This window comes from Flavobacterium sp. W21_SRS_FM3 (genome assembly GCF_052113625.1).
Lineage (GTDB): Bacteria > Bacteroidota > Bacteroidia > Flavobacteriales > Flavobacteriaceae > Flavobacterium.
On record NZ_JBGQOD010000012.1, the window covers coordinates 57672 to 102829 of the forward strand.

The following is a 45158-nucleotide window of genomic DNA, read 5'->3' on the forward strand; positions in this document are numbered from 1 at the left end:
CACCATCTTTAAGGCTGTCATAACTTCCTGGAGCTGATTGGTCTCTCACAGAAGCTTGCGTAGAAAGTGTAAGGTTTAATTTATCATTAATAAAGAACGTATTCTTAATGTTAGATGTTAACTGATTTACTTTATCAGCTACAGTCCAACCTGGATCGCTGTAAAAACCTAACGAAGCAAAATAAGCATTATTTTTCCCACCACCTGAAAAGCTTAAGGAATGATTTTGAGTAATAGAAGGCCTAAATAAAGTTTTAAACCAGTTTGTATTTGCTAATTCATATTTTCTCAAAAAAGCATTTCTGCTAGGTTCGTCATTTCTAACACCATAAGTTCCGTTTGTGGTATCATAGGTATTAATTGCGTTGGCAAGAATATTATAAACTCCTCCGTAACGACCTTGAGCAGTATCAGGTAAGCCTAAGAATCCTTTTGACTCAATTTCTTTAAGGATGCCCATTGTTTCTTGAGAATTCAGTATGTCATATTGGTTATAGTTAGGTACTACTCTTGCTGTCTGTTCTAATGAATATGTTATACTTAATGGAGATTCTCTTCTTCCTTGTTTTGTAGTAACAACTACTACTCCGTTTAAAGATCGTGAACCATAGATAGAGGTGGCAGAAGCATCTTTTAAGACTTCAATACTCAATACATCATTTGGATTTAGACCAGCAATTGAAGAGCTTAATAATGTTTCTGAATTTCCAGAAGCTAAATCAGCAAAAGAAAGATTAACGATGTCTTCTTGAACAATTCCATCGATTACCCAAAGTGGTTTAGTATCTCCAAAAATAGAAGATGATCCACGTACAGTAATTTTTGGTGCAGTACCAAAAGTTCCTGTAACATTTTGTACTGTTACCCCAGCAGCTTTACCTTCAATCATTCTACTAATATCTACGACACCTTCAACTAGTAAATCTTTTCCTGTAATTTTACTAATAGCACCAGTAAATGTTCTTTTAGACGTTTTTTCATACCCTGTGGTAATAACTACTTCATTTAATTTTTGACCTAATTCACTTAAAACAATTGTTAGTGGACTTGCTGAGGCCGAAACTTCTTGAGTTTCCATACCAATGTAAGAAATGACAAGTCTAGTAGTGTTTACAGGCATATCTATAGTAAAGTTTCCATCAATATCAGTCAGTACCGCAACTTTTGTACCTTTTGCAAGTACTGTAGCACCAGGTAAAGGATTGCCTTTTTCATCCAGTACTCTACCTTTTACAATAGTTACAAATAAATTAGCATCATTTACAGTTTGCGCCATAAAAATGCCAGTAACATCGCTTGTTTGAGCAGCATTATTTTGCAATATAATTTGGTTACTTACTTCAGAATAGGTAATGTTTAAAGGTTGTAAAATATGACTAAGTATCGATGATAATAACTCATCATTAGCCTTGTAACTTATCTTCTTATTAAGTTGACTTATTCTTGAATTGTATGAAAACTTGACATTTGCTGTCTTCTCTAATTTGCTTAGTGCATTGTATAGAGTCAAATTTTCGATACTTAAGGTAACTTTTGTGTCTAATTTCTTTTGACCTTTAACGCTATTTGCCATAGTTACAGTGGAAAACACAAAGGCTAACAGAAATTGAAATAGTGTTATTTTCATGATTCGAAAGAGTAATCGTTGTTTAACAACAGGTTTTTTCATAATTTTGGTTTGTTTTTGATTAATACATTTAACAGGGTATTTTGAAAGACTACAAATTGGGTTTTACAGAACGCAATTTGATATTTTCAAAGCGTCGATAATGTTACAGCATGGTCGGCGCTTTTAATTTTTTAACTATTACATAGGCATTTTATAATTAATTACATCCATCAGAATTGATGATGATTTGGTTTCCATTCATTTCGTAACTTGTATTGTTTCCTAACGCTTTGCAAATAATTTTAAGTTTTTCTGGAAGCGGTTGATCATTTAAGGAACTAGTAAGGTGACACTCTTTTAATTTTTCTTTTGGAAAATCGATATTAACTAAATAAGCTTGTTCAATAGTTTTAAATATTTGACTAACCGGTATGTCGGTAAAATCAAAGCTTAATTGTTCGATGCTTCTAGTAGAATGTATGAAAGTTTCATCCTTCGTTATATCCGTAATTTTATTAAATTTTAAATCTTGACGCGTAAAACGCAAACCTTCATTAGGGAGTAAGATTATCTCCTCATTTTTATTAGAATTCAACAACATTTCATTTGACTGAATTTTTACTTTTCCTGTGCGAACTATTACTTCAACATCGGGTTGATTTGCATATGCACTGATTCTAAAGCTTGTTCCAACAACTTTTGTTACTATTTCGTTAGCATATACAAGAAAAGGTTTATTAGGATTTTTACTAATTTCAAAAAAACCTTCACCCGATAAGTATACTCTTCTTTCATTACCCGTAAATGTTTTTGGGTAACTTAATTTACTTTGTGGTTGTAATAAAACGGAGCTACCGTCAGATAACGTAATTATTTGTGGTTTTGAAGAGTTGTTTGCTTGTTCAACTAAACCTTCCGTGTCATCATCAATAAGCTCATTGTAGATTTGCGTAGAATTGTTTGATATAAAGAAATGACTGTAGGCCCAAGTAACCAGTAAACCAAAAACCAAAACTGCTGCTATGGACCTGAGCCAATTTCTATTCCATATTTTTATTACTGCTCGATTATTATTTTTGGTGTTTTTTTGTTCAATTTTATTCCATGTGGATAGTAAGGCCGACTGAATCACTGAAATGGGTAATTTGTTTTCAGGAACTTTCATTGCCAAAACCCAAAGGCGAGCTTCTTCTACTAATTTTGCACGATGTGTATTTTCTAGAGTCCACTCTTCCCAGTTGTCTAGGTCGGTTTTTGAACGTATCCATAGTTGGAATGATTCATCGGATAAAAAATCTTCTATTTTTGTATATTGATTGCGTTTTTGCATTTTAAGAATAAGGTTACTTCTCTATAAAGGACAGTAATCTTATTATATACTCATCAAATTATGATTTTTTTTTAATATTTTTAAAATATAATTATAATATACTAGGAGATAGTAGTAGAAGTAAGGGGATAGTAGTGGTCCATTCTTTACGTAAATTTATTAAAGCACGATGTAGTAAGTTATTTGCTGATTGATAATTTACTTCTAATAGTTCAGAGATTTGGTCCACAGTTAGCCCTTGATTATATCTAAGATATAACGCCTCTTTTTGTCGAGATGGTAGAAGGTTAATTAGTTTGTTCAATTGAAATACTTTATCAGCTGTAGTTTCTTCATCTATTAAATGATGTTCAATTGAAAAGTCAAATAAAAAATCAATAGGTTCTTTTTTACTTAGTTTATTAAATATATGATCACGTTCTTGTAGTCTAGCGATTCTTTTACGTACGCTAGATAATAAGTATGCTTTCACATTATTAGTGTCATTTAGAGAATGTTTGTATAACCATATATCAGTAAAAACATCTTGTATACAATCCTGTACTTTCTCCGAGTGGGTCGTAAATGAGCTGCCATAGCGAACTAATTGCTCATAATACCGCTCAAAAAGAATTGAAAAAGATTTTTCATCCCCTAATTTTAAGTTGTGCCAAAGCATAGTGTCTTCAGAGGTGCAGGTAGTTTGGGTAGCTTCTATATTCAAAATTGACTATTAATTGAAGATATTAAGTTTGTGTTATTTTTTTGTAATTTTACGTATTTTATTAAGAAACCGCAAGTTAAAGTTTTAAATATATAGAAATATCATTTATTTAATAATTAGAATGTTCATAAAATAATTGATTCCCATTTTTAATGGTTTAAAATATGTTTTTCATATTATTATGTTAGGCTTTAACATTTCAAGTATCTATATATTTTTCATTGTGCAACTAAATTATTTAGTTAAAAAATATGTTGTAAGCATTTTATCTTAAATAAGTACATATAAAACGCTATTCAATTTTTATCCCTTATTTTTGCACAAAACTTATTCCCTTTGAAAACAAAATTATTTCTTATTACGCCTCCTTTTACGCAATTGAATACACCGTATCCGGCAACTGCTTATATCAAAGGGTTTCTGAATACTAAAGGTATTGAATCAGTTCAGGCGGATTTGGGGATTGAAGTGATTTTGAAATTATTTTCGAAAGAAGGACTGCAAAGTTTGTTTGAGGTCGCAGGTTTAAAGTGTCAGGTTGAAGAAATTTCAGATAATTCGAAACGTATTTATGCTTTACAAGAGGAGTATATTAAAACGATTGATTCAGTTATTGCTTTTCTACAAGGGAAAAACCCAACATTGGCATTGCAAATCTGTCAGGAAGATTATTTGCCAGAAGCTTCTCGTTTTGGGCAACTGGAAGAACTCGATTGGGCTTTTGGGACGATGGGAACACAAGATAAAGCGAAACATTTGGCTACTTTGTTCCTTGAAGATATTTCTGATTTTATTGTCGAATGTGTCGATGCAAATTTTGGTTTCAGTCGCTATGCAGAACGTTTGGGACGATCTGCTAATTCTTTTGACGAATTGTACGAAGCTTTGCAGCAACAACCAACTTATATTGATACCGTTTTACTTTCGACTCTAAAAGAGCGAATAGAGACTATAAAACCCACATTATTTCTAATATCTGTTCCTTTTCCCGGGAATTTATATAGTGCATTTAGAGCAGCGCAATGGGTAAAAAAACACCATCCTGGAATTAAAATTTCAATGGGTGGCGGTTTCCCAAATACTGAATTACGTTCGTTGTCAGATGCACGTGTTTTTGAATTTTTCGATTATATTACTTTAGATGATGGCGAAGTGCCTATAGAAGAATTGATTTCTAACATTGAAAATCCAAATTACAAGGCTTACAAAAGAACATTCCTTTTAGAAGACGGAAACGTAGTTTATAAAAATAATTCAGCTAAAGCTGATTACAAACAATCCCAAGTTGGAACCCCAGATTATTCTGATTTACCATTGGATAAATACATTTCGGTAATTGAAATTGTAAATCCAATGCATCGAATGTGGTCTGATGGACGATGGAATAAATTGACCATGGCACACGGTTGTTATTGGGGGAAATGCACATTCTGCGATATTTCTCTAGATTATATCAAAATTTATGAGCCTGTTGCTGCTAGTTTACTTTGTGATCGAATGGAGGAAATGATTGCCCAAACAGGTGAAAATGGTTTTCATTATGTTGATGAAGCCGCGCCACCAGCTTTAATGCGTGCCTTGGCTCTGGAAATCCTTCGTAGAAAACTGTCTGTGACTTGGTGGACCAACATACGATTCGAAAAAAGCTTTACTGCCGATTTGTGTTTGCTATTAAAAGCTTCGGGTTGTATCGCTGTTTCTGGCGGACTCGAAGTAGCTTCAGATCGATTGTTGAAATTAATTGATAAGGGAGTTACTGTGGAGCAAGTGGCCAAAGTCACTCGTAATTTTACCGAAGCCGGAATTATGGTTCATGCATATTTAATGTATGGTTACCCAACACAAACAGTTCAAGAAACGGTAGACAGTCTCGAAATGGTGCGTCAATTATTTGAGGCTGGTGTTCTGCAATCGGGATTTTGGCATCAGTTTGCAATGACAGCGCACAGTCCTGTGGGAATATATCCTGAAAAGTTTGGTGTGGTAAAAGAAACAGAGGAAATAGGAACTTTTGCTAATAATGATATTAATTATACCGATTCAACAGGAATTGACCATGACAAGTTCAGTTTTGGACTCAAGAAATCATTGTTCAATTTTATGCACGGCATCTGTTTTGATTATGAGTTGCAAGATTGGTTTGAGTTTAAGATTCCAAAAACTAAAATTTCTGAAGATTTTATTTTTGATGCCTTGCAAGAAGAATCAGATTTTAATATCAAACCTACGGCCAAGGTTGTTTGGCTAGGAGGGAAGCCTTTTGCAGAACAATTTACAAAATCTAAAAAAGGAAATTCTTGGGAAATGATGAGTTTAACTTTTCATGATAAAAAAGAAAGTTTCACGATCCAAACAAACAAGAAAGAGGGAGAATGGTTAAAAGCAATTTTAGAAAAAACAGCTGTTTCGAATGCTAAAATTTACAGTTTTCAAGAGGTCAAAGCTGATTTTGAAACTCATTTAGAAGATTTTGAATTATTCTGGTATTCTAAACCGGTGAACACTTTAAGAGAATTTGGGTTATTAGTTTTATAAATCGGATACAGCTGTAGTATTTTAGATTTTAACATAAAACTCTCAATTTACTTTACGAAAACGTTTTCTTTTACTTATTTTTACGGTCATAAAAATGACATTAATGAGTGATAGTTATAAAGTAAATGTAAATGACTCCTTTCATTTTGACTTAGAAAAGGAGCAGGTTTCTAGACTTGACGCTGTAACTGTGGAAAATAACAACTTTCATGTGTTACACGAAAATAAACCTTATAAAGCAGCTATTCTTTCGGCTGATTTCAATCAAAAAAAATATACTGTAAAAGTAAATAACAACAGTTATACCGTTGCTATTTCGGATGATTTAGACTTACTAATCAAAGAAATGGGATTTGAAGTGGGAGCGACTAAACAGGTCAATGCCATCAAAGCACCAATGCCGGGATTAATACTAGAAATTAGTGTTGTTGCGGGACAAAGTGTAAAAGAAAATGATCCTGTTTTAATCCTTGAAGCGATGAAAATGGAGAACAGTTTTTTATCTCCTCGAGATGGACTAATCAAGTCAATTGCTGTAAGTAAAGGAGATGCCGTTGACAAAGGGCAGTTATTAATTGAATTTGAATAAGCATATGAAGAAGTTATTAGTTGCCAATAGAGGTGAGATTGCCATTAGAGTGATGAAAACCGCTCAGAAAATGGGTATAAAAACAGTAGCGGTTTATTCTACAGTTGATAGAAATGCACCTCACGTAAAATTTGCCGATGAGGCAGTTTGGATAGGGGAATCACCTTCAAATCAATCCTATTTATTAGGAGATAAAATTATAGAGGTTGCTAAATCTCTTGGAGTTGATGCTATTCATCCTGGTTATGGTTTTTTGAGTGAAAATGCTGATTTTGCTGAAAAAGCCGAAAAAAACAACATTATTTTTATTGGTCCTAAATCGAAAGCCATACATATTATGGGGAGTAAATTGGCTGCAAAGGAAGCCGTAAAAGCTTATAATATACCAATGGTTCCTGGACTGGATGAAGCCATTACTGATATTGAAAAAGCCAAAGGAGTAGCTGGCGAAATAGGTTTCCCTATTTTGATTAAAGCGTCTGCTGGTGGTGGTGGGAAAGGAATGCGTATTGTTGAAAATGCTGAAGAGTTTGAATCTCAAATGAACAGAGCCATTAGTGAAGCGCTTAATGCTTTTGGAGACGGTTCGGTATTTATTGAAAAATATGTTGCCTCACCGCGACATATCGAAATTCAAATCATGGCAGACAGTCATGGGAATATTTTATATTTATTTGAAAGAGAATGTAGTATACAACGTCGCCATCAAAAAGTAGTGGAGGAAGCGCCTTCTTCAGTTTTGACTGAAGCACTGCGTAAAGAAATGGGTGAAGCGGCTGTGATGGTTGCTAAATCTTGTGATTATCTGGGAGCGGGAACAGTTGAATTTTTATTGGATGAAAACTATAATTTTTATTTCCTCGAAATGAATACGCGTTTGCAAGTAGAACATCCTGTTACAGAACTGATTACTGGACTGGATTTAGTCGAAATGCAAATTAAGGTTGCCAGGGGAGAAGCCTTAGAGATTCAACAAGAAGATTTACAGATTAAGGGACATGCTATGGAACTACGTGTGTATGCTGAGGATCCAATGAATGATTTTCTACCTAGTGTAGGACATTTGGATGTTTATCAATTACCAGTTGGAGACGGCATACGTGTCGATAATGGTTTTGAGCAAGGCATGGATATTCCTATTTATTACGATCCTATGTTGGCTAAACTAATCACCTATGGTGAGACTCGTGAAGAGGCAATTCAAATAATGATAAAAGCGATTGATAATTATCAAGTAGAAGGGGTGCAAACGACATTGCCTTTTGGTAAGTTTGTAATGGAACACGAAGCATTTCGCTCAGGAAAATTTGACACTCATTTTGTAAAAAAATATTACAGTGCTGAATTATTAAAAGCCGAAAGAACTGAAGAAGCTGAAATAGCTGCTTTAATTGCTATGAAACAGTATTTTGAAGATCAAAAAATGGTACGATTACCAAATCAATAAAATATGGAGTCTAAAATAAAAGAATTAAACGATAAAATTGCTCAAGCTCATTTGGGTGGAGGTAAAAATAGAATTGCAAAACAACATCAAAAGAAAAAATTAACCGCCAGAGAGCGCGTTACTTATTTGATGGATGAAGGTTCTTTTGAAGAAATTGGAATGTTGGTGACTCACCGTACAACTGATTTTGGAATGGAAAAAGAACAATATTATGGTGATGGTGTTATTACTGGATATGGAACTATTAACGGGCGATTAGTATATATTTTTGCTCAAGATTTTACTGTTTTCGGTGGGGCACTTTCCGAAACACATGCAGAGAAAATTTGTAAGGTGATGGACATGGCTGTCAAAATGGGTGCGCCCATGATAGGACTAAATGATTCTGGTGGTGCTCGTATTCAAGAAGGTGTTCGCTCGTTGGGAGGTTATGCTGATATTTTTTATAGAAATGTACAAGCAAGTGGAGTGATTCCGCAAATCTCTGCTATAATGGGACCTTGCGCTGGAGGAGCAGTTTATTCACCTGCAATGACTGATTTTACCATGATGGTAGAAGACACCAGTTATATGTTTGTTACTGGTCCTAATGTGGTAAAAACGGTAACGAATGAGACGGTAACTTCAGAAGAACTTGGAGGAGCAAGTACGCATTCTACTAAATCTGGAGTAGCGCATTGCACTTCGGCAAATGATATCGAATGTCTGGAAGATGTAAAACGATTGTTGAGCTATTTACCACAAAGCAATAAAGAAACAACTCAAAAGTTGGCTTACGAACTTCAAGATGAGGTACGTGAACAATTAGCAACAATTATTCCGGATAATCCAAATAAGCCATACGACATGCATGGTGTAATTGCTGGAATTATTGATGAAGATTCATTTTTTGAAGTACATAAAAATTACGCCGAAAACATTATCGTTGGTTTTGCCAGACTTGGTGGAAGAAGCATTGGTATTGTCGCTAACCAACCTATGTATTTAGCTGGTTGTTTAGATGTAAACAGCTCGATTAAAGCCGCTCGATTTACTCGCTTCTGTGATGCATTTAATATTCCTTTGTTAGTTCTGGTAGATGTACCTGGGTTTTTACCTGGAACGGATCAGGAGTGGCACGGAATTATCGTTCACGGAGCAAAATTATTGTACGCTTTAAGCGAAGCGACTGTGCCGAGAATTACGGTTATCACGCGTAAAGCCTACGGTGGTGCTTATGATGTAATGAACTCTAAACACATTGGTGCCGACATGAATTTTGCGTGGCCAACTGCTGAAATTGCTGTTATGGGAGCTAAAGGAGCTTCAGAAATTATTTTCAAAAAAGAAATTAACGAAGCTGCAGATCCAGCAGCAAAACTGCTAGAAAAAGAAGCCGAATATGCTAATTTGTTTGCCAATCCTTATACTGCGGCTCAACGTGGTTTTGTAGATGAGGTAATCTTACCACAAGATACCAGACGCAAACTGATAAAAGGATTTAGCATGCTTGAAAATAAAGTAAGTGTTACACCTAATAGAAAACACGGGAACATTCCTCTGTAAGTATTCTATAAGAATAAGAAAACCAGCTGATAAGGCTGGTTTTTTTATGGTTAGAATGGATTAATGCAAACTAACCACCTTTGTAATTGTCCAATTATTATTGTCGTTTTTCCAAAAAATGATAAATTTACTTGCATGTGAAGGAGTGCCTTCTTTTTCGGCATTATTATGGAATTTATGTAATCCAATTTCAATTGCCCCAAAATCTTTGATGGGATACACTTCTATACTTCCTTTTACTAGTTCTCTAGTTACTTTACCACAAATATTGTTCTTAGTTCCGTCAATCAGGTCTTGCTTAACTGTCATTAAGCCACCTTTATCATGGTAAAATTCTATATTGTCCGAATATATTGCAGCTTGTTTGTCAAGGTCACAAGTGTTGTAGGCATTGAAAAATGTACTGTCCATCGCTACAATAGTGTTGTATAATTCTAGATTATCAGGGCTGTATTTGTAGGCAGGCTCTTTAGGTGCTATACTTTGTGCAGAACATACTGTAGTTGTAATTGCAAACAGTAGGATGGATAAAGAACGAAAGCTATTTTTACTCATAATGTGATTAATTAGGATTCAACTGTCGATTAATAAAAAGCGAAAATACTAAAATCAAGACTTTTGAGATATTTTGTTTACAAATTCATTTGTAAATTTTGCCACTTCATCCCAATTGGTATATTCATAATCCTGAGAAGTATCGGTTGCGCCACCTTGTTTTTTAGAAATCATTTTCATAATCAGGCGTTTAAAGTAATCATATTCGGTGTATTTTAATGCACCTGCAATTTGGGAAATTAAAATAGGTTGCCAGCCAGTTTGTTCTAGAAAATCGTTAGTTATTTTTTGAACTTCTAGATGCTCATCATCGAGATCAGAAGCAACAGCAAGTGAAACAGAGAAAAAAGCCGCAGGCATTTGGTTTAAGTCAGCAATATATTTTTTAATATAATGCTTAACAGAAGACTGGTATTTGTGCATGTGTATGGAAGAACCAATTAGAATTGCATCGTAAGATTTAGGTGATGGCGGATCGGCAGTGGTATCAGCAATAGTTACTTCGTGGTTCGCATTCTTTAAGATGGATTCGATATAATGTGCAATTTTTCGAGTTTGTCCTTCTGTCGTACCATAGATTATAAGTAGTTTCATGATGTTAAATTTTAAATTACTGAGACCAATATGTTTTAAATTATTGATTTACAGATTGTTAATCTTGTTTAAATTTATAAATTTATCGACAGATAATCACTATCTATTTAAAAAAAAAAGAATTTTAATTACACAATTTAAAAAAGGAAGCTTTGTGTTAAATGCACATAATGGTGTTTTTGCATTACTATTTGACATTTTAGTATCTTTAGGGGACGCGCAAATTAAATAAGTTTGTGACTAATGTTTTTATTCTAATAATAAAAAGTATGATTCTTAAAAACAAATGCCTTTTAATTTTATTATTATCAATATCCTTTTTTTCAAGGGCTCAGACTAGAGAACAACAATCTTCTGTATATCATTATGCAGGAAGAGTAGAATTACAAGAGAGCAATAATGTACTATTGATTGCTTCTGCTTCTTCTGTTTCTTTTGATTTTGAAGGAAATTCATGTGAGATTAGTTTACAAAGTGTAGATACTTATGATCATCATAATTATGTTTCACTAGAACTTGATGGAGAATATCTGGGGAGGGTTCGAATCGAAAAAGGAGCTGTCCAAATTTTTCCTGTAACTGTAACGGACAAAAGTAAAAAACATCGTCTCACGATTTACAAAGCTACTGAAGCGGCAAACGGAGCAGTTTTATTTGCAGGTACTACTGCAAAAGTGATAAAAAGCAAGGTTTCAAACAAAAATAAAATTGAATTTATAGGAGACTCTATTACCTGTGGTTTTGGGAATGACCCCTCCGAAATCCCTTGTGGAACTGGCGAGTGGTACGATCAACATAATGCCTACTGGGCGTACGGACCTGTGCTTTCCAGAAATTTAAATGTCGATTATGTGTTGAGTTCTGTTTCTGGATTTGGAATGTATCGAAATTGGAATGATGAACATAAAGAGGAAGCTATTATTCCTGATGTTTATGAAAACTTGTATTTGAATAAAGACAATTCAAAACCTTATAATTTTACTTTTCAGCCAGATCTAGTGAGTATTTGTTTGGGAACGAATGACCTTTCTGATGGAGATGGAAAAAAAGAAAGATTGCCTTTTAATGAAGAAAAATATGTTTCAAATTATATATCTTTTATTAAAACTGTATACAAACACGCTCCACTTAGCAGGATTGTATTATTAAACAGTCCTATGGTTTCTGGAGAAAGAAATAAAATATTAGTGCGTTGTTTGAACAAAGTGATACAGGCTTTTGAAAAGGATACAAAACATAAAAAAATAGCTTTATTTGAATTTCAACCGATGAAGCCAAATGGCTGTGGTTCGCATCCTGATATTGCAGATGACAAAATAATGGCCGACCAATTAACCCCTTTCTTTAAAAAATTACTAGATGAAAATTAAGTTTCTATTTATTCTTTTTATGGTTTTTATTTCTAATACAGTGCTAGCAAACATAACGCTTCCTAATTTGTTTTCAGATAACATGGTGTTGCAACGCAACTCTGAAGTTACGATTTGGGGATGGGCTAGCCCGAAGGAAGAGGTAACAATAACACCAAGTTGGGACAACCAAGAATATAAGCTAAAAGCAAATAATCAAGCTAAATGGGAAATTAAGATTAAAACTCCCGAAGCGGGTGGACCGTTTGTGATTTCTATAAAAGGGTACAACGAGATTGTATTAAACAATATTTTGATTGGCGAAGTATGGATTTGTTCTGGACAGTCGAATATGGAAATGTCAGCAAGTTGGGGCATTGATAATGGCGAAGAAGCGGTTAAAAATGCTGCGAATCCTAATATTAGATTTTTTTCGATACCTAAATTAACGGCTACTTCACCGCAAGACAATGTATCAGGTAATTGGACAGCATGTACACCTGAATCCATGAAGTATTTTAGTGCGGCTGGTTATTTTTTTGCCAAGCGACTGCAAGAAGATTTAAAAAACGTGCCTATTGGTTTGATAGGTTCTAATTGGGGTGGAACACCTGCAGAGATATGGACGCCAGAGGAAGTTATTATAAATAATCCCGTTCTACTCGAAAGTGCTAAAACTAGAAAAGAAGAGGAATATGGACCTAACCAGCCAGGACGTGCTTTTAATGCAATGATTTCTCCTCTAGTGGGATTCAAAATTGCAGGTGTGATTTGGTATCAAGGGGAATCCAATGTAGGTTCTTCAGTTTATGATAAAACCTTTTCTTCTTTGATAACTTCTTGGCGAAAATTATGGAAAGAGGATTTTCCTTTTTACTATGTTCAGATTGCGCCCTATCAATATGGAGAAAATCATTTTGGTGGAGTGGAGATTAGAAATGCACAAAGAAAAGTATTGCAGCAAGTTCCTAATACAGGAATGGTTGTAACAAGTGACATTTCCCCCGTTGACGATATTCATCCAAAAGATAAGAAATCAGTGGGAGTTCGTTTAGCTAATTTGGCTTTGGCCAATAGTTATAAAACGAGCAGGGATTTAGTAAACGGTCCTCTTTACAAAGAATTTAAAATAGAAAAAAATAAGGTTTTAGTATATTTTGAGTATGCCGAAGGACTGTACTGTAAGAATACAAAAAAGCTTCAATTTGAAATCGCAGCAGCAGATAATGTATTTTATCCAGCCGATGCCAGCATTAAAAATAATGTGGTGATTTTGAAATCTAAAAAAGTACCCCATCCATTGAAAGTTCGTTTTGCATGGACAAATACAACACAATCAAACTTGTTTAATAAAGCCAATTTGCCTGCTTCGTCATTTATAACGGAATAGAATCGTTGAATAATACTATTGCGTGAGGGATAGAATGCGGTATCCTCGCAGCGCAGCGGAGAGATAAAGCCGAAAGCCCGACCCGCAGTTTTTACGGAAGGTCACGCCCAAAATCTTAAAAATAATAAAGAATGAAAAATAGAAAATTAATTATTGCCGGAATTTTTACCCTGATAACTATTGGAACTATGGATGCACAGAAAAAACCTCATTTAGACAAAACAAAGCCTATTGATGAACGTGTAGGTTTGTTGATGAAACAAATGACACTGGAAGAAAAAGTGGGACAAATGAACCAATATAACGGATTCTGGGATGTTACTGGTCCAGCGCCAAAAGGAGGCAACGCCGAATTGAAATATGAACATTTACGTAAAGGTTGGGTAGGTTCTATGCTTTCGGTACGTGGCGTGAAGGAGGTAAAAGCGGTTCAAAAAATTGCGGTTGAGGAAACACGTTTAGGAATTCCATTAATCATCGGTTTTGACGTTATTCATGGATATAAAACATTAAGTCCAATTCCGCTTGCTGAAGCTGCGAGTTGGGATATGGAAGCAATTAAAAAATCGGCGGCTGTTGCAGCTGACGAAGCATCGGCATCAGGAATCAACTGGACTTTTGGTCCAAATGTAGATGTGTCACATGAGGCGCGCTGGGGTCGTGTGATGGAAGGTGCAGGAGAAGATCCTTATTTAGGAAGTAAAGTGGCAATTGCCAGAGTTACTGGTTTTCAAGGAGATTCTAAGTCCGATTTAATCAAAGTAAATACAATTGCAGCCTGTGCAAAACATTTTGCAGCTTATGGTTTTGCAGAAGCAGGTAGAGATTATAACACAGTTGATATCAGTAATTCTAGATTGTTCAACACCGTTTTACCTCCGTTTAAAGCTGCGGTTGATGCAGGTGTGCGCACGTTGATGAATTCCTTTAATATCTTGAATGGTGTTCCTGCTACAGGTAATGCTTTTTTACAGAGAGATATTTTAAAGGGAAAATGGAATTTTGATGGATTTGTGGTTTCTGACTGGGCATCGGTTCGTGAAATGATTGCTCACGGACATGCTAAAGATGGTGCTGATGCTGCTGCAAAAGCAGTAATTGCAGGCTCTGATATGGATATGGAATCGCATTTGTATGTTGAAGAATTAGCAAAACTTGTTAAAGAAGGAAAAGTAAACGAAACATTAATAGATGATGCAGTTCGCAGAATTTTGACTGTTAAATTTGAGTTGGGTTTATTTGATGATCCTTACAGGTATTGTGACGAAAAAAGAGAGAAAGCAACTATTGGTAACAAAGCGAATAATGACGGAGTTCTGGACATGGCCAAAAAGTCTATTGTATTGTTGAAAAATGAAACTAATTTGCTTCCGCTTAAAAAATCAGGACAAAAAATTGCTTTGATTGGTGCATTGGCAAATGATAAAAACAGCCCACTTGGAAGTTGGAGAATTGCTTCTGATGATAATACTGCTGTTTCTGTTTTGGAAGGAATGCAAAAATACAAAGACAACCAACTGACTTTTGAAAAAGGAGCTGATTTGACTGTTGGTAAAACAGCCTTTATTGATGAATTGGTTTTTAATACTACAGATAAAAGCGGCTTTGATGCCGCTAAAAAAGTAGCAGCAGCGGCTGATGTTGTGGTTATGGTGTTAGGAGAGCACGGTTTCCAGTCTGGAGAGGGTAGAAGTAGAACCAATCTTGACTTGCCTGGTGTACAACAAGAATTATTAGAAGCAATTTACGAAGTGAATCCAAACATTGTTTTGGTATTAAACAACGGTCGTCCATTGACAATTCCATGGGCAGCAAATCATATTCCTTCCATCGTAGAAGCTTGGCACCTGGGAACTCAAACGGGTAATGCCGTAGCTGAGGTTTTATACGGAGATTACAATCCAAGTGGGAAATTGCCAATTTCTTTCCCAAGAAATGTAGGGCAATGTCCTATTTATTATAATAATTTTAGTACTGGACGCCCTGTAAACAGTGATAAAAACGTTTTTTGGTCACATTATATTGATGTAGAGAAAACACCACAATTCCCTTTTGGTTATGGATTGAGTTATACTACTTTTGAGTATAAAAACTTAAAATTAGATAAAACAACAATTGCTTTAGGAGAAGCTGTAAAAATTTCTGTTGAGGTTACCAATACTGGAAAATATGATGGTAAAGAAGTCGTTCAATTGTATATCCATGATGATGCGGCTAGCTTAGCTCGTCCAGTAAAAGAATTGAAAGGATTTGAGTTAGTTGATTTGAAAAAAGGGGATACTAAAACGGTTACATTAACATTAACTGATAAAGAATTAGGATTTTTTGATAATGATGGAAACTATCTTGTAGAACCAGGAACTTTTAAAATCATGGTAGGTGGAAGCTCTGATAAAGGATTGGAAAGTGGGTTTGAAATAAAGTAAATTTTAAATAACACTATCTAAACCCGACCGCTTAAAAACAGGTCGGGTTTATTTGTTTAGCCGATGTACGAGTACGAACTTTACTTATAATATAACAAAAGAATAAAAATTAATATAGGTTTACAAACAGTTGAATTTGTAGGTCTTTAAATTGAGAGTATGAAATACAACAGATGTGGAAAAAGCGGTTTGCTATTGCCTCAAATATCTCTAGGATTGTGGCACAACTTCGGGTCAGTAGATGATTTTGAAAACGGAGAAAATATTGTCAAAGAAGCTTTTAATAAAGGAATAACTCATTTTGATTTAGCCAATAACTACGGTCCGATACCCGGTTCTGCAGAAACTAATTTTGGTAAAATATTAAAAAATAATTTCCAAGGTAATTTGCGTGACGAAATGGTGATTTCAACTAAAGCGGGATACAAAATGTGGGAAGGTCCTTATGGAGAATGGGGATCAAGAAAATATTTGCTATCAAGTTTAGATCAAAGTTTAAAACGAATGAATGTAGACTATGTAGATATTTTCTATTCGCATCGTTTTGATCCAGATACACCACTTGAAGAAACAATGATGGCCTTAGACTATACTGTACGGAGTGGGAAAGCATTATATGCAGGTATTTCTAATTATAATGCCGAACAAACGAAAGAGGCTACCGAAATATTGAAACGATTGGGTACGCCTTGCCTAATTCATCAAGCGAAATATTCCATGTTTGTCAGAGAGCCAGAAGCAGGATTATTAGATATTTTAGAGGATAAAGGAGTTGGTTGTATAGCTTTTTCCCCTTTAGCGCAGGGATTGCTTACAGATAAATATTTAAATGGAATTCCACAGAATTCTAGAGCCGCTAATCCTAACGGTCACTTACAACTAGAAGAAGTATCTGATGAGAAAGTGGCTAAAATTATCGCTTTAAATGAAATTGCAAAAAATAGAAATCAATCTTTGGCGCAACTGGCTTTAGCATGGTTGCTTAAAGACAATAGAATCACTTCTGTTTTGATTGGAGCAAGTTCAGTTGGGCAGTTAAAAAATAATATGGACAGTTTGCAAAATCTTGATTTTATGCATGATGAATTAAATGCTATCGAAGGAATTTTGAAATAAGAAGAAAATAGTTTTCATATAAAAAGGGACAGTTGCTACAACTGTCCCTTTTTTATTTCTTTTAAATGGGTAATTATTTCAATTTACAATTGTATTTTTTTACTATTTTCAGTGTCGATTTATCTGTAGAGAAAACAGAATTTAAACCTTGTGGTTCTTGTGGCGGATCAGTTGTCAAAGGATCTCCAGCATTCCACTTACCATCTTTGGTCATTGCTCTTCCTTCACCACCAAAACCCCAAAAATTAGCTGCTTGTAAAGGGCCATTATTTTTTTTACTTTCAACAATTCGGTTAAAAATATACTTGTAAAACGTATCTCTATAAGCCACCGAAGCTTCGGGAAGCAAGCTTTCATTTGCTCTAGGTAGTCCAAATTCTTCGATGATAATAGGTCTTTTTAGATTGTGTGCAACAGCAACATGCTCGTCAATATACGCCCCAGCTTTTTCTAAAGTAGGTTCAATAGTATTTTCAGCATCTTCCGCTTTAAACCAGCCCCAATTTTTTGGCCAAATATGCATCGTCAAATAATCAATGTTAGGATTCTCATGCGTTCTTTGAAAAGTTTCCATACTATCATTAGAACTATTTTTTCCTTCAGATCCTGTAGAAACCAAATGATTTTTGTCTAGGCTGTCTATTAAATTTACAATATTGTTTAACCATACCGTGAATTTTTTCTCGTTTTCAGCCGTAAACGTTCGTGGTTCATTACCTACTTGCCAAGCCATAATCGTGTTGTCTTCCGTATATTTCTTATGAGTGTAAGTGTTAGTTCTTCCAATAATAAATTTCACATGATTCTCTAAAGCTTTCATGCAAGGTTCACAGCTATGAAATTGCTCAGTATAACTCATAAACTGTGGCCAGGTGTTTGGTGCAATATTAGGAATAGGTATTGCTCCGTGACCATTCCACTCTAAATATTGTGACATTCCGCCAGACCATTCCCAGTTATTAGTCAGGTAAAGTACCGCATACATATTGCGTTTTCCCATTTCGGCCAGTAGATAATCCAGTCCGTCCAGCAGGTCTTCATTATATTTTCCTTGTTCGTATTGCAAAGCTGGTTTTACGGTATAATCATATTTCCCGCCTTCGGCACCTACTAAAATTCGTAAATTGTCAATGCCTTTTTTCTTCATTAGGTCAAGTTCCCGACCCAAACGATCTCTATCGCCAACAGATTTTGATGCCAGTAAAGAACCATACCAATAGTTTGTGCCTACATACGAATATGGTTTATCACCTTTAAAAAATTGAGTGCCTTTTACGGTAATTCTCGGTTGGTTTTGTGCGGTATTCTTTGTTGAGGTAAAAAAACAAAGCAATATCAAAAAGGGAAATAGTATTTTTTTCATGATTTTTATTTAGGAGCTTTATCCTGCTATCCGTTTCAATCTTTTATTTTTTAAAGAAAAAAATAAAAGGATTTTCACTGCTATCAGGGCTAGGCTTTATGGATTACATTTTTAATTGGGTAACACATACATTTTAGGTAATGAATTGACCAATGCTGCTTTTGGTTTTGTAGCAAAAGCAGCAAAATCAGCCGCATTTGAAGTCTCAGGAGTTGGTACATAATAACCATTTGCGGTGTTGTTCCAAAACATCACAAAACTAATTTGAATACTATTGGCGGTAAGCGTATGGTATAAATAATTTGAAAACCAGCCAGCAGTAGGTGCAGTAGTCGCTGTTACCTGGTAACCAGTTTCAGTCATTGCTGCAATCTTTACTCTTTTTTTTGCGAGATCCGCTACTACTTTTAATTTTACATTCGCTCGATCTGCTCCCGCTTGACCTTGATTATTAAAATCACCATAGTTATCCATTCCCAAAACATCTACATAAGCATCACCAGGATAGCGACTTAAATAATTAGCTTCTGTTGTATACGAGTTGTCAGGTGAAAAAGCAAACAACAAGTTGTGAACTGCTTTTGTATTTTTTAAATAATCTACTGTAAATTGATACACTGATTTATAGTCGTCAGGGCTACAATAATTAGCTCCCCACCAAAACCAGCTTCCATCAAATTCATGAAATGGTCTAAATATAATAGGAATTAATTCCCCTTTATCGCCTTTTAAATTAGATACAACAGCAGCAATTTTGTCTAGCTTTTGTTTATACCATTCATGCTTGGTACCACCTGGTAAAATGCTTTTGAATGCTGATGCTTTCTCTTCTACAGTCATATCACTAGCATAAAAGCTGTCTTCTTTATTTGGTTCTCGTAGGTGCCAGCAAAATATATTAATCATGCCTTTATTATAAGCTTCTTTGGCAGCATTAGTAATGGCTACTTCTAGCTGATAAAACCAGTTATTCGCCTGACCATTATTATTTTTATCAGTAATAAACATAAAGTCTGAACCTAGAAGAGCGGGGTCAAAACCTGTAGTTTTCTTAATATCTGATACGTTTGAATTGTTTTTGTAAAAAGCATTAAAGGTGTCCTGTTGTCCTATTGCAAATTTAGTTTTCGATAAAAATTTTAAATTATAAAACAAGGCAGCAGTTTCATTAGTAGCATTCGGATCCACTAAGTAAGTTCGTAGGTTGGTTTTAGTAAGTAAGTCGGGTTCCGATGTAGGAGGTGGAGTGGTAGTAGGAGGTGGAGTGGTGGCTGGTTCGTTAATCTCATCTTTTGAACAACTGCTTATGGCAACTGTCAAAAAAATTAGTAATAGTTTTAGCTTAGTTGTTTTCATAAGAATAATTTTTTATTGGTTATTTTTAGGCAATAGCAATCCTGAAGCCGATTTATAAGTTGGCTTCTCAAGTTCCGTAAAATGAGTAGTAATACTTTATGAATAGTTTTCTAAAACTATTTAAAAATTTAGTGTGGAGCGTTAACGTCTATTGTTTTCTAAGCTCCTTTAATATTTAGAATAAGTACTATTTACTGTAATTATGTATTCTGTTTATTAATTCTATACATGCTCTGCTATTATGGTAGGGACATTTCCATAAACCAGCTTTGTCTTTCTCTATTAAAGAATAATTTTCATATACTCCCCAGTGCCACTCTCCATTTTTTTTGTCAAGAATGTAGTTTTTTATAAACTCCCAGTTTTTCAACACGATATCTAAATAGTTTTGATTTCCAGTGAGTTCATAAGAGTTAAAAAAACCAATCATCAATTCTGACTGTGGCCACCAATGCTTTTCTTTTATTAAATGGTCTGTTTGAGGTTTATATTCATACCACAGTCCACCATCTTTGTCAATGCCTTCTATTGTAGCATTAGTCATCTGGATTGCATACTTTTTATAACGTGCTACTAAATCAACATCTCCTGTGATTTCTACACATTGCTGCAAGAGCCATGCCGCCTCGATATCGTGACCATAGGAGATTACATCTGGTTTTTCAATCCAATTTTCGTTAAAAAATAATCGTAAATGTCCAGTTTCTTCATTGATAAAGTGCTTTTCAATTGTTTTTAGAAGCGCTATGATAGTCTCTTTTAAAGTGTCATCTTTCCACACTTTATATAAGTTAGCATACGCTTCTACAATGTGTAAATGCGTATTCATTGTTTTCTTCTCATTAGCATCTTTATCGCTTAAACGTAAATCAGCTACCTCTTTCCATTCTCTTGTAAAAGCTTCAAAATAGCCTTCGTGAATAGAGTCAAAACTATATTCTTCAATTTTTAGATATAAAGCTTTCGACAGTGCTAATGCTTTTTCATCTGTTGTAATAGCATAATATTCTGTCAGTCCATAAATTACAAATGCAAGCGCATAAATCTGATTCTTTGTATCTTTTGGTGTGCCGTCATATGCCACACTCCAATAAATACCGCCAAATTCATCATCATAAAAATGACTAATTATATAATCAAAAGCTCTTTGTGCAACTTTTAAGTGTTCTTCGTTTTTGGTCAGTTGAAATGCCGATGAAAATGCCCATAAAATTCGCGCGTTTAAAACAGAGCCTTTATCTGCTTTATTATTTGCTTGTTCATTACAGTCAATTTGTCCTATAAAACCGCCATTTTCTAAATCAATGGTGTTTGTAGACCAATAGTCTAAAATAGAGTTAAGTTCCGTTTTAAGTTCAGATTGTAATTGTTTTAATAGTATAGACACGCTTATAAAATTGCTTGATTTTTATTAATTTGTTCAATGATTGTGTTTACTGATCCTGCAGAAGTAAAAGTGTCTTCAGGTGTATTCATGACGTAATCAATCAATTTTTCTACAGAGGAAACAGCTACATGCATTCTAGTATCTGATGAAGCATAATAGATATACACTGTTCCATCTTCATCTTCGATCCAACCATTAGAAAACAACACATTTGATACATCTCCCACTCTTTCTATACCTTCTGGAGCCATGAAGTGACCAGCAGGTTTGTATATTACTTTTGAAATATCGTTAAGGTCTGTCATGAACATGTATAAGGTGTAGCGTAAACCTGCTGCTGTGTTTCGAACACCGTGGGCCAGGTGTAACCATCCTTTTGCTGTTTTTATAGGAGCTGGACCTAAACCATTTTTAAGTTCATATATAGTGTGGTACTGTTTACCGTATATAATAGTCTCATTTTGAACAATTGGATTTTTCATATCATCGATATATCCCAATCCAACACCTCCACCATTTCCTATGTCAATAAAGCCATCTTGTGGGCGGGTATATACAGCATATTTGCCATTTACAAGTTCAGGATGAAATACTACGTTTCTTTGCTGTCCTGTATTCGAAATTAAATCAGGTAAGCGCTCCCAATTTATTAAATCCTTCGTGCGCACAATCCCAGCGTTAGCAATTGCAGAGCTAGTATCGCCTTGTGGAGCATTAGGATCTTTTCTTTCGGTACAAAAAATTCCATAAATCCACCCGTCTTCATGATTCACTAAACGCATATCGTAAACATTAGTATCTGGATTGCCTTCAATTTGTGGTATCACACATGGTTTGTCCCAAAATTCAAATTGATCTGTACCATTTGGGCTTTCTGCAATGGCAAAGAATGATTTTCTATCAACGCCTTCTACACGCACAGATAGTATGTATTTTCCGTTCCACTTCATAGCACCAGCATTAAAAGCAGCATTGATGCCAATTCTTTCCATTCCGAATGGATTCGTTTTAGCATTTAAGTCATACCTCCATTCAAGTGGAGTATGAGCAGCTGTTAAAACAGGGTTTTGGTAACGGATATAAATGCCATTGGGGTGTGCTTCTGGTTTGTTAGTTCTTTCGATAAGTTCTTGATGATTCTTTTTCAAGCTATCGAAGTTGTATATTTTTTGTGATTGAACAGTTGTAGACATATTTTTTTAATTTGTTTCTTTAATCATTGTATTATTAGTAGTCAGATAATCTTTTCCACCATGTTTTTCTCATGGTAAATACAATTACGCCCAGTAAAGCGAGTACGGTTCCTAAGGCACTCCATTTTGATAAGATTAAATACATGGGTACCAGTGTCAATAATATTTGTCCTATAATCCCTAAAGCGATATTAAACATATTGATCTTAAAGTTTTTATTTCTTTCAAAAGTAGGGTCTTCAGCAACAGCCATTTCATGAACAGGTCCCCAAAATCCCCAAGGTCTCACTGTTTTATAAAAGGTTAACAAGGTTTCCTTATCTGTTGCGGGTGCAGCATACGATCCGGCAATACAGGCTATTAATTGTATTATAATAAACACAGGGAAGAAATAAAGCATTCTAGTACCATCAAAATAAGTAGTAACCCCAGAAACAGATAGCGCTGGAGGAATAGCACTAGCTATGATACCGAACAGCATCCCGTAGAAATATCCATTCGCGTTAAAGCGCCACCAATACCACTTTAGAACATTGGCACAAACAAAACCACCATATAAACCGGCAGTAATAATGTTAAAAATCATATTAACATCCCGAATCAAAAGGCCTAAACCAACACCTAAAATAACCATAACAATACCTGATAAGTATCCCATAGATATTATTTGCTTTCTGTCGGCATTTGGATTGAAAAATTTTAGGTAAATATCATTTACGATGTAAGCTTGTCCAGCGTTTAATGTTCCTGAGAAATTACTCATAAAAGCACCTAAGAATCCAGCTAATACTAAACCTACTAACCCAACAGGTAAATATTTATTAATTACTGCAGGCATAATATTCTCAAAATTAACTCCATCTGCAGTTTGATGCAAGTCCAGATCTTTGAAATATAAGATTCCTAAAACACATAATCCCATAGTCATGAAATAACGAATAGGTAATAAGATTATAGATATGAATCCACTCATTTTACTCGCTTCTTCTGGTGATTTTGTACTTAATATTTTCTGGCAATCATAATTCGGCGCAGGTCCTGCTAAACTCTTTAATACACCTGAAAAGAACATCATGCTTACAATAGCCGAAAATAATTTGTAACCATCTTTTTGTAATTTTACTTGAGCATCAGGTAGTATTTGTCCCCAATCTAAACCTAATTCAGTACCAAAAAGTGGATTGTCCCATCCAAGAGGTAATCTATCTAAAATTTGAATATTTGAGGAAGCTAAGTGCTCCATCGCAATTACACCCACACATATCGAACAGAAAATCATAATCATGTATTTGATGAAATCTGCAAGTACAATTCCATGCATTCCCCCTACAATACTGTAGAAAGTAGCAATGATACAAATACTTACTCCATAAAACTGAGCGGTAGTGTTTTTGGCTGCATACAAAGCACTTTCATACTCCGCTGATCCAAAAGGCAACTGCTCTAAGTGTTTGTCTAGAAAAGGAACAACATCTTTAATGGACTCATAAGGAATAAAAATTTCTAGAAATTCACCTACACCAACAAAAGCATAAGCCATATAACCAATACACAACATAAGAGCAAATACGACTACAATAGCATGACTTTGTTTGACTCCTTTATCTGTTAATCCAAAACGAGTTCCTAGCCATTCAGCCCCTGTAGTTGCATTACTTCTACGCAACCATTTACTCATAAAAACCATAAGGAATACTTGATTGAAGATAGGCCACATCCAAGGTATCCAAACACTTTTAAAACCATATAAAAAAGCCATACTCACTAGTAACATGGTTCCCGATATGTCAAACATATCACTGGCATCACTAAGTCCCAGCATATACCATGGTAATTTTTTACCCCCCATGAGGTAGCTGTCTTTACTTTTTTTAGCTTTATTTTTCATAACCAGACCAATGACTATCATTAAGATGAAGTAAAAGCCGATTATTGTTAAATCAATTGTTGTTAATTTCATTATTAGTGTTAAAAGTGGTTATTATTTGGGTTAGTTTTTTTGTAAAATTATTGTTTGTAAAGTTTTTGATTTGTAGCTTCTTTTTCAAATAGAATGCGTTCCATATTGTAAAACTTTACAAAATCATTTGCGCTCTTTTGTCCTGTATAAGGAGCGTAGTAATGCATGTGTGCAGGAGTCACCGCTTCATTCCAGCCATGGTTTCTCCATACTAAAACGTAAGAAATTTTGTAGTCACCTATTGCTTTCATTAAGGTATTTGTCCACCAGTTAGCGTCAGGGACTTCTTCAAATCCTGTCTCAGCAAAAGCCATCATTTTATTTTGTTCAGTAGCTACTTCATTCATGATTTTAAATTGTTTTTGACAATTTACGATAAATGAGTTACTGATGTCATCCTTATATTGGTACTTATCAAAACTTAAAATATCAACATATTCTGAGCCTGGATAATACTCTAGAAAGTCTTCTTTTGAATTAAAATCAGCTGTATTATAGATGTAAATAAGATTATGGACACCTTTGCTTTTCAGGTATTCTATTGTAAAAGTCCATAAAGTTTTAAATTCTTGTGGGCTTGCATTGTTTTTACACCACCAAAACCAATTGCCCGTTAGCTCATGGAAAGGACGGTAAAGTATCGGTATTGCTTTGCCTTTCTTATCTTTAAGTGATAAAAAGAAGGGAACAGATTGGTCTAGCCAAGATTTAAAAAGTTCATGACTAACTCCGCCAGGTAAAGCTGAAGCCAAGGATTTTGGTGTGGTGTCCCAAGCATTCCCACCTGTTAATGGATTGTTCATATGCCAGCTTAGGGTAATCACGCCACCTCTATTATGAGCTTCTTTGATGTACTCTTTCATTTTGTCAAAAGGAACGCCATCTATATTATTTTTGGCATTAATTTCTAACCCAGCTAGATCCCAACCATACACTGCAGGATAATCACCAGCTACTTCTTTAACATCACTTCTTCCTATTTCATACCTCCAGTTTACACCGTACGCCAGATCGTCTTGATGGCCGAATAGAATATTGGTTTGAGCTAATTTTTTAAGGTTTTCAAATAATATTATTGTCTCATGAGTAGATTTTTTATTGGAAATTGATGATTTAGTATCATATGAAGAGAAAAGTGTAGAACAAGAAGTTCCAATAATGATAAGTAGCAATACGGCCGGAATAATTTTCTTCATTTTATTAGTACTATTTAATTCAATTTGCTAAAAGAGAGTGGTTTATATTTTTTACAGTTTAAGATTGATTTTTAATGCACTGATAATTTATAAATTTTGTGAAAATTATAAAAAGTTGTGGAATTAAAAACGATTAGTATTTAATCTGTCAGTTTTTATTAAATATTTAATAATTGCATTTTTCAAAGGTAATTGGATGTCTCTTGTAGATTTAATATTATTTTATCAATTTTATATCATATTATTGCAAATAAAAAAGTACTTATGAGCAATACCAAAAAATTTCATCGGGAAATAGTTTCGTTATCAAGTGAAGATAGTTTTTTAGTATTTTACAGAATCAAGGATAATTTTGATTATCCCGTACACTATCACCCAGAATTTGAGATCAATTTTATTTTGAATGGTAAAGGTGTGAAGCGTGTAGTGGGTGATAATATTGAAGAAATCGATGATATTGAATTAGTATTAGTAGGTCCCAATTTATATCATGGTTGGGAATTGAATAAATGTAAAAATAAAGATATTCACGAAATAACAATTCAATTTCACAATGATTTATTTGACAGTTCTTTGCTTTCGAGAAGGATTATGAATCCAATTAGAGATATGTTTAATCGTTCTATTCATGGTATTTTATTTTCAAAAAAAACTGCTGAGGAGCTATCTTCTCGATTGATAAAAATTTCTAAACTAGATGGGATGGACTACTTTTTAGAAATCATATCTATATTGTATGACTTAGCTAACTCTAGGAATCAGAGGTTGTTGTCTACTTATACTGTTGATCATGATACCTTTGATGATTATGATAAAATGAAAATTGTGTATGAATATGTTCAGAAAAATTTTGCTGAAAAAATAACATTAGAAGAAGTATCAAGTGTAGCTAGTATGACAAGTATTTCTTTTAATCGCTTTATAAAGAAGCGAACAGGTAAAACTTTTGTTAATTATGTCAATGACATTCGCGTAGGCTATGCTGCACGTTGGTTAGTCGAGAAAGATTTGAGTATTTCAGAAGTGGCCTTTAAATGCGGGTTTAATAATATTGCAAACTTCAACCGAAACTTCAAGACTATAAAGAATTGTACTCCAAGTCAATATAGAGAGGATTTTTCAGGACTAAAACGCATTTTATAATATAGGGTAATTGAGCTGTAATACTATTTTATACAAAGTCTGATAGCTTTTTAACAGTACTATATAATTAAACTAACACATATAAATTTTTAAAAAATAGCTTTAAATTAATTTTAAAACTAATATATTGATTATAAGTTGTTTGTGTTTATTTTTTTTAGGTTGTCTATACATAACTTGGTTTTATTTTATGTCTTTCTGTCCACTTTTCTAAAAAGCTTTAAGTAGCTACTATATTTTATTTTTTTTTAGATGGTACATAGTAAATTACCGGTGTACTGTACTTTTTCTTTAGAATCAGTAATTCATTATATCCTATTTATTTTCTAATTAAATTATATATACTATAATATTAAGTGCTTATTTTTTTTAAATGTGTATACTTTTTACGCATAAAGAAAAAATATTATCACTAAATGATATAATACTATTAATTTAATGTTTGTATGTGTTATAGATTTGTTAATTATAAAATATCAAAATTAACAAGTATTATAATGTCTGAATTTTCCTTTAGATATTACTAATCGTAACTAACCAAACATTTATTATGAAAAAATTATTGTCTAATTTGATTCATTGGAAAAGCTACCAACGCTTATTTCCTCTGATGTTGTTTTTAATACTAACTGGTAGCTCTGTTTTTGCTCAAACTAAAGTTTCTGGTATAGTAAAAGATGCTAATGGGCTAACTATTCCGGGTGCTAATGTTGCCATCGCAGGAACTACAAAAGTAGTTTCGACTGATTTTGATGGTAAATATGAAATTGATGCGCCAGGGACCGCTACACTTACTTTCTCTTTTATTGGTTTTAATACTCAAAAAGTAGCAATTAAAGGAAGGTCTAAAATCAATGTGACTCTGGAAAGTGATTCTCAATCGCTAAATGAAGTTGTTGTTATTGGTTATGGTACTCAAAAAAGAGGGGATATCAATAGTTCAATTTCTTCTGTTAAGGCTAAGGATCTAGAGAATATTAAACAAGTGAATATTGATCAAATGTTGCAAGGAAAAGCGGCAGGAGTTTCTATAACAAATAACTCGGGTTCACCAGGTGGGGCTGCCTCTGTTAGGGTTAGAGGAACTACTTCTATTTCTGGTACAAATGAGCCATTGTATATTGTGGATGGTATTCCTATTTCGGGTGACGCAACTGGTAAATCTACAAGTGGTCAAGCTCTTGTGGGAAAAGATGGTTTTTCATCAACTGGTGGAGGCGGTAACAGTGCTGTGAGTCCATTGTCAATGATCAATCCTAATGATATCGAGTCGATTGATATTTTAAAGGACGCCTCTGCAACTGCTATTTACGGTTCAAGAGGTGCAAATGGTGTAATCATCATTACTACTAAATCAGGGAAAAGTGGAGCAGGTAAGGTTTCTTATGATAATTATACTTCTTTTATTTCCAATTCAAAAAATTTAGATGTAATGAATTTACAGCAATTTGCTAAAAATAAAACTGAATTAGCAAATATCTATGGTTTTGAAGCAAGACCTGAATTTTCTCATCCTGAACTATTAGGCCCAGGTACTGACTGGCAAGATGAAGTATATAGAACGGCTATTGCCAAAAGCCACCAATTATCATTTTCTGGTGCTAAAGAAGGAACTAACTATTACTTATCTGGTGGGTACTTGAATCAAGAAGGAACTATTATTGGTTCTGGATATAAAAGATATACTGCAAGATTAAATGTAGACTCTAAAGTGAAAGATTGGTTAAAGGTTGGTTCTAATTTAACAGCTGGAATTACCAATGAAAAAGTAACTGTTAACCAAAGTTTTCAAGGTTTGATCAGTAATACCTTATTACAATCACCTGATATACCTGTGAGAAATATAGACGGCACTTTTGCAGGACCACCTAATAAAGATCAAAGTGTAACTTATTACAATCCAGTTGCCGAAGCGTTAACTAGAGAAAATTCATTAGTTAGAAAAAACTTTTTAGGAAATATCTATGCAGAATTCAACCTATTAAAAGGATTGAAATACCGTGCTGAAGTTGCTGCAAGTACAGAATTCTCTGAAAACACAGACTTTAGACCCTCTTATAAATGGGGTTCACAAGTAAATCTTCTTGCTGATTTAGATATGAGAAGACAAAACTGGTATTCAACCAATATTAAAAATTTATTGACTTACGACAAAACTTTAAAAAAACACAAATTTACCGTTTTAGTAGGACAAGAAGCAAATGATAGTCACTGGGAGGGTTTAGTAACGTCTTCTGAAGGTTTTCAAACAAACGAAAACCACACCATTAACTTAGCTAATGTCGATAATAATACAGTGACAGGTTATAAAGGAAGTGCAGCTTTATACTCTCTTTTTGGTCGTGTAATTTATGATTTTGATTCAAGGTTTAGTATGAATGCTTCGATTAGAGCGGATAAATCATCAAAATTTGATCCAGCTAATGGGGATAAACAATGGGGTGTTTTTAGAGCTATATCTGGTTCATGGAAATTATCTAATGAAGCCTTTATGGAAAATACTCGTGATTACGTTGATAATATCAAACTAAGGTTAGGGTACGGAGAAACTGGAAATCAGCAAATTGAAAACAATAGATATACGGCATTATTAGGACAACAAAATTCAGGATTAGGTAGTGGATTTTTAGTTTCAAATTCTCCTAATCCCGATTTGACTTGGGAATCATTAAATCAAAAAAACATAGGACTTGATTTTACTTTATTTGATTCTAGATTGTCAGCTAGTTTTGATTTATATGAAAAAGTATCTAAAGACTTTTTATTCCAAGTGCCATTACCAATCTACCTTACAGGTGGAGGAGGTCAGTATGGTGGTATATCAGCACCTTATTCAAATCTGGGAACAATGAGTAATAAAGGATATGATATTACATTGGGGTACAACACAAAAGGGAATAGTGGTTTTAACTGGAGTTCTTCATTAGTGTTTTCACACTATGTAAATAAATTAGTAGATATTCAAAACGGTATCATACTAACACAACAAGTAAATACTAATGGTTACCAACCTGTTGTTGCTACAAATACTGTTGTAGGTAAACCTATAGGTATGTTTTATGGCTATATTGCTGAAGGACTTTTCAATGATATGGCTACCTTAAATGCTGCTCCATTACAATTTGGACAAACAGTTGGTACAGGAGCTGGTCAAACGTACCTAGGCGATGTAAAGTATAAGGATGTGAATGGTGATGGAGTTATAGATCCTTTAGATAAAACTTTAATTGGAACACCACACCCTGATTTTACTTTTGGTTTTACGAATAATTTCAATTATAAAAACTTTGATGTTTCAATATTCTTACAAGGTTCTTATGGTAACGATATTTTAAACTTGACCAAAAGAGCAGGTACAACAAATGCTTCTTTATATGAAAACCAACTTGTTGAAGCGGCTAATTACTGGACTCCCGATAACACTAATACATCAGTGCCAAGACCTATCGACAATTCAGCAAATAGTAATCTTGTAATATCTAGTCGTTATCTAGAAGATGGTTCTTATTTGAGAGTTCAAAATTTCACTTTTGGATATTCTTTACCAAGAGAGACTGTTTCTAAATTCAAAATGTCACGATTAAGAATTTACGGTTCAGCTCAAAATCTTTACACTTTTACTGATTATTCTGGATATGATCCTGAAATTGGTTCTTTCAATCAAAACCCACTATTATCAGGTATTGACAATGGAAGGTACCCATCACCAAGAACGTTCACAGTAGGAGTAAATGTTGAATTTTAAAAAATAAAAAAATGAAAATTAAATCTTTTTTTAACACATATAAACTGTTTAGCGTAGCAGTTGTATTAGTAGTTTTAGGGTCTTGTCAAGAAGACTTCACAAACAGACCTCCAGAAGATGCCATCAGTTTAGATGCTTACTACAGTTCTAATGAACAAGTAGCATCAGCAACAAACGGGATGTATAGCCGAACTTGGTTTCAAATGTATAATAAGTTTTTCTGGGCCTTAGAAGTAGGTTCTGGAAATATGTATTCTGGTTCACCAGATGTTAGTGGTTTGCGTACCTTCTCTTTGAATGGGAGTGATCCTGAATTAGAAAATGGATGGGCATCTTTATGGGCAAATGTAGCTCAGTCTAATGCAATAATAAACTTTCTTGAATCAAGAGTAGGATCAGGAGTAGATCCAAGTGTGGTACAAAACACCATTGGGGAGGCTTATTTTATGAGAGCTACTGCTTATTTTAATTTAGTTAGAATTTGGGGAGAAGTACCTATAATTGAAAACAATTTAGATTTTTCGAATAATCCAAATGTAAACACAAATACGGTAGCTGATATTTATAAGTTAATCACTATGGATTACTTAAAAGCGATAGACAAATTGGTCGAAAAAAATAGAGGAGCAAATTATGGTGTCAACGGACATGTTTCTAAAGGTTCTGCTAAAGCACTTCTTGCAAAAGTATATTTATACCAAAAAGATTATGTTAATGCTAAATTAATGGCTGAAAGTGTAATTAATAGCGGTGAATTTAAACTTCTTGGTGGAGAACAATTACCAGGTAAAAGCTTTGCTGATTTGTTTTTGTACAAAAACAATAATAATGAAGAGTCTATTTTCGCTTTGCAGTGGAAAGGTGATGGACAATACGGTTCAGCAAATAACTGTAATACACAATTTGGAATAAGTTCGTCTACTGTATCTACATCTAATGCTTCATACGGTGGTGTATTTGGGCCATCACAAGAGGTAATGAGTTTATATGTTTCTGGGGACAAAAGAAAACATGAAACGGTGATGACACCTGGAGATGTATATCCTGATATGAATACAACTACAGGAATTGGATTTACTGTTCCAGCAGAAGATAATGCACAAAATTCAGGTGGTGGAATTAAAAAATATTGTATCGGAGTAAAATCAGATGCAACCGGACCTACTGATGCATGGGCAATGATGGATAACAATTCTTATGTGATGCGTTATGCTGAATTACTTTTAATTCATGCCGAGGCAATTTTAGCAGGGGGATCTACCACATCTGATCCTGCAGCATTACGTTCTTTCAATGCAGTGAGAAATAGAGCAGGTTTAGCTAGTAAAACAGCAATTACTTTCGATGATATATTTAAAGAAAGAAGATTAGAACTTTGTTTTGAAGGGGATTACTGGTTTGATTTAGGACGAATTGACAAAGCGAAAGCAATTGCTATCATGGCTGGGCAAAATAGAGGAGATAGAAATGCATCTGCTTATTACACTCCCGTGTATGATGCAGCGAATAGACAGGCTAATGATTTCTTAATGCCTTATCCAGATAATGATGTTGCTAAAAACCCAAAATTATTAGAAGCACCAGTTCCTTATACTTTTAAATAATATTAAAAAATAACGATTATGAAAAATATAAAAATCAAGTACTTATTGAGCTTGCTTGTAATGAGTTCAGTAATGATAACTGTACTATCATCTTGTTCTAATGATGATAGTGGTGATACAAGTTCTGCACTTGCAATTGAAAGTGTTAGCAAAGCAGAGGCAGGTGATCTAGTTGCAACTGAAGTTGGTTTTGCTAATAATGTGTACATTATTAAAGGATCAGGATTTAGTTCCGTACAAAAAATCTACTTTAATGACACAGACACTTATTTTAATCCCGCTTTAGTGACGGATAAAGCTATTTTTGTTACCATAGACATTAATACGCCGTATGCTAATGCATCTAATGAATTAAAAATTGTAACAAAAAATGGTACGATTACTTATCCATTTGTTGTAGCTCCCCCTGCACCAGTCTTATTATATGGATTTAACCCCATTAATGCTGCAGAAGGAGATATTCTTACCATATATGGTAACTTTTTTCTAGATCCTGTGGTAACTATTGGAACCACGGCAGTACCAGTTATTTCATCTTCATTGAGCGAAATTAAAGTAAAGGTGCCTGCTAATTCAACTGATAAATATGTAACAGTTACTACTATTTCTGGTTCAATTAAGTCAACAGCTGCTATAGGTTCAGCTCTTTATGATGACAAATTACAAGGAGATGCTGGTCACTGGATGTGGAATGGTGCAGATACTTTTGATACGGATAATACTTCCGATAAAGCACAAGGATTAAAAAGTATAAAATTTATTTTTGGAGGATGGAATGGTGCAGATATGAAATTCGCATCGAGAAATGTTTCAAAATACAAAGCGTTTAGAGTACGTGTAAAAAGTATGTCTACAAATGCAGACGCCAGTATCATATTTGTTTTTGGAGGATGGGCTTTTCAAGTTAAAAAAGCACTTTCTACAGACTGGACGTATATTGAAATTCCGTTTTCAGAGATTGGTAATCCTACCACTTTTGACCAGTTAACGCTACAAGAGTCAGGAAGTTTTGGAGGAAATACCATTCTTATGGATGACATGGGTTTTGTATTAAAATAAAGTGTTTTGTTTGAGTGAGTTTGTTTAAGATATTCCCTAATTGCGAGATTAGGGAATTCTTTTTTAATTAAATAAATATAAAAATGAAAAGATATAATTGTTTGTTATTAATTATGTTGTTGTCATTAACCGTTTTTAGTCAAGGGAATACTTACAAGCAAGGGTCGGGTAAGTATGAAGGTTTAGCTATGACACCTGCCATGGGCTGGAATTCCTGGAATACATTTGAAACAAATATTGATGAGAAATTAGTTAAAGAAACTGCTGATATTATGGTGGCTTCTGGAATGGCCAAGGCCGGTTATAATTATATCGTACTTGATGACGGTTGGATGGCAAAAGAAAGAGATCATAATGGTAACTTAGTTCCAGATCCTATTAAATTTCCAAGCGGTATGCAAGCGTTAGTTGAATATGTTCATGCAAAAGGATTAAAGTTTGGACTGTATAATTGTGCTGGCACACAAACTTGTGCAGGCTATCCCGGTACGCGAGGATATGAATATCAAGATGCGCGATTTTATGCCAACTTAAAAATAGATTACTTAAAATACGATTGGTGTAATACACAGGGAATTACGGCAAAGGAAGCTTATACCACAATGAGTAATGCGCTTAAAACCGCAGGAAGACCTATTGTTTTTAGTTTATGTGAATGGGGGGATAATCAGCCTTGGGAGTGGGGAAAAGAGGTAGGGAATCTATGGAGAATTTCTGGAGATATCTATCCTTGCTTTGATTGTGAATTTCATCACGAAGAAGGAAATTGGTCTTCTTGGGGATTTATGAAAATTCTTGAAATGCGCAAGGATATTCGTAAATATTCTGGACCAGATCACTGGAATGATTTTGACATGATGGAAGTTGGTAACGGAATGAGTACAGTTGAAGATAAAACACATTTCACGATGTGGTGCATGATGGCTTCGCCATTAATTGCTGGCAATGATTTTCGAACGATGTCTAAGGAAACAGTAGCAATTTTAACTAATAAAGAGTTAATTGCTGTAAATCAAGATAAATTAGGTGTACAAGGATTTAAATATTCGGCAGAAGATGGATTAGAAATATGGATAAAACCGTTAGTTGAAGGCAACTGGGCACTTACTTTTTTAAATCGAAGTGATGTTGTAAAAAAGGTCGATTTCAATTGGAAAGATCATGTAGTTAAAGATGCCGATTTTAATTTTTTAGCTGATTTTAAAAAACAAACATATGACATAAAAGACTTGTGGCTAAATAAAGAATTAGGTACAACAAAAAGAGCTTATGAAGCAGAAATAGCACCACACGATGTTGTAGTATTGAAATTAATTAATAAATAGGTCTGAGATGAAAATAAAATATAAACTTTTATGCGTTGTTTTTCTAACTGTTTTTGTAGTAGCCAATGCGCAGTTTGTACAAAAGCACGGTCAATTAAAAGTAGTAGGGACACAACTAATGGATGCAAATGACGATCCAGTTGTTCTGAGAGGTTTGAGCTTTGGATGGCATAGCTTTCATCCCAGATTTTATAATAAAAAAGTTGTAAAATGGCTTAAGAAAGATTTTAAATGCAATGTGGTTCGTGCTGCTATGGGTATTGAAATTGGTGAATTAACGTATAAAAATGATTCTGTTTTTGCTATTAAGAAGATAAAAGCGGTAGTTGATGCAGCGATTCAACAAGACATATACGTTATCATTGACTGGCATAGTCATAATATAAATCTTAATGAAGCAAAGGCTTTCTTTGCTCAAATGTCTAAAGAGTACGGGAAATACCCTAATGTAATCTATGAAGTCTTTAATGAACCAGATTATGAAACTTGGCCTGAAGTAAAAGCTTATGCTGAGGAAGTCATTAGAGTAATTAGAAAAAATGATGCTGATAATATAATCTTAGTGGGAAGTCCACGTTGGGATCAAGATGTTCATTTACCTGCTGCAGATCCAATTATCGGTTATGATAATTTAATGTACACGATGCATTTCTATGCAGGAACGCATGAAAAATGGTTGCGTGATAAGACTGATGAAGCTATTGAAAAAGGTTTACCCATATTTGTTTCTGAATCTGCAGGTATGGAAGCTACTGGGGATGGTCCTTTAAATTATGTTGCATGGGAGCAATATATTAACTGGATGGAATCAAAAAAGCTAAGCTGGATTACTTGGTCCATTTCTGACAAGGACGAAACTTGTTCTATTCTAAATAAGTCAGCTAAATCAAATGGTAAATGGAAAGACAAAGATTTAAAAGAATCAGGTTTTAAAATTAGAGAATATTTGAGAAAATATAATAAGGAAGAATAGCTCAGGAAAACTCCAAATTCATTTTGGAGTTTTTTATATCCAAATAAGTCTTTATATAAAACATCAGGTTAATGGAAGTGGTAATGATAATCGTTTGACTTATAAATATAATGTATTAATAATTTCTTCAAAACAAAACAACCCCTATTTAAATAGGGGTTATTTTGTTTTATTTGATTTATAGCGTCTGATTAGGGTTAAAAAAAGCAATATATTTTTACGTTACCTCTAAAAACGTAGGGTTTATTAAATATTGTCGTTGTGAAATTTATATTTTTAGTTGGTCTAAATTGAAGAATAATTGTTTTTTTAAAGCTATTTTTTCTAATTGGTAATTCTTTCATTTTCAGCGTGATTTCTTTTGTTGAAATTATTTTACCTAAGATAATGTTAATAAATTCGTCTTGTTTAATGGTGGAAATTCATTCAAAATGGGAGCTCACATTTTGGATTTAAATTTTAATCTCGCCAGTTTGCCCTTCGTTTTGGGTAATTAAACAAATTAACTGACAACCAAGAGAACTAACTAAAACCAAAACTAAATGAAAAAAGTATTACTAATGTTTGTACTTGTACTTACAGCCAATATAGCATCTGCTCAAGATACCCCTTTGGAGATTTCAGGTTCAGGAGACCTTTATTATAAATATGATTTTTCCAAGACTGCAAATATTCCGACCAGCTTTGCCTCTGATCAAAACTCTATTTCATTAGGAATGATTGATATTGCTCTTAAGAAAACGACTGGGAAAACTTCTTTTGTTGGAGAGATTTCTTTTGGTCCTAGAGGACAATTTCAATCCATTTTAAATTCTGACGGTACGTATGATGAATTAGGGGCTAACTCTTTTCATATTCAAAACTTATATGCTACTTATGCTGCAACCGAAAAACTGAGCTTTACCGCTGGTTTTATGGGAACATTTATAGGGTATGAAGTGATTTCTCCGTTAGGGAATTTCCATTACTCTACTTCTTATTTATTTACTAATGGTCCATTTCAAAATGCGGGTTTTAAGCTAAATTATGCTATTTCTGATAAAGTAGGTTTTATGGTGGGTGCTTTTAATGATGCATGGAACTCCTATACTGCAGATGCCTTTAAGGGGTTGAATGCTTTTGGTGCGCAATTATCATTGACTCCTAGTGAAAATGTGAGTGCCTACATTAATTTTATGGATGGATCCGTTAGTGGTACAATCGTTGATTTAACTGCTTCGTTTCAACTAACTGAAAAATTTAAAATAGGATTAAATGCTGCAGATTATGCGAATGAAGGAGATACAGGATATACTGGAGTTGCTTTGTATCCATCTTATGCGGTATCTGATAATTTTGGTTTAGGCTTACGTGGTGAATATTTTGATTATAAAGTAGGTTCTGGTGATACATCAGTTACCGCATTAACTTTGTCTGCTAATTTACATTCGGGTGCCTTAACTATTATTCCAGAGTTTAGAATAGATAACTCTTCAGATGAAGTTTTTGTAGATTCTAATATGGCAGCCACAAAATCAGCTGCGCAATTTGCTGTTGGAGTTGTGTATGGTTTTTAACGATGATAATAAGTTAGCTTTGAGAATGCATACTTTTTAAGATTACCCTTATAATTTTTTTTTTGACTGTCAGAACACTATATAGTGTTTTGGCAGTTTTTTTTACATTAGAACCATCACGAGTTATTTCGGCAAGTTGATTGAAAAAAAAAAGAGCTTCCTATTTACTGGAAGCTCTTTTATTATGTTGTAAGTAAGTTTTTTACTGTTTCTTATAAATAGAATAAATTGTATTTATAGTTTTCTGGTCTAATACAGAGTTGACTTCTGATTGTATGAAATGCAGCTTGAATGCTGTTATTGCAGCCGGAAGGTTTTTTGTGTTATAACCTATAATACGTAAGCCTTGCTCCGGGTTAAAATCAAGCGGAGCCTCTTCTAATACTTCATCTTGCCAGATGCCAAATCCATTATCTGCTAAAACTTTCCAAGGAAATAATGCACTTGGATCCTGCTTTCTGCTTGGTGCAATATCAGAGTGACCAATAATATTTTGACTAGGAATATTATAATCTTTCTTTAGCTTGCTTAATAAAGCCATCAGACTCGTAATCTGAGCTTCTGAGAAAGGCTCTTTACCGTTATTGTCAAGTTCAATCCCTATAGAAGCCGAGTTTATGTCAGAGTTTTTACCCCAGCTACCGCTTCCTGCATGCCATGCACGTAAATAATCATTCAACATTTGTACTACATCACCATTGTCTGCAATTACATAATGCGAACTAACTTGTGTTCTTGTTAATGTAAATGTTTTAATAGTCTGTTGAAGAGAATCTTGAGCTGTATGATGTATAATAATGAAATTAGGTTTACGCAAATTAAAATTTACTGTTCCTATCCATTGCATATTAATGCCATTGTCCAATGACGAAACTCCCATTCTCGAAATACTATCTTTAAATGTGTAAAGCTGTCTGGTATACAAACTGTCAATGGTTATAGTACTTTTAGATACGATTGGTAAAGGTTCTGGCTCTTTATTAGAAATAACTTCTTTAAAAGATTTTAACTTTGTATTGTATTCTTTTTCACTTACTTTGTATGGATTTGTGGAACAAGATGCCAACAGTGCAAGGAGGATAAAGGAATAAAAGAATTTAGTCATATTTGAAAGCATTTTAGGGATATGTATTTACCTGCGTTTTCTTGATTTTTTTGAATTCTCTTCGTTAAGAAGTTTGTACTTCTCTTTCTGATCATCATTTAAAAATTCTTTTATCTTTCTATCAGTTGTTTCAGAGAGCGCTTGGATTTCCTTAAATTTTTGTTCTTGATTACTATCTCCCTTTAGCAAAATACCTTGTGACCGGATACTTTCTGTGAGTACATTAGCAATTGCTATTTCTTGTAAGGCATCTAAATTCAGTTCTGGTTTTATGCGCTCCATAATTTTACCTACGGTAACTTCAACAGGGATTTCTTTCGGCTTATCTTGTTCCCTACTTGATCCCACCTGATTCATTTGACTCATCCCACCACGTCTACCATATCCATTGCTTCCGTATCCGTTGTTACCATATTGAGCGTTAACTGTAGGTATTGACAATAGTAAGATTGCTAAAATAATTACGTTTTGAACTGTTTTCATATGCTGTACTTTAATTTAAGATATAAAAATAAGAATTATATTTAAACAGGCTCCCCGTATAAATCAAATTCTGTTGCTTCAGTAATTCTGATCATTGCAAATTCGGCAGTTTTTAAATAATGCTTACTAGCATCAATTAATACTTCATTATCCACATCTGGACTGTCAAATTCTGTTCTACCCACAAAGTGACCTCCTTCTTTACGATCAATAATACATTTGTATACTTGACCAATCTTTTCTTGATTTAAATCCCATGATATTTGAGATTGTAACTCCATGATCTCATTAGCACGTGCTTGTTTGACATCATCTGGAACATCATCTTCTAATAAATAAGCATGTGTATTTTCTTCATGAGAATAAGCAAAACATCCCATGCGATCAAACTTCATTTCTTGTACCCAATCCCTTAAAATATTAAAATCTTCTTGAGTTTCTCCAGGGTAACCTACAATTAGAGTTGTACGTATTGCCATTCCAGGAACTCTCTCACGGAAGTCTTTTAAAAGCTTGGTTGTTTTTTCTTGTGTAGTTCCACGACGCATTGATTTTAGTACAGAGTCTGAAATATGTTGCAATGGAATATCAATGTAGTTACAAATCTTAGGTTCACGCTTCATTAAATCTAAAACATCCATTGGGAACCCAGTAGGAAAGGCATAGTGCAAACGTATCCATTCAATTCCTTCCACTTTTACTAATGCTTCAAGAAGCTCAGCTAAATTGCGTTTTTTGTAAATATCTAAACCGTAATAAGTTAAATCCTGAGCGATTAAGATCAATTCTTTTACACCATCTCTAGCTAAACCTTCAGCTTCCTTAACTAATTTTTCAATAGGTTGAGAAACATGTTTCCCTCTCATTAAAGGTATTGCGCAAAAGCTGCAAGGTCTATCACAACCTTCAGCAATTTTTAAATATGCATAATTCTTTGGAGTAGTCGTTAAGCGCTCTCCTAATAATTCATGTTTATAGTCCGCTCCTAACGCTTTCAATAATTGTGGTAATTCAGTGGTACCAAAAAACTGATCTACGTTCGGAATCTCTTTTTCTAAGTCTGGTCTATAACGTTCAGATAAACATCCAGTCACAAAAACCTTGTCAACTAATCCTTTTTCTTTTTTATCTGCATATTCTAGGATCATATTAACTGATTCCGCTTTCGCATTATCAATAAATCCGCAGGTATTAATAACAATTATATTTCCTTCTTTTTCAGCAGGAGCTTCATGTTCAACCTCTTTACCGCTTGCGCGTAGCTGACCCATTAATACTTCACTGTCGTATATATTTTTTGAACACCCAAGAGTGATCACGTTGATTTTGTTCTTTTTTAAAGACTTGGTTCTCATAGATTTGTAAATTGGAGTGCAAAATTACAATTTTTATTTCGGGTAATGTTCAAGATTTGTGATTTTGTGAAGCTAATCCTGCTGTCCGCTGTATCTTTTCCTAGCTAAAGAAGCTAGTAAAAGGATGCCGCTACCATCAGGGCTAAAAAAAAACCGTCTTGCAAAAATGAATGACAAGACGGTTTATATATTATACCACTATTAATTATAGTTCAAACAAAAGTGTTAAAGCTACATTATTATTGACGTTACTAATTGCAGCACCATCGGTTAATCCTTGTGAGAAAAAACCTTGTTGAGAATCTCTTTTTGCGAAAGCATACGATAAATCTACCTTGGTTGATCCAAAATTATATCCTAAACCTGCTGAATAACCTGTCAGGTCACCCATAGTGTTTTTATCTTTATATGGACTTTGTTCAAAGCGGTAACCACCTCTTAAACTTAATTTTTCGATTTTGTATTCAGCGCCTATTCTTAGTTCTCCGCTAGTATCTAGAAGATTGGTCATGCTGTTATTTATGCCATTAAAATAACTATCATTCTCTGGCTTAAATTTAGTTTTACTGTAGTCTTTAATCGCATAGTCTAAACTGATTAAGCCTGTTTTACCAAAAACATAAGCTAAACTTCCTGTTAATTTACTAGGGGTTTGTAATTTATAAGGTTCATAAACATTAGTAATTCTAGGGTCTACAACATCGTTTGTATCATTTCCAGTAGAACTGCTACTAACGGCAACAAGCTTTTGAGAAAACTCATCACTTAAATGGTACCAAGTGGATGATTCGTAAGCTAATCCTAAACGAAATTCTTCAGTTACTTTGGCAATTGTACCTAACTGAAATGAAAATCCGGTTCCGTAAGTATAGAGTTCATTGTCAAATCGTAATTTAGAGACGGTATAATCGGCAGTTAGCGGTGCATTGTTGTCTTCATAAAAACTAGTGTATTTTCTGAAATCTGTAAAGTGAGAATTTAAATTTACTCCTATATATATACGGTCATTATAAGAGGTAGCTGCATTAAATGATAATTTTCCATTATAACCTTCTGACGCGAGTGTGTTTTCTTGGTAGTAATTTCCACCAGCTGGTACATTTGAAACGTATTGTGTATTGTTTGGGTCATTACTTACTGGATCTATGATAAAAGCGTTATAGCCAAGGTAAGCTTGCTGCGCGCCGTGATTTAAGCTTCCGTAACTCGAGTTTTCAAGTGTTCCTAGCGGTACTCCATTGGCAAAAGCTAAAAAATAACTGTCAACAGAATTTGTTGGATTAGTACCTGCAGAAAATATAGAATTATCGAAATTATTAGTGTTTTCATAATTTAGAGCTACAGAAAACTTTCTCCAGTCGCTATTTGGATTCTGGTTCTTAAAAACAAATACTCCACCCGCTTGATTTAAATCAAATGAATTGCTATTTTCGGAAGTTGTAGTGCCAAAATAATTGGAATTATTTTTCGTATCATTATTACTTAACGTAAAAGTTACCTGATTGTTCGAAAATACGGCAGATCCTGCGGGATTAACATTCAGTGAAGATAGGTCGCCACCTAGCGCTCCAAACGCACCACTCATCGCTCTATAACGAGCTGTTCCCGTTAAGTTGTCTTGTGAATAACGTACAGCGTCTGTAATCTCTTGAGATTGAGCTACGCTAAACGAAAATCCTGTGATTAATACAAATAGATATTTTTTCATTTTTTACTAAATAAAGTTTAAATATAAGATGCCAAAAAAAATGTTTATTTTAATTCCCGCCTCTTCTAGAGCTTCCTGATGATCTTCCACTACTTGAATTGGAAGAGTTTGAACTGGAGCGGCTAGGAGAGTAGCTTTCATTTCTGGAGTTATTAGAAGACGGTGTAATTGTTCTTGAAGGAGTTGATTCTCGTCTGTTGCTATTACTGTCTGTCCTCGTTCTCGTTGGTGTGCTGTACGAATTATTTTGATTTTGAGTTCTCCTATTAAAGTTAGGATTGCTCGATCTTGAGTTAATGTTGTTTGAATTTCGTCTAAAGTCAATGTTATTAGAACTTCTATTTGTATTGTTTCTATCTTGAGAATAGCTTCTAGAATTATAACTTCTATTTACACTAGAATTATTAGAGTACGAAGAGCCTCTTCGACTTGGATTGTAAGAATAATTTCTATTGTTATAATAATTACCATAGTTATAATTACCATAGTTATAATAGCCATAATTATAATAAGGATAGTTCCATCCTAAACCAAAGCTTCCGTAACCCCAACCGTAGTACGGGTAATTCCAGCCATAATTAGGATATGCATAATTGTAATACGGATAGTTCCAGCCGTAATTAGAGTACCCCCAGTTATAATAAGGATAACCTAGGCCAAAAGATGATCCCCAATAATTGGGACGGATATTAATATTGATGTCTGTTTTGTCATAATTAGAACCCCAACCAGCATAATTACTGTCTTGATTGTCTTCGTTAGCATAATTATTATCGCTGTAATTGTCTATATCTGTAAAAATTTCTGTTGATTGGTAGTCATCCTGAAGGGAATTAAAATAATCTTTGTAGGGGGTGTTGGGGTTATTAACAGCTTGTCTCTCTATTATTGGGTTATTAGAATTGTTGTATATCCCGTCAGTCTCGTAATAAGAACTGTTTTGATAAGAGCCGCAGGAGGTCAGCAATACGCTTACCAAACTAATAATGGCGTAAATAGCAGTATTTTTGGATGAAAAAATATTAGTTTGCATATCTATAGGTTTTTTTATTGTTGCACAAAGCAAAAATAGTTAGTTTTGTGGAACTATTTAGTTAAATAAAATAATGCAAAATTTGTGCCAAACTATTCAATATGAGTAAGAACCTTACTACAAGATCAGAAGATTATTCAAAATGGTATAACGAACTGGTTGTCAAGGCTGATTTAGCTGAAAATTCAGGAGTTAGAGGCTGTATGGTTATCAAACCTTACGGTTACGCCATTTGGGAAAAAATGCAAGCGGAGTTAGATAGAATGTTTAAAGAAACGGGGCATCAAAATGCTTACTTTCCTTTATTTGTTCCAAAAAGCATGTTTGAAGCAGAAGAGAAAAATGCAGAAGGATTTGCAAAAGAATGTGCGATCGTGACACATTATAGATTAAAGAATGATCCTGATAAACCAGGAAAGTTAATGGTAGACCCTAATGCGAAACTAGAGGAAGAGCTTATTGTTCGTCCTACAAGTGAAGCGATTATTTGGTCCACATACAAAGGCTGGGTGCAGTCTTATCGTGATTTGCCATTATTGATTAATCAATGGGCAAATGTGGTGCGTTGGGAAATGAGAACTCGTTTGTTTTTAAGAACTGCAGAGTTCTTATGGCAAGAAGGACATACGGCACACGCAACTAGAACAGAAGCAATTGAGGAAACGGAGCAAATGATGAATATTTATGCTCAGTTTGCTGAAGATTTTATGGCAATACCCGTTATAAGAGGAACTAAAACAGAAACAGAACGTTTCGCTGGTGCAGAGGAAACATATTGTATTGAAGCGCTTATGCAAGATGGTAAAGCGTTGCAAGCAGGAACTTCACATTTCTTAGGACAAAATTTCGCCAAGGCTTTTGATGTGAAGTTTGCAAATGCCGAAGGGAAGCAAGAATATGTATGGGGAACATCATGGGGAGTATCAACTCGTTTAATGGGAGCATTAGTGATGACTCATTCAGATGATAAAGGGCTTGTATTGCCTCCAAGTTTGGCTCCTATTCAAGTGGTGATTGTACCTATTTATAAAACTGATGAGCAATTAGAGCAAATTACTAATGAAGTGAATGTTTTAACTGCGCAGTTAAGAAAGTTGGGCGTTTCTGTGAAATTTGATAATAGAACAACACAAAAACCAGGTTTTAAATTTGCTGAATGGGAATTGAAAGGAGTTCCAGTTCGAATTGCAATTGGTCCAAAAGATTTAGAAAACGGAACTTTTGAAATCGCAAGGAGAGATACATTGACTAAAGAACTAGTTTCAAAAGACGGAATTGCAACTTTTGTAAGTGATTTGCTAGATCAAATTCAGAAGGATTTGTTTAATAAAGCATTAGATTATAGAAATACCCATATTACTGAAGTAAACAATTTTGAAGATTTTAAAACAGTTTTAAATGATAAAGGAGGTTTTATATCAGCACATTGGGATGGAACAGCAGCTACTGAAGAGCGTATCCAGGAGTTAACTAAAGCGACTATTAGATGCATTCCTTTGGATAGTGTTGAAGAGGCGGGAACCTGTGTGTTTACTGGGAATCCATCTAGTAAAAGAGTGCTTTTTGCTAAGGCGTATTAATTATTTTAAAATTTTTTACATTAGCTATTGTGCGACTCAAAAATAGTTGTATCTTTGCATCCGCAATACAGAAGCAGGGCCCGTTCGTCTATCGGTTAGGACGCATGGTTTTCATCCATGTAAGAGCGGTTCGATTCCGCTACGGGCTACAATTCTGATATTGATAAAGTTTTCACTTACTTTGAAAGTGATAATGGCCCGTTCGTCTATCGGTTAGGACGCATGGTTTTCATCCATGTAAGAGCGGTTCGATTCCGCTACGGGCTACAAATTAAATCTATTTTATTTAGATTGATAATCAACTTAGAGGGATAATGGTCCGTTCGTCTAGGGGTTAGGACGCCAAGATTTCGTCTTGGTAACAGGGGTTCGATTCCCTTACGGACTACAAATAAAAGAATAGTAAAAGATAAAAATATAATAAAATGGCAAATCATAAGTCAGCTCTAAAGAGAATCAGAAGTAACGAAAAGAGAAGAGTATTAAACAGATATCAACATAAAACTACTCGTAATGCTATTAAAGCATTAAGAATAGCTACTGATAAGGCTGATGCTACATCTAAATTGTCAAATGTTATCTCTATGATTGACAAATTGGCTAAGAAGAATATTATACATGACAATAAAGCTTCTAACTTAAAATCTAAGTTGACTAAATTTGTTGCTAAGTTGTAATCACAATATTATCATACAAATAAAAGCCTCTTTTTTTTAAGAGGCTTTTTTTTAGACTGAAAATAAAATATTCAACAATCTTTTGTTGATATTGGAGGCATAGCTCAGCTGGATAGAGCACCTGCCTTCTAAGCAGGCGGTCGAAGGTTCGAATCCTTCTGCCTTCACT

The 45158-nt window shown here is 34.2% G+C and carries 33 protein-coding genes and 4 tRNA genes (1 of these 37 only partly in view); 21 read left to right on the forward strand and 16 right to left on the reverse strand.

The genetic code is table 11. From position 1 onward, the window contains the following. The 3 genes from ACEN2K_RS14395 to ACEN2K_RS14405 form a co-directional block, all read right to left on the reverse strand. Positions 1-1669, reverse strand: the beginning of a protein-coding gene (locus tag ACEN2K_RS14395; RefSeq protein ID WP_441760030.1) for a SusC/RagA family TonB-linked outer membrane protein. The gene continues 2045 nt to the left of window position 1, outside the view; the window shows 1669 of its 3714 coding nt (coding positions 1-1669); the start codon lies at positions 1667-1669; its stop codon lies beyond the left edge, outside the window. A gap of 157 nt (positions 1670-1826) precedes the next feature. Continuing rightward, positions 1827-2939 carry a FecR family protein gene (locus tag ACEN2K_RS14400; protein WP_441760031.1) on the reverse strand — a complete coding sequence of 371 codons (1113 nt, stop codon included), beginning with the start codon at positions 2937-2939 and terminating at the stop codon, positions 1827-1829. Positions 2940-3030: 91 nt separating this feature from the next. Then, complete coding sequence (locus ACEN2K_RS14405) at positions 3031-3642, reverse strand: RNA polymerase sigma factor (protein WP_441760032.1); 612 nt, start codon at positions 3640-3642, stop codon at positions 3031-3033. A 336-nt stretch (positions 3643-3978) separates the two neighbouring features. On the opposite strand from ACEN2K_RS14405, the gene ACEN2K_RS14410 reads away from it, so the two are divergent. From ACEN2K_RS14410 to ACEN2K_RS14425, 4 genes are all read left to right on the forward strand, one after another. Beyond that, the gene (locus tag ACEN2K_RS14410; RefSeq protein WP_441760033.1) at positions 3979-6177 is read left to right on the forward strand and encodes a B12-binding domain-containing radical SAM protein; all 2199 of its coding nucleotides are present in this window, start codon (positions 3979-3981) and stop codon (positions 6175-6177) included. 103 nt (positions 6178-6280) lie between these two features. After that, positions 6281-6766 (forward strand): acetyl-CoA carboxylase biotin carboxyl carrier protein subunit, encoded by a 486-nt coding sequence (locus ACEN2K_RS14415; protein ID WP_441760034.1) that lies wholly within the window; start codon positions 6281-6283, stop codon positions 6764-6766. A gap of 4 nt (positions 6767-6770) precedes the next feature. Beyond that, positions 6771-8213, forward strand: coding sequence for an acetyl-CoA carboxylase biotin carboxylase subunit (gene accC, locus ACEN2K_RS14420; RefSeq protein ID WP_441760035.1), 1443 nt, complete (start codon positions 6771-6773; stop codon positions 8211-8213). A 3-nt stretch (positions 8214-8216) separates the two neighbouring features. After that, entirely contained in the window at positions 8217-9758 is a 1542-nt protein-coding gene (locus ACEN2K_RS14425; protein WP_441760036.1) for an acyl-CoA carboxylase subunit beta, read from the forward strand. Positions 9759-9818: 60 nt separating this feature from the next. Here ACEN2K_RS14425 and ACEN2K_RS14430 read toward each other — a convergent pair whose 3' ends face one another. Both ACEN2K_RS14430 and hemG read right to left on the reverse strand, forming a co-directional pair. Next, entirely contained in the window at positions 9819-10313 is a 495-nt protein-coding gene (locus ACEN2K_RS14430; RefSeq protein ID WP_441760037.1) for a nuclear transport factor 2 family protein, read from the reverse strand. 54 nt (positions 10314-10367) lie between these two features. Further along, the gene (gene hemG / locus ACEN2K_RS14435; protein ID WP_441760038.1) at positions 10368-10907 is read right to left on the reverse strand and encodes a menaquinone-dependent protoporphyrinogen IX dehydrogenase; all 540 of its coding nucleotides are present in this window, start codon (positions 10905-10907) and stop codon (positions 10368-10370) included. A 269-nt stretch (positions 10908-11176) separates the two neighbouring features. Here hemG and ACEN2K_RS14440 point away from each other — a divergent pair, with 269 nt between their 5' ends. The 4 genes from ACEN2K_RS14440 to ACEN2K_RS14455 all read left to right on the forward strand — a co-directional run bounded on the left by ACEN2K_RS14440 (position 11177) and on the right by ACEN2K_RS14455 (position 17188). Next, entirely contained in the window at positions 11177-12277 is a 1101-nt protein-coding gene (locus tag ACEN2K_RS14440) for a GDSL-type esterase/lipase family protein (protein WP_441760039.1), read from the forward strand. Continuing rightward, a complete protein-coding gene (locus ACEN2K_RS14445; RefSeq protein ID WP_441760040.1) occupies positions 12267-13646 on the forward strand; it encodes a sialate O-acetylesterase in 1380 nt (459 codons plus the stop codon). The genes ACEN2K_RS14440 and ACEN2K_RS14445 overlap by 11 nt, the downstream gene beginning before the upstream one ends. A 131-nt stretch (positions 13647-13777) precedes the next feature. Next, positions 13778-16072: a beta-glucosidase BglX gene (gene bglX, locus ACEN2K_RS14450; RefSeq protein WP_441760041.1), complete on the forward strand. Its 2295-nt coding sequence runs from the start codon at positions 13778-13780 to the stop codon at positions 16070-16072. Between the two features lie 159 nt (positions 16073-16231). Next, positions 16232-17188 carry an aldo/keto reductase gene (locus tag ACEN2K_RS14455; protein ID WP_441760042.1) on the forward strand — a complete coding sequence of 319 codons (957 nt, stop codon included), beginning with the start codon at positions 16232-16234 and terminating at the stop codon, positions 17186-17188. Between the two features lie 73 nt (positions 17189-17261). Here ACEN2K_RS14455 and ACEN2K_RS14460 read toward each other — a convergent pair whose 3' ends face one another. The 6 genes from ACEN2K_RS14460 to ACEN2K_RS14485 form a co-directional block, all read right to left on the reverse strand. Then, on the reverse strand, positions 17262-18551 hold the full coding sequence (locus tag ACEN2K_RS14460; protein WP_441760043.1) for a glycoside hydrolase 5 family protein: 1290 nt from the start codon (positions 18549-18551) through the stop codon (positions 17262-17264). Between the two features lie 111 nt (positions 18552-18662). Then, entirely contained in the window at positions 18663-19907 is a 1245-nt protein-coding gene (locus ACEN2K_RS14465; RefSeq protein WP_441760044.1) for a glycoside hydrolase family 26 protein, read from the reverse strand. A gap of 187 nt (positions 19908-20094) precedes the next feature. Next, positions 20095-21294, reverse strand: a complete 1200-nt coding sequence (locus ACEN2K_RS14470; RefSeq protein WP_441760045.1) for an AGE family epimerase/isomerase — start codon at positions 21292-21294, stop codon at positions 20095-20097. Between the two features lie 2 nt (positions 21295-21296). Next, on the reverse strand, positions 21297-22487 hold the full coding sequence (locus tag ACEN2K_RS14475) for a glycoside hydrolase family 130 protein (protein WP_441760046.1): 1191 nt from the start codon (positions 22485-22487) through the stop codon (positions 21297-21299). A gap of 34 nt (positions 22488-22521) precedes the next feature. Beyond that, positions 22522-24447 (reverse strand): sodium:solute symporter family protein, encoded by a 1926-nt coding sequence (locus ACEN2K_RS14480; protein ID WP_441760047.1) that lies wholly within the window; start codon positions 24445-24447, stop codon positions 22522-22524. Between the two features lie 47 nt (positions 24448-24494). Continuing rightward, entirely contained in the window at positions 24495-25643 is a 1149-nt protein-coding gene (locus ACEN2K_RS14485) for a glycoside hydrolase family 26 protein (RefSeq protein ID WP_441760048.1), read from the reverse strand. Positions 25644-25907: 264 nt separating this feature from the next. Here ACEN2K_RS14485 and ACEN2K_RS14490 point away from each other — a divergent pair, with 264 nt between their 5' ends. The 7 genes from ACEN2K_RS14490 (at position 25908) to ACEN2K_RS14520 (ending at position 37048) form a co-directional block, all read left to right on the forward strand. Further along, entirely contained in the window at positions 25908-26786 is an 879-nt protein-coding gene (locus tag ACEN2K_RS14490) for a helix-turn-helix domain-containing protein (protein WP_441760049.1), read from the forward strand. 550 nt (positions 26787-27336) lie between these two features. Next, complete coding sequence (locus tag ACEN2K_RS14495; RefSeq protein WP_441760050.1) at positions 27337-30531, forward strand: SusC/RagA family TonB-linked outer membrane protein; 3195 nt, start codon at positions 27337-27339, stop codon at positions 30529-30531. An 11-nt stretch (positions 30532-30542) separates the two neighbouring features. Beyond that, positions 30543-32135, forward strand: a complete 1593-nt coding sequence (locus ACEN2K_RS14500) for a RagB/SusD family nutrient uptake outer membrane protein (protein WP_441760051.1) — start codon at positions 30543-30545, stop codon at positions 32133-32135. A gap of 18 nt (positions 32136-32153) precedes the next feature. Beyond that, on the forward strand, positions 32154-33194 hold the full coding sequence (locus tag ACEN2K_RS14505; RefSeq protein ID WP_441760052.1) for an IPT/TIG domain-containing protein: 1041 nt from the start codon (positions 32154-32156) through the stop codon (positions 33192-33194). A gap of 83 nt (positions 33195-33277) precedes the next feature. Then, on the forward strand, positions 33278-34519 hold the full coding sequence (locus ACEN2K_RS14510; RefSeq protein ID WP_441760053.1) for a glycoside hydrolase family 27 protein: 1242 nt from the start codon (positions 33278-33280) through the stop codon (positions 34517-34519). A gap of 7 nt (positions 34520-34526) precedes the next feature. Then, positions 34527-35492 (forward strand): glycoside hydrolase family 5 protein, encoded by a 966-nt coding sequence (locus tag ACEN2K_RS14515; protein WP_441760054.1) that lies wholly within the window; start codon positions 34527-34529, stop codon positions 35490-35492. 542 nt (positions 35493-36034) lie between these two features. Beyond that, positions 36035-37048 carry an outer membrane beta-barrel protein gene (locus tag ACEN2K_RS14520; protein ID WP_441760055.1) on the forward strand — a complete coding sequence of 338 codons (1014 nt, stop codon included), beginning with the start codon at positions 36035-36037 and terminating at the stop codon, positions 37046-37048. A gap of 202 nt (positions 37049-37250) precedes the next feature. Here ACEN2K_RS14520 and ACEN2K_RS14525 read toward each other — a convergent pair whose 3' ends face one another. From ACEN2K_RS14525 to ACEN2K_RS14545, 5 genes are all read right to left on the reverse strand, one after another. Next, entirely contained in the window at positions 37251-38153 is a 903-nt protein-coding gene (locus ACEN2K_RS14525) for an N-acetylmuramoyl-L-alanine amidase (RefSeq protein WP_441760056.1), read from the reverse strand. Positions 38154-38180: 27 nt separating this feature from the next. Continuing rightward, complete coding sequence (locus ACEN2K_RS14530; RefSeq protein ID WP_441760057.1) at positions 38181-38636, reverse strand: hypothetical protein; 456 nt, start codon at positions 38634-38636, stop codon at positions 38181-38183. Positions 38637-38677: 41 nt separating this feature from the next. Next, a complete protein-coding gene (gene rimO / locus ACEN2K_RS14535) occupies positions 38678-39991 on the reverse strand; it encodes a 30S ribosomal protein S12 methylthiotransferase RimO (protein ID WP_441760058.1) in 1314 nt (437 codons plus the stop codon). 205 nt (positions 39992-40196) lie between these two features. Next, the gene (locus tag ACEN2K_RS14540; RefSeq protein WP_441760059.1) at positions 40197-41699 is read right to left on the reverse strand and encodes an OmpP1/FadL family transporter; all 1503 of its coding nucleotides are present in this window, start codon (positions 41697-41699) and stop codon (positions 40197-40199) included. 49 nt (positions 41700-41748) lie between these two features. Then, entirely contained in the window at positions 41749-42732 is a 984-nt protein-coding gene (locus ACEN2K_RS14545; RefSeq protein ID WP_441760060.1) for a hypothetical protein, read from the reverse strand. Positions 42733-42833: 101 nt separating this feature from the next. Between ACEN2K_RS14545 and proS the strand changes: the two genes are divergently transcribed. The 6 genes from proS to ACEN2K_RS14575 all read left to right on the forward strand — a co-directional run bounded on the left by proS (position 42834) and on the right by ACEN2K_RS14575 (position 45156). Further along, on the forward strand, positions 42834-44312 hold the full coding sequence (proS, locus tag ACEN2K_RS14550; protein WP_441760061.1) for a proline--tRNA ligase: 1479 nt from the start codon (positions 42834-42836) through the stop codon (positions 44310-44312). 77 nt (positions 44313-44389) lie between these two features. Continuing rightward, positions 44390-44461: transfer RNA gene (locus ACEN2K_RS14555), tRNA-Glu, on the forward strand. 46 nt (positions 44462-44507) lie between these two features. Then, positions 44508-44579 (forward strand) — tRNA-Glu (locus ACEN2K_RS14560). Between the two features lie 49 nt (positions 44580-44628). Then, positions 44629-44700 (forward strand) — tRNA-Glu (locus tag ACEN2K_RS14565). Between the two features lie 37 nt (positions 44701-44737). Further along, on the forward strand, positions 44738-44989 hold the full coding sequence (gene rpsT, locus ACEN2K_RS14570; RefSeq protein ID WP_441760062.1) for a 30S ribosomal protein S20: 252 nt from the start codon (positions 44738-44740) through the stop codon (positions 44987-44989). Between the two features lie 93 nt (positions 44990-45082). Continuing rightward, positions 45083-45156, forward strand: a tRNA-Arg gene (locus ACEN2K_RS14575). The last annotated feature ends 2 nt before the right edge of the window (positions 45157-45158 follow it).

Excerpts from the sequence above, each read along its gene's own strand:
- ACEN2K_RS14430 (WP_441760037.1), bottom strand. The coding sequence starts at position 10,313 with ATGAGTAAAAATAGCTTTCGTTCTTTATCCATCCTACTGTTTGCAATT.
- ACEN2K_RS14525 (WP_441760056.1), bottom strand. The coding sequence starts at position 38,153 with ATGACTAAATTCTTTTATTCCTTTATCCTCCTTGCACTGTTGGCATCT.
- ACEN2K_RS14425 (WP_441760036.1), top strand. The coding sequence starts at position 8,217 with ATGGAGTCTAAAATAAAAGAATTAAACGATAAAATTGCTCAAGCTCAT.
- hemG (WP_441760038.1), bottom strand. The coding sequence starts at position 10,907 with ATGAAACTACTTATAATCTATGGTACGACAGAAGGACAAACTCGAAAA.
- ACEN2K_RS14540 (WP_441760059.1), bottom strand. The coding sequence starts at position 41,699 with ATGAAAAAATATCTATTTGTATTAATCACAGGATTTTCGTTTAGCGTA.
- ACEN2K_RS14500 (WP_441760051.1), top strand. The coding sequence starts at position 30,543 with ATGAAAATTAAATCTTTTTTTAACACATATAAACTGTTTAGCGTAGCA.
- ACEN2K_RS14505 (WP_441760052.1), top strand. The coding sequence starts at position 32,154 with ATGAAAAATATAAAAATCAAGTACTTATTGAGCTTGCTTGTAATGAGT.
- ACEN2K_RS14520 (WP_441760055.1), top strand. The coding sequence starts at position 36,035 with ATGAAAAAAGTATTACTAATGTTTGTACTTGTACTTACAGCCAATATA.
- ACEN2K_RS14480 (WP_441760047.1), bottom strand. The coding sequence starts at position 24,447 with ATGAAATTAACAACAATTGATTTAACAATAATCGGCTTTTACTTCATC.
- ACEN2K_RS14510 (WP_441760053.1), top strand. The coding sequence starts at position 33,278 with ATGAAAAGATATAATTGTTTGTTATTAATTATGTTGTTGTCATTAACC.
- rimO (WP_441760058.1), bottom strand. The coding sequence starts at position 39,991 with ATGAGAACCAAGTCTTTAAAAAAGAACAAAATCAACGTGATCACTCTT.
- proS (WP_441760061.1), top strand. The coding sequence starts at position 42,834 with ATGAGTAAGAACCTTACTACAAGATCAGAAGATTATTCAAAATGGTAT.
- ACEN2K_RS14460 (WP_441760043.1), bottom strand. The coding sequence starts at position 18,551 with ATGAAAAAAATACTATTTCCCTTTTTGATATTGCTTTGTTTTTTTACC.
- rpsT (WP_441760062.1), top strand. The coding sequence starts at position 44,738 with ATGGCAAATCATAAGTCAGCTCTAAAGAGAATCAGAAGTAACGAAAAG.
- ACEN2K_RS14495 (WP_441760050.1), top strand. The coding sequence starts at position 27,337 with ATGAAAAAATTATTGTCTAATTTGATTCATTGGAAAAGCTACCAACGC.
- ACEN2K_RS14400 (WP_441760031.1), bottom strand. The coding sequence starts at position 2,939 with ATGCAAAAACGCAATCAATATACAAAAATAGAAGATTTTTTATCCGAT.
- ACEN2K_RS14475 (WP_441760046.1), bottom strand. The coding sequence starts at position 22,487 with ATGTCTACAACTGTTCAATCACAAAAAATATACAACTTCGATAGCTTG.
- ACEN2K_RS14440 (WP_441760039.1), top strand. The coding sequence starts at position 11,177 with ATGATTCTTAAAAACAAATGCCTTTTAATTTTATTATTATCAATATCC.
- ACEN2K_RS14455 (WP_441760042.1), top strand. The coding sequence starts at position 16,232 with ATGAAATACAACAGATGTGGAAAAAGCGGTTTGCTATTGCCTCAAATA.
- ACEN2K_RS14490 (WP_441760049.1), top strand. The coding sequence starts at position 25,908 with ATGAGCAATACCAAAAAATTTCATCGGGAAATAGTTTCGTTATCAAGT.
- ACEN2K_RS14545 (WP_441760060.1), bottom strand. The coding sequence starts at position 42,732 with ATGCAAACTAATATTTTTTCATCCAAAAATACTGCTATTTACGCCATT.
- accC (WP_441760035.1), top strand. The coding sequence starts at position 6,771 with ATGAAGAAGTTATTAGTTGCCAATAGAGGTGAGATTGCCATTAGAGTG.
- bglX (WP_441760041.1), top strand. The coding sequence starts at position 13,778 with ATGAAAAATAGAAAATTAATTATTGCCGGAATTTTTACCCTGATAACT.
- ACEN2K_RS14415 (WP_441760034.1), top strand. The coding sequence starts at position 6,281 with ATGAGTGATAGTTATAAAGTAAATGTAAATGACTCCTTTCATTTTGAC.
- ACEN2K_RS14465 (WP_441760044.1), bottom strand. The coding sequence starts at position 19,907 with ATGAAAACAACTAAGCTAAAACTATTACTAATTTTTTTGACAGTTGCC.
- ACEN2K_RS14485 (WP_441760048.1), bottom strand. The coding sequence starts at position 25,643 with ATGAAGAAAATTATTCCGGCCGTATTGCTACTTATCATTATTGGAACT.
- ACEN2K_RS14530 (WP_441760057.1), bottom strand. The coding sequence starts at position 38,636 with ATGAAAACAGTTCAAAACGTAATTATTTTAGCAATCTTACTATTGTCA.
- ACEN2K_RS14445 (WP_441760040.1), top strand. The coding sequence starts at position 12,267 with ATGAAAATTAAGTTTCTATTTATTCTTTTTATGGTTTTTATTTCTAAT.
- ACEN2K_RS14515 (WP_441760054.1), top strand. The coding sequence starts at position 34,527 with ATGAAAATAAAATATAAACTTTTATGCGTTGTTTTTCTAACTGTTTTT.